The following is a 57,671-nucleotide window of genomic DNA, read 5'->3' on the forward strand; positions in this document are numbered from 1 at the left end:
TTTAAAATCTTGACTGTAACCTGTCAAGAAAAAACTGGTCAATAAAAAAAGTGTAAAAAGTTGTTTCATAGCGTTTTTATTATGCTGCATAACGGTGGTGGTATGAGGTCGTGGCGGTCAGACGAGAGTCTGAGTGTCCGACCGAAAATGAAGTTGGGACGAGATTCGACTTGTCGAATCGAGCCAAACCCAGCCATGCCTTATACCACGTGTTAGCAGTAGTTTTTTATCGTCTATATATTTTTTTGAGTTTTTCAAAACCATCTTTTTTTTCATTCATGATTAGTTCTCTATCATTAACATCCCACTTGCCATCACAAAAGAATGAGTAAAGCTTTGTTGCGTCCCACAGAACACTTCCAAACTGTCCTTTTAAGTTGGCTTTAAAATCGCTTTCTCGGTACTCATCATCTCTTCTTTCAAATTCTTCAATTAAATCCAAACAACGGATAATACCATCTATTACATTCTCCGATTTCTCTTGTCCCCATCCTGCATTATTAAAAGGCATTGTTGTATTTTTTGCCACAACTTTTCGGTGCGATAATTTTTCAATTACATATTCAAGGTACTTTGAAACCAAGTCTATTACTTCAAATAAATAATCTTTCTCTGCAATAAAAAATGACCCAATATTTTCGTTTAATACAATACGTTTGTCTCGGCTTAAAATTGGAAATAAATCTTGTTTAGATATTTCCCTGTTTTTATCAGTTTTAATATTCGAATTGTTATGCGCAATTGCATTTCTAACCTTTTGTATTTGTTTTATTTTTTGCCATATCTTTTCCGTTTCGTCCAGATTTAATTCTGCAACTACATTAAGATATTTTCGACTTTTCTCTATATAATTTCCACCTGCTAAATCATTTACTTTTATATTCGAAAATCCACGCCTATTATCAAGGTCACATAGACGTTTTAACCAACTTTCAAATAAACCATATATTGATAAGAGAAGAGGATTAAAATGATGTTTGGGGAAGATTTCATTGTATTTGTGGAATTCGTCATCAAAATAGAAATCAACATCTATCTCGGATTCATTTTCTGATTGAAGGTCTTTTAAAGCATCGTTATAGTTTTTCTCAGTTTCATTTTTTTTGTCATTTATATAGATGGAGATTTCCTCTATAAATGATTTTAGGTTATTCAATTCAAATTGAATTTTTTGCTTAGAAAGATTGAACATTGATGTACCTTTAAATAATCTTCTATCTATCATTTTTAGCTTCTTTTAAAATTACTGCTAACGTCTGTGTATATGACGGGTGTATTATATATCGCTTATAGGGTTCATGCTATAAGTCGTTGTTATTTTGTGTTTTATCTTTTAAAATCATGTCTAATGGACTTTTGATTTTTGCAAGAGATTTAGTGCTTACGTGGGTGTAAATCTCTGTTGTTTTGCTCGATTCATGTCCTAATATGGTTTGGATGTAACGGATATCAACGCCTTGTTCCAGCATGTGGGTGGCAAACGAATGCCGAAGCATATGTGGTGTTACCCGTTTCCGGATTCCTGCTTTCTCAACCGCAGCGTGTAAAATACGAGCAATACTTGTGGTACTGTATTTTGTTCTGCCTGGGCTTTCAAATAGCCAGTAATTTGGTTTTTCTTTTTGCATATAGCGCTGTAAAACGATGCCAATTGAATCGGATAAAAGACTTGTTCGGTCTTTCTTTCCTTTTGCTCCTCGAATATATAAAATATGTTTATCAAACTGGACATCCTGGATGCGTAAATTAATCAATTCGCTCCGTCTTAAGCCTGCCGAATAAATTGTACCAAGAATTGCTTTGTGCTTAATATTTTCAGTAGCTCGCAATATGGCCAATACCTCGTTTTCAGATAGTACTTTGGGTAAGTCAAAGCTTTTGCGAGGGCGTTCTATGTCGTAATATTCTCCTGGTCGTCCCAACACCTTTTCGTAATAAAATTTGATGGCATTAATCCGTTGGTTTTGTTGGCTGGCTGATATTCCTTTTTCACGGATTAGCCACAAAATATAGCGGTTAATCTGATCTTTAGTCACGTCCTTCAAATCAAACTTGTGGAACATGCTCGTGAAATCGCGCATGTAGCTGATATAAATTTTCTGCGTGTTCAAGCTATATCGCTTTTGTTCCAACATTTCCTGGTAGCCGGGGGGGACATCCACTTGTTGGCTCCTCTGGTTTTTGGCTTTTACCGTTGGAGGAGCGGAGGCTGAAGGTGGAGCAGGGGCTGGTATTTTCAATCCCTCGTAATCCACCCAGGCTTTTCCCCGGAAAGCCTCAAAAAACAAATGCAGATCAAAATGCTCTTGCGGTACATACCAGGCACTCATGCTTTGGCTCCAGCGCGCGTGGTCAATCATTTTCATCCGTTCAGCCAGTTCTGCGTCGTAAGCAAAATCAATCCGCACAACGGCTTGTTGTCTGTGGGTGGTATAGCTTAGTTTTATTTGACGCTGTTCGGGCATTCGGTTAGACTGGTTGTGATTTCCAAAGTACAAAATTTTGTAATTAGATTAATCGATTCGTGTAATTTGGCTTGGGTACAATCGTACTGTAGCAGGGACTCGAGTAGGGTTTTGCCGTAACCGAGTAAAGGTTTAGCCCTTTCGAGTAAGGTTTTAAGCTTTCCGAGTAAGGGTCGGAGTGAACCGAGTAGGGTTTTAGACGATCCGAGTAAAGGTTTGAGGCATTCGAGTACTACTCGGATGGGGTAAAATGCTACTCGGGCTGCGAAATTATTTACTCGTTCAGGCTATCAACTTACTCGCCTTGGTCGGTATCGAACTCGCAAAGCAAGAAACCCGCCTCGATAGCGGGTTTCTTAAGCTCGTGTCAGTTGGTTTCCGACTCGGTAGTTTCGGTTGCTTTTCTGCTGTTTTTTTTGCGCCAGAATGCACTACTGTAACCTTTCGCCCGGCGTTCGTCTTTCCAGAACAGGAATTTTCCGGCTTCGCGTATTTCGTCAACCAGGCTTTTCAGGTAGGTATAGGCTTGGTCTCGCAGGTACTTCGAGTCGCTTCCGCTGGTTTTGTTGCCGTTTACGATCGCCAATAACTCTGCCATCTCGTCGGAGAGGCTGGCGGCAGTGTCGAGCTTGGTCAGGTCAAAATTAATGGCCGCGAGTTGATCGGTATTCTTTTGTCCCAACACGGCCAGGTCGTTCAAATCCTGCACCATGTCGTCATGACCGGTTCCTGCTGCAATTTCATCCACCCGCGACAGCAGGCTGTCGGTTTTGCGGTAGGCATAGCGGAAGGTGTGCAGCAGTTCGTCGCGCAGGGTATAAGCAGCCGGTGCTTTTTCGTTCCAAATGTCTTGCGAGCGGCTTTCCTTGATCCACAACGATTGCGCTTCGCGACAGGCTCCGGCACGTACCGGAAGTTCTGCCAGTTGTTCGGCAGTAATTCCAATTGTGTTCAGCTTGGCCAGGTCGTCTGTGGCCCAGTGGTAGAGGTCTTCGGCTTCCTGAACATACACATCAATCGGGATCGTTGGTTCGTTGACTTGCTCCTGCGGAATGGATTGGATCGCTAATTTGCAGCTTTCAAAATTCTCTTTGTTGCTCATACTTTTAGAATTAGTTTGTGTTAGTTATGTCGTATCCAATTTATTACAAACCAATTAAGTTGTTGTTAACAGAATGAATGTTTTTGATGAGCGATACCTTTTACGTGACGAAAGGGGGTGTTTATCCGCATGAATGAAGCTTTTGTTCAATTTATTTGAGGGTGTTTTCGGATAGATTTGGAGTCAAATGGCTGTCTGATAGATGTTCCGGCTACCGGTTTGCCAGGAATTCCTGTTCGAGGGTATCGGCGATTTTGTTAGATTCACTTCCCAATATTCCCCGTGCTAGTTTGAGCGTTGCGGCTGCCCCTTCCTGGTCGCCATAATATATTTGGTAAATGGCAAACTGCAGCATAATGTCAACACCTTGCCGGTCGTTTCTGGCGGCATTGACTGCTTTCCCGATGTAGTCGAAAAACATGGTGATATTGCCCAGTTGGAAGAACAACTGGGCTTTCAATGCCAAAGCCTTGTAATTTTTACGATCGGCGGCAATGGCCGGTACAACATATTCCGAGGCCAGTTTGTAGTTCTCTTGGTGATAATAGTACGACGCCAGGATCAGGTAATCCTTAGATGACATGTAATCCGCTCCCAGTTGTTCGAATTTTTGTTCCATGCTCTTGAGAAGTTCGGTGGTGTCCTGTATAATGGCGTAGGCTGCGTTTAGCCCGCTGTAGCAGTTCGACGGATTAAAAGAGTCGTTGAGTTTTTTTATCGGAAAACTGGCAATGCCTTGTTTAAAGGATGAAATCGCCTGTTGGTAGTCGTTTTGCATTAGATATGTATAACCGAGTGCTTTAAGCGCGGAATATTCATTGAGTTTTTTCTGAGCGAGCGCTGCGCTGATTTCCTGCTGAATGGCGCTTATGCGCTGAAGCTCGTCGGGCGGGTATTCAAATCCGTTTCTGTAAACACTGCCTGTGTCACTGTTGCAGCTTCCCTTCATCAGTAGGAGGAAAGTATCTCCAAGAAGTACAGCGTTATGCAGTTGGTTGTTTTCCGCATATTTTACGGCGTATTTTCGGATGGGCTCATAGTCGTAAAAAGTTTCAAAACTGGTATCCCGGTAGGCGACTCGATTTTCGTTCTCGCGAATGATCAACTTCAATCTTTCAGTAAATGAAGTAAATATCAAATAGAGCATCGCGTATTGAGGAACAGGAGTACCTTGCTCTAACCAATAACCACATTCACGTCGAAGTCTTTTTATTTGACCCGACGCATAAAGGGCCGGGTAGTAGTAGGCAATAGCCAGCGAATCGGACGGATTGATGCTTAATGCTTTTTCAAAGTCGTGAAAAGAACTTTGGTCGCGTAGCATTATTTTTAGAAAGCCCCGAAAGGAATAGTATTTCGCACTGTCCTGATCAAGATACTTGATGTCCAGGTAATCGAATGCTTTCTGGAAATAGTTGGCAGCTGTTTTGGTGTCGTTGTTTTTTTGATAAAATGTTCCGAGTCCGAAATTAAACAGCGGATTCAGCGGATCATTTTTCAGTGAGTCGAGGAAGTTCGCCAGGAAGTGGTTATCATACACCTCTGTGTCCTTCATTGTCTGGAAGTTGGGTTGAACAGAATAATTACTTAAGCTAAACTCGAAGTCCGGCCAAATTTCAAAGAGTTGGTTCGCCAGGGCCAGCAGTTCCTGTCTTTGCAGGGGGGAAAGCGGTTCTGGTTGGGCTGTCACTTTAAAACTGCCAGCCAGAAAAATGAATGCGAGGAGAAGTTTTGTGCCCATGAGCTGATTTTTGGTCCGAGTTCAATGTTGGGGCGATTCAAATTCAGATTTAAGAGCGTATAGGTGTTGACACGGAGATGTTTACGTTTGTTGGGTGATAATGGTTTGTTTGCGGGAGGTTGGTGTTGCGAGTCCTCAGGTGCGTGTTGACGATTTCGCCAATCATCGCCTGCTATTGTCTGCGAAATGCTAATTTTACGGCATGCAGCAAGAGCAACGCAAAATCATTCACATCGACATGGACGCTTTTTATGCCTCGGTGGAACAGCGCGACAACCCGGCGTTGAAGGGGCAGCCTGTTGTGGTGGGCGGCGAGCGGGAGCGGGGAGTGATTGCGGCTGCCAGTTACGAAGCGCGGAAATACGGGGTACGTTCGGCCATGTCGTCGGCTTTGGCGCGGCGCAAATGTCCGAACCTGGTTTTCGTTCGCCCTCATTTCGACAAGTATAAAGAGGTGAGTCAGCAAATCCGCGAGATCTTTTTTGAATATACCGACCTGGTGGAGCCGCTGTCGTTGGACGAAGCTTTTCTGGATGTGACCCACGCCAAGAAGGGGAAACCGTCGGCCACACTGATTGCAAAAGAGATTAAAGCTCGTATCAAGGAAGTGACAAACCTGACCGCTTCGGCAGGGGTGTCGTATTGTAAGTTCCTGGCCAAGGTGGCTTCGGATGTGAACAAGCCCGACGGTATTTTCGTGATCACACCTGATAAGGCGGAAGAATTCCTGGAACAATTGGAGGTGAAGAAGTTCTTCGGAATTGGCCGGGTGACTGCCGAAAAGCTGAACAAGCAAGGAATCTACACCGGCGCCGATTTGAAAAAGATGAGCCAGCAAGAACTGGTGCGTCAATTTGGCAAGTCGGGGAGCTACTACTTCAACATTGTTCGGGGGCTAGACGACCGGCCTGTAATGCCATCGCGTGAGCGGAAATCGCTCGGTGCCGAAAACACCTTTTTTACCGATTACACCGAGACGGAGGATTTAAAAGCCCAGTTGCTGAAGATTGAGGACGAAGTTTGGCGACGCCTGCAACGCTCGCAAACTTACGGGCGCACGTTGACTTTGAAAATTAAATTTGCCGATTTTGAACAGATTACCCGAAGCCGAACACGCTTTGAGCTTTACCGCAGCAAGGAGAGTATTCACGAGGTAGCCATCGAATTGCTGATGAACGAAGCTCCCTTTGTGAAAGGAATCCGCCTGCTTGGACTCACGATCTCGAACTTCCCACACGAGGAAAAAGGCCCCGTGCAGTTGACGATTGAGTTTTAGAGGCGAGTTCCAAGATTCAAGATTCAAATTCCAAATAACAAATCCCAAACATCCTGAAGGTGAAAAGAGAGCTTTGTTGAGAACCGGATCATTTCAACCTTTTGGATTTGGTATTTCAAAGTTTGGAATTTTTCCTTTATCCTGCCACATCAATAGCTACCGACTTAAACAGGCACCAAACCATGTAGCCAACTTCAATGTCCATGCGCTTGGCCGATTCGGCGGTGATTTCAACGAGGAGCGGGAAGCCAACATCGACGATGCAAAGCCGTAGGTTTTCGCGTTCAATAATTTCGCGCACCACACCATCGAGCTGGTTTTGAATGGTAACGCTCGGCAGTCGTTTGGCCGACAGCGCAATGTCGTCGCTCGAAATAAAAATCTTGATTTGGTCGCCTTTGCAATAGTTCAGGCGGCTTTTTTCAATCACCACATTAATCCAGTTGTGACTGTCGCCGTAGCTAAGCTGGGTGATGCCGGTTTCCATATCAACGCGGCTCACCGTCATGCTGATGGCATTGATCAGGCTGTGGCGGCTGAAGATGTGTTGCAAATTGGGTTTCCGCACCAGCTCGTGATATTCGCCGTGCCCAATCACCCGTCCCGATTGCATCAGACAAATGTTATTGGTCAACTTCAGCAGGTCAGTAATGTCGTGACTGACCACCAGCATCGGTATTTTGAACGACTGGTGAATCTTCAGCAGAAAAGGCAATATTTGTTGCCGCAGGTTGGCATCGAGCGCAGAGAATGGTTCATCCAGCAACAGGATTTCGGGCGAGGAGAGGAGTGCTCTTCCCAACGCGGTTCGCTGTCGTTCGCCACCCGATATTTTAGCAGGTTTACTTTTCAGCAGATGGCCTAAATTCAGCATCGTGACGATCTTGTTGAACAGTCCGGAAGAGTCTTGCTTGGTCATTCCGTAGCGCAGGTTTTTCTCCACGCTGAGATGCGGGAAAAGTCGGCCTTCCTGGAAAACGTAACCAATTCGGCGCTTTTCAACCGGAATGTTCAGCTTCTCGTCTAGACTAAAAACTTTTTTCCCGTTGATGCTGATGCTGCCTTTTTCGGGTTTTGCCAATCCGCAAATCGAATTCATCAGCGATGTTTTTCCGGACCCGCTTGGACCAAAAATGCCGGTGATTCCCATGCCGAAAGTTTCGTTCACCAGTACGTCGAAATTATCGCGTTTCAGTTGAATGTTTACCTGGATCATGAGCGTTTCATTTTGCGGATGTATAATTCAGACAGGGCCATGGCAACAAAGGAGATCAGGACCGAGATCAATACCAGGCGGAGGGTTTCGCCTTCGCGACCCGGAACCTGCATGTAGGCGAAAACCGCGAGTGGCAGGGTTTGCGTTTCGCCGGCAATGTTTCCGGCAAAGGTTATGGTGGCACCAAATTCACCCAGCGACCGGGCAAAGGCAAGAATAGTTCCCGAGAGAATTCCGGGTGCAGCCAAGGGTACCGTGATTCGGAAAAAGGTTTTTAACCGCCCGATTCCGAGGATGCGGGAGGCATCTTCCAGACCGGGATCGACCATTTCGATGGCCGTACGGATTGAACGAACAATCAGCGGAAAAGAAACCACTACCGATGCTATAACGGCAGCCTCGAAGGTAAATGCCAGTTTCAGCCCAAATACTTCGAACAGCCATTTCCCGATGAATCCACGTGTGCCGAGAATCAGCAACAGGAGGTAGCCCGTGGTTACCGGAGGCATCACCAGTGGCAGGTGAATGAAGCTCTCCACGACGGCTTTTCCCGTAAATTGTTTACGGGCCAGGATGTAGCCCAGCAGCAGTGCAAAGGGCAGCGATATCAGCGACGAGTACACGGCAACCCCAATAGACAGCCGGATGGCTTCGAACTCGGAACCGGTGAAATGGAATAAATCGGACATACGTTGGCTGTTTTTTCGTTAAGATAGGATTTATCGGCTGCTTTTCGGTTGTTCGTTCCGAAAAAGAGAAAACGTAAAATTAGTATTAAAACCGCTTGTTCGCCGGGGCATACTAACCTTACGTTTTCGAACATGTAAAAACCCTGTGATGATAAAGAAAGATTATCTATTTGTTGAAGCCATATTTGGCCCAGATGGCTGCGCTGGCATCCGATTTAATGTATTCGTAAAAGGCTTTTGAGGCTGTGCTTTCTTTGAGCAGGCACGAAACATACACGATTGGTTTGTGCGATTTAGCCGGGAATGTACCAACAACTTTCACTTTGGCCGATTCTTCGGCGTCGGTGCGGTAAACAATTCCAAGCGGCGCTTCACCCAATTCAACCACCATTAAAGCCGAACGAACATCTTTTGCGGGTAAAAACGAGTCGCTCAGTTTCTCATACCAGCCATAATAGTCAAGCGATTGTTTGGCGTATTTCCCGGCGGGAACGTGCGATGGATCGCCGATTGAAAGACGACTGCCATTCAGCATCGACTGCAGGTCGAGCGTACTGTCCACCTCGAAGCTCTCAGTTGTACTTTCTTTGGGAGCCACAAACACGAGGTCGTTTAAAGCGATTTGATCTTTGTTGGGAGCAATCACATATCCCAGGCTGTCCACATAATCGGCCCAACGTTTGCTGGCCGAAATAAAGAGGTCGGGGGTTCCGCCCTGCTCGATCTGGCGAGCCAGTGTTCCGCTGGAAGCCATATTGGTGATCACTTTTACATTGTTGCTCACTGCAAACGAGTCGATCAACTCGGCCAAAACATTGGTAAGGCTTGCTGCTGCAAATACGGTAATTTCCGCCGGCGCTTCAGAGTCTGTTTTTTTTGCGCCTCCACTGCAGGATGTCATGACGACTGTTGCAACAATCAGGCTAAGAGCAACAATTCGGTTTATAAAGTTCGTTTTCATATTGCGTTGAATTTTTGAGTTTTAATTTTAAAATAATCAATAATCAATAATCAATAATCAATAATCAATAATCAATAATCAATAATCAATAATCAATAATCAATAATCAATAATCAATTTACAGTCTTACCTGCAGGGCCATTCCAATAAAGTTGCCTACGCTCGATGAGATTGATCCACCCTGATCTACATAGTGTAAAGATAACTTAAGCTTGTCTCGGTTTAGGTACCAGTTTACACCAATGTCGAAGGTTTTGTCGTCACCAATTTGTTTAAAGAGTGTTGAGCTACCTTCGCCTTCGTAGCTGTCGTAGGTGATAGTTGGCTCAACAAAAGTGCCTTTTACCGGGATGTTGTAGCCGCAGCGAATGAACCACTCAGTTCCGTCGAAGTCTTCCAGACCGGCTGCTTCACGTTTCATCTTGTAGTACTCACCCTCTACTTTCAATCCTCCTTTGGTTGCTGAAATATCTGCTCCGTAAGCTTTCGATTTGTCGAAGGCGGTGCCGCTTCCGTTGTCCACTTTCCCAATGGTAGCGCCGCCAAGACCGATTGTAACTCCGTTGCGGGCATTCCAGTGGTTACCGGCGTGCCGTACTTTGTAAGTCTTTTGCTCGGGATCGCCAATGGAGAACATCACACGGCCAGTTAACAGCGGGTTGGCATGTTCCGGTCCATTAAAAGCCGCCGGAGAAAACGCACCAACCTGGTAGTTAATTCCAAAACCGTCGAAGTTTTTCAATCCCCCAAACCCGATACCAGTCTCAATACCATTGCCTTTGCCTGTCATGAAATTACGTAAAAACCAGTCGGAGCGGGTTTTATCGAATGAAGATACGGACCACGGACTTGCCATATAGTCGAGGGAGATGGCAGCCCAGTAGTAACCGGCATGGAAATGCAATAAATCATCTTTGGAAAGTTTGGCCGTAATGAAGGCTTTCCAGACATCCAGTCCGCTGTACGAGCCTTTGATGGCCGCGTAGGGATCTTCTCCAATACGGTCCAGGTTGAATTCAATTTCGTAGCTCAGCCATTTGTAGGGCGATCCCTTGGCTCCAAAGCGCAAGCGACGGAGCGAAGCGCTTCCACGATCGGCGTAATCAACATCATCCTTTCCTGCGTCAGTGGTGTAGGTAAGCCAGCTCTCAACAGCGACGATGGGTGTAAAGGCCTTGTCCTTTTGAAATTCGGTAAACGTAAAAGTATTACTCTTCTCTTCCTGCGATTTGACTATTGTCGGGGTGATTGTTGACAGTAGTAATAACGCTATAGCAACTAAACTTTTTCCTGATCTTTTCATGGTAAATCTCAATTATGGTTTTTTCATTATAAATTGAAATGAATAACGATTGGCAAAAAAAACTCGTTGGGGTGCACCTGTCCATGCCCGTCCTTCGTCAAGTAGGGCGATTTCTTCTTTGTGTTTTCTGATGCCAATCAGGTTATTCATTGTTCTTTTGTTTGAATAACGGTTTTTAAAAAAATAGTCAACAAATTTTCTGCGATTGTCGACTGCGTTAAAATTTACAGAGCCACAAGGACTCGTCAACCTGGTCTTTAAATGCGTCGTGCTTTTCTACCAAAGCTTCAAATTCCCGGATGATTCGTTCTCCGTACCGGGTAACCATGGTGCCGCCTCCGTTTGAACCTCCTCGCTGCTTGACGATAACCGGAAGCGGCGAAAGTTCATTCATCGACTTGATGTAGTGCCAGGCTTGCTGATACGACATCTTGAGCTCCTTTGAAGCCGAATTGATCGAGCCTTTGTCTTTAATTAGCTTTAACAAGGCTATCCTTTTGGTGTCTAAAAAACACTCACCGCCTTTGTAAATTTCCAGTGAGCCGGTAACATTAAAAGGTCTTGTCATGATCGTTCAGTTTATAAAAATGATGCCAAAAAGTTTAGTTCGTTGTAATTTAAATATTTAGAGTGGAGTCTGAAAATGGATCCTACATTTTTGTCGGAGACTTTTAATTGAAATCGACAAAAATGTTTTGCCTATAAATTGATTTAATGCAGCCATTTTCTTCTCTCTTCATCCCAAATATGGAAGATTTTAGTTGATTTTCGAAGATTTGTGCTACTTCTTCCAGATTACCAATCGTAATTTTTGTCAAAAAGGATGTCGCAAGCAGCTTTTTTGCTTCTTATTCCTTGAAAGGAGAGAATATCCTACAAAAATGTAGTAATAATTATTTGTTTGTATGCTAATTATCTGTAAATAAGGATGTAATGTGGTGTGGAGAGACTTTTGTTGCAGTGTGTATAAACAGACGAATATGGCAACGATAGTATTTTTTGAAAAGACTGGGTGTATAAACAACACCAAACAGAAGAAAATTTTGGATTTGGCAGGGCATTACGTGCAAGCCGTCAATTTATTAAAACATCCGTGGACAGAAAATGAACTGCTTTCATTTTTCGACCAATTGGAAGTGAAGGATTGGTTCAATAGAAATGCACCGGCAATCACTGCGGGAGATGTCGTACCGGAAGATTTCGATCGGGAATCAGCGATTAAGGCTTTATTGAAAGAGCCAATTTTGATCAGACGGCCTTTGATGGTGATCGGAGAGAATCGTTTGGTCGGTTTTAATCCGGAAGAATTGGATCATTTGATTGGGATAAAAGCAGTAAAGCATGAAGAAGCTCAAAACTTACTGAGCCAGAATTTAAGTGTTTGTCCCCAGAAGGACCGCGGGTTGAGTTGCAATTAAAGAACCTTATATAAAAACAAAATGGGAGTTACTCGGTATGAATAGCTCCCATTCACTTCCACAGCTTAAAGCTGTTTCCGCGTCAGGCTACTGTTATTGCGGCTGGCTTCGAGTTCGACCGAAGTCTTGCTCCCTCGCCCTTGTCCTTCCCGTTAGGCGTGTTACGGCTTAACTTTCGGGATGTTTGTTCGGTTACATTGCTGCACCTTCCCAAACGAAGCCCTCACAGATTTTCCGAGTGTGGCGTCTTACGATGCCTGCATTTCTCGTCAGCAGTTTTCGGAATTTCTTCCTACTGCAACCTTAATCGGAAGAAGTCTTCCGCCAGGTCTCTGTTTTTGGTCAAAACTTAATTGAACGCTTGGCGATCATGCTTGATTAACTACTTTTCGAATCTCTTCGCTTTTCATTAAACTTCGGCTCTTCAGACGGCAAATTCGATGATTTGTTCGACTCGGTTCCGGCTTAGCTAAAAGCTTTTCCCTCATCCTCATCTTTCCGAGCGGCCTTTTATCGCTCACCTGATAGATTAAAATTACAACACAATTCCTATGTAAGTCAATTTTTTACAGTGTTTTAAATGAACGTCGTATCAACTGTAGTAATCAACAATTGTTAGTTTCGTCTACGAGGCCCAAAATACCAAGGTTTCAAGTTGATTGTAGAATTGTTTTTAAGCAGGTTATTAACAATTTTAGAACCTCATAAAACGCATAATCCTGCCTGAAAGCTTTTTGATTTTATATTGCGTTCGATAAATCACCAGTTGTTCAGTCTTATAAATGAGCTTTCGTGACTACTTTGTTAGCTAAAAATTACTTTGAATAAGGATTTGAACGATGTTTTTAGCTTAAGAAAATTAAATTTGTGTTTGGGTAAAAAGGAATAAACTAGCGCATGCAGGTTCGAAATCGGGATTACTGGTTAATGATATGGCATCAGTTCAAGACTGGGGAGTCCAAAGCATTTGAGACGATTTACAATGAATTTATCGATCATTTGTATTCTTATGGAATAAAAATGTCGAAAGATCATGAAATGGTCAAAGATGCTATTCACGACCTTTTTATCAATCTCTACAACTACAAAATCGACCTGAAGAGCCCGGAGTATATTGAATTCTACCTATTTAAGTCTTTTCGGCGAATTATTCTGGATAAAATAAAGCAAGGTCAAAATAGTAGGGAGTTTGAAGAGAATGAAGACTTATCATTCAATTTGTCCTTCGATCTGGAAGCTGAGTATATTCTGGATGAGTCGGAACAGTACCGGGTGAAAGCTTTGAAGGCATTATTGGACTCGTTAAACCCGGCACAAAAAGAATTACTCTATCTTCGGTTTCAAACCGGCTTGAGTTATATCGAAATTGCAGAAATCTTAAAACTGAAGCCGGACACTGTAAAGAAACAGGTTCAGAGGCTACTCAGCCAGATTCGGGTACAGCTCGGAGCGGGCTTTCTGGAACTCCTCACAATTATTTTTTAATATTTTTTCACATTTCTTGTCCCTTTTTTAGCATTTCTCACTCTTAGTAGAAAGAAACAGTTCAAAATGTCGGAAAGGCGAAGGAGTTTCTTTCAATTTACTACTTTATTGCATGAGAAAAGTTGAAGAAGATATTTTAAATAATCCCCTATTTTTCAAATGGGTTTATCACCCCAATGAGGAAACGGAGCATTGGTGGAAAGAATATATTCAGAAGCATCCTGAGTTTGAGTCCGAATTGGAGCAGGTAAAAAAGCAACTGCTGAAGATTCAGTACGAGCAGGAAGTGATGGGAGAGCGGGAAAAGAAAGCACTTGCCCGAAAAATAATGGAACAGACGATTAATCGTCATAGAACGGCTCGGATTTTACGACTGAAGTCATTGACGAAATATGCGGCGATATCATTCCTGTTTTTCTGCCTGGGAGGAACATTAGTCTATTTCTTCCTGGAGCAAGAAAAGCCTTACCAGATATTGGCTAATTCGGAAGATTACATCAACATAAAAGGCCCTTCGCTTATTCTCGACAACAAGGAGATTGTGGCTTTGGAGGACGAGGAGTCAAATATCAATTACCTGGATAAGGGAAAAGTTATTGTCAACGGCAAAAGCGTATTAAAAAAAGACAGTTTGACCAAATCCGGTAACGAACTCAACCAATTGCTGATTCCCTACGGTAACCGCTCGAAGATTGTTCTCAGCGATAGTACAGTTATTTGGTTGAATGCTGGCAGTCGGTTGATTTACCCGACGACGTTTAAAGGTGAGAAGCGCGAGGTTTTTCTTTTTGGAGAAGCTTTTTTCCAAGTTTCGAAGGACAAAGAGCACCCTTTCATCATTTCAACAAATGACCTTTCGATAAAAGTATTGGGAACCCAATTCAATGTCAGTGCTTATCCCGAGGATCAGGTGGTTCAAACGGTTTTAACGGAGGGACGGGTTTCAATCAAGAAAAACAAGGCAGGCTTGTTTGAAAAAGAGGTTGTCTTGAATCCGGGGCAGATGGCCAGTTTCAACAAAGAAAGTTCTGAGACGAAAGTGGTTGATGTTGATCCGGTTTACTATGTCATCTGGAAAGACGGGACTCTGAAATTTACAAATGAAGATCTCAGTCGCGTGATTAAAAAACTTGAGCGATTTTACAATGTCAGCTTTTCGTTCCGTAATGCCTTGGATGGTTCTATTCAGATTTCAGGAAAACTCGATTTAAACGGGAATTTGGATGAAGTGGTAAAATATGTGGAAAAGGCAGCAGATGTAAAAATTACGTCAATAAAAGGTACAACACGTTACTATATAAATTAATCCGGAATGTGGTGGCTCACAAACCGGATTAAAAGATGAAACTGCATTGATAATTAGGTCAATACAGTAGTTTTAAATTTAAACAACTCAAATGTATGGAAAAATTTCTAATTCGCGGTCATGCCGTCAGGTTTGGCCGTCTAAGATTTTGGTTATTTATGAAAATGACATTTTTATTGACCTTAGGCTTTGTTGTTTCGGCGTTCGGGAATAGCTTCTCGCAGTCGGCACATTTGAATCTCGATTTCCAACAGGAAAAAATTGCCGATATCATTGAACAGGTCGAAAATCAGAGCGATTATGTTTTTCTCTATAAAGAGGAAACGTTTAATGTCGAGAAGAAGCTGACCTTTAAAATTGAAGATGGGACGATTAACGATGTATTGGCAGAGGTTACAAAAGGTCAGGGCGTATCGTACGAAGTTTTTGACAGACAGGTTGTGATTACAAAAAATACATCTGTTCCGGAAATGCAGCAGCAGGTCGTTCGTAATGTAAAAGGTCTTGTTTTGGACGAATACGGTGAACCTGTTCCCGGAGCAACAGTTGTGTTGACCGGTAAAAGCGGGGGAACGGTTACCGATATGAAAGGTGAGTTTTCGTTGTCGGTTCCGCAAGATGTAACGTCATTGTCGGTTTCATTTATTGGCTTTACAACCAGCGAAGTTGACATCAGTGGAAAGGAGACGGTGACGATTGTCCTGAAGGAAAATGTTGTTGGTGTTGACGAAGTTTTGGTGGTTGCCTATGGTACTGCCAAGAAAGAGTCGTTAACCGGGGCGGTTGCTGCTATTGACTCGAAAACGATTGAAGGTCGTGCAGTCACAAACGTTTCCAGCATTTTGGAAGGTAACGCAGTTGGTGTGCAAGTTAACAATACTTACGGTGAACCGGGATCTGAGCCAACGATCCGGATTCGTGGCTTCTCTTCTGTTAATGGTTCAAATGAACCGCTGTACGTGTTGGACGGAGTACCGTTCGGAGGGAACATTTCAGACTTGAATCCTCAGGATATTGAGAGTATCAGCGTGTTGAAAGATGCTGCATCATCTGCTTTGTTCGGAAACCGCGCATCAAATGGTGTGATCCTGATCACGACTAAAAAAGGGAAAAGCAAAGGCAATGCTGCCAATCTAAATCTGAATATCAACCAAGGGGTGTTTGCCCGTGGTATTAAAGAATATGAACGCTTGGGTGCCGACGACTTTATGGAAGTAATGTGGAAAGGTTACCGCAACTATTTAATGTCGAGCCAGGGGGATGATTACCCTACAACGGAGTTGGCAAACGCAGAGGCGACCAGTACGTTGGTCGACACTTATTTGAAATATAACATTTACAACAAAGCGAACGATGCGCTTTTTGACGGCGAAGGAAATTTGGTTAGCGATGCTAAAGTGCTTTCCGGATACGATGACTTGGATTGGTTCGATTACATCGAGCGGTTAGGTTACCGACAAGATTATAGCGTAAGTGGTAGCGGTGGTACCGATGTCAGCAATTATTATTTGTCGGCAGGCTATTTGGATGAAAAAGGTTATGTGGAATATTCCGATTTCAAACGTTTCAACGGTCGTGCAAATGTCAGTGTTACTCCTCGCGATTGGGTGGACGCCAGCTTGTCGATTGCCGGATCACACCAGATTTCGAATAATACGACCGGTGATGCCGATAACGCTAGTCTGTATATCAACCCGTTCAACTATGCCCGTAACATGGCTCCGATTTACCCGGTTTATTTGCATGACATGAGTACCGGAGAATATCTGTTGGACGAGGAAGGTAACAAACAGTATGATAGTGGAAACGAATATTCACGCCCTCAGAATCTTGGTCGTCACGTGATTTGGGAGAATGAGCTGAATATGGATCGTACATATCGCAATACGATGCAAAGTGCTGCGAATATGAATATCAAGTTCCTGAAGAATTTCAAGTTTACCTTGAATGGCGATCTTAACTTGCGAAATTCAGAGAATCAGACATACAACAATGCTACAATTGGTGATGGGGCAGGTAATAATGGTCGTGCAAAACGCGTGTTTTATCGTTACAAAAACTACACGTTCCAACAACAGCTGAGTTGGGCACGTGATTTCGGCTTGCACCATGTTGATTTCCTTGCAGGCCACGAAAATTACAGTTACAACTATTCTTACACCTACGGCTACAAAACAACTGAGACATTCACTGGTGGTACAGAGTTGAATAACTTTACAGATATTACATCACTAACAGGATATCAAAACAATTACCGGACGGAGAGTTACCTGTCACGTGGTCGCTACGATTACGATGGTAAATATTACTTCGATGCATCGTTCAGACGTGATGGTTCTTCCCGCTTTAAAGATGGGATGCGCTGGGGGAATTTCTGGTCTGCAGGTGGTGGCTGGATCGTATCCAAAGAAGATTTTTTCAGCTCTATTAGCCATGTTGTCGACTATTTGAAATTGCGGGCATCCTACGGTGAGGTTGGTAACGATGCCAGCGTCGATTATTACGGATACATGGCCTTGTATGAGGTTAGCCAAAATGCGAATCTTGGCGCTGTTTACAAATCGCAAAACCCGGCCGACGATATTCAATGGGAAACATCCAGTTCTTTCGGTGTTGCCCTTGAGAGCCGGATTTTGGATCGGATTGGTTTAACGGTTGAATACTTCGATAAACGTTCAAAAGACTTGTTGTTCGACGTTAATTTGCCGCTTTCGGCAGGTGCAACTTCAACATCGGATGCAGAGGCAACAGTCTACCAAAACCTGGGTTCTGTATCTAACCGAGGTGTTGAATTCGATGTGAATATTGATCTGTTGAAAAATCGGGATCTGAAATGGAAACTTGGAATCAATGGTACTGTTTTGAAAAACAAGATTGTGAAACTACCGGAACAAAATAAAGACGGTATCATTAACGGAACCAAACGTTACCTGGAAGGACACGGAGTTTATGACTTCTGGATGTATCAATTTGTAGGTGTTGATCAAATGACCGGTATGTCATTGTATGAGGCAAACCTGGAAGATTATACAACCGAAACTATTCCGGAAGATTACCTGGTGCAAATTGGTGATGATTATTACACCACCTACACCACTTATGCGAAAAAAGACTGGAGCGGCAGCGCTATTCCTGATATTTTCGGAAGCTTGTCTACATCGTTGAACTATAAAAACTTCGATTTCTCGGTGCTGTGTACATACTCGCTTGGCGGGAAAACTTACGACAGTTCATACCGCAGTTTGATGTCGGTTGGTTCAACTCCGTCTGCAGTTCACAAAGATGTTCTGAAATCGTGGGATGGCGTACCTGATGGCATGACCGAAAGTTCAGCCAATCGAATTGATCCGAACGGCGTTCCGATTATCGACTATGGTTTGAGCACTTATACCAACTCAGAGTCTAGTCGCTTTTTGCAGGATGCTTCTTACCTGGTTGTGAAAAACGTTTCATTGGGCTATCATTTCCCGAAATCGATCACAAACAAGTTAGATATCAGTAACCTTGCAGTGAACCTTTCGGTAGAGAACCTGGCAACTCTTACGAAGCTTCAGGGGATGAACCCTCAGCAGTCTTTCAGCGGTATTAACAGCAATGCTTTCGTAACCGCTCGTGTTTTCTCATTGGGAATCAATGTTAAACTGTAATGAAAAAACTAAGAATAATGAAAATACATCATATTATAGCGAGTTTGGTTCTGCTTGTTTTCGTCGGAACGTCATGCTCTGAAGATTATCTGGCAACAGAGCCGACAGCAGATACGGCGACTTTGACTGTTTTTGAAACAACCGAAGGAGCAACGCTGGCCATTAACGGTCTGAATAAATTGATGACACGTCAATACCTGGGTTCTCAGGGGTTCAATGGCGAGGGAACGATTAAAATGTACTATGGAAACTACCCGGGGAATCATTTCTATGTGTACTTGTCGGGATGGTCGAATATCATCAACGGCGAATACCATGAGAATATCTCGAGTATTTACGATTACTATCCCTGGTACTATTACTACATGTTAATCGGAAATGCGAACACGGTGATTGCTTATATCGATGATGCTGAAGGAACAACTGCCGACAAGGAATTTATTAAAGCACAGGCTTTAACATTCCGGGCATACAGCTTCTTCATGCTGTCTCAAATCTATTGCAACCGCTGGAGCGATGCTGATGGTGCCAGTGATGGTTTGGTGTTGAGAACCGATCTTTCAACGGGAGATATGGCACTTTCAACGTTGACCGAAGTTTATGCGCAGGTTTACAGTGATTTGGATGAAGCCATCGATTTGTATACCTCGTCAGGTAATACCCGTAGCACCAACTACGACCCGGATATTAATGTAGCTTATGCGATTTATGCCCGGGCTGCTTTAACCCGCGAAGATTACTCAACGGCGAAAGAGATGGCTGTAAAAGCGCGCGATGGTTATCCGCTAATGAGTGTATCTGATTACGAAGCCGGCTTTTATACGCCAACGCAAGAGTGGATTTGGAGTAGTTACGGAGCTTCTGACGAAACATTGTATTACTACTCTTATTTCGCTTACATCGCTTATAACTCAAATGCCAGTAACGTGCGGAACTATCCGAAGTGTATCAGCAAGGAATTATATGAAAAGATTCCCGAAACCGATATTCGCCGCGAATTGTTCCTCGATCCAACAGGCTACAGCTACACTGCCTCATCGGGTCAGGCTGGAAGTGAGTTGAAAGAAGTAGCTTTTGCTGCACATCCCGATTTGTATTCAACTGCGAAAGCTTTTGCTTATATGCAGTTCAAGATTGCTGCTGAAGATCTGCCGGGCGTTGGTCAGTTAAATCATTTCCGTTCTTCTGAAATGTACCTGATTGAGGCGGAAGCCGATTATTTCCTGAATAGCGAAACAGGTGCTCAGACATTATTGGATGAGCTTATCGCAAGTTCAGAACGTGATCCTTCTTATGTCTGTACAGCGACGGGAACCGATTTATTGGATGAAATCAAACTCTATCGCGCTATTGAGTTGTGGGGCGAAGGCTTTGATTGGTTCGATTTAAAACGTTGGGGTGATAGCATTGAGCGTAAGTCACCGACTGAAGGAGGTAACTTCTTAAGTGTTTTAGCTGTTAGCTACGGACCGGATGAAAAGAATGATTGGACTTGGTTGATTCCGGAGAAAGAAACAGATTATAACAGTGCATTGTCTGAATAATTGTTGAGATAAATGAATTAATAAAAACCGGGTTGGCGTGAATGGTTGCCAACCCGGTTTCTTTTTTCATAAAAAAAGACTGAACGAAGCCGTCCAATCTTTTTTTAATATTTCAATAAACAGCTTATTCTTTTTCTGCTTGTTCTTTGAACCAGCTTAACGGATAAGATGATGGACGCTCGATTGGCAAGCCATACAAACGATCCATTACAAGCGATGCCAAAACACCCATCGCTCTTGAAACACCGAATAAAACAGTGTAGAACGAGTGTTCTTTGATACCGTAGTGGTAAAGCAAAGCACCTGAGTAAGCATCAACGTTTGGCCAAGGATTGCTGATTTTACCAATAGAACCCAAAATCGGAGGTACAACTTCATACAGGTTGTTAACAAGATCGACTAACTTGTCATCTTTGATGTACTTGTCAGCAAACTCTTTTTGAGCAGTGAAACGAGGGTCTGTCACACGAAGTACCGCGTGCCCGTAACCCGGAACAACACGTCCTGACTGCAATGTTCTTTGCACATACCCGGCCAGTTGTTCTTTGGTTGGTTCCTCTGTTCCCAATTCCTCAATCAGTTCGAAGATCCAGTTGATTACATCCTGGTTGGCATATCCGTGAAGCGGACCAGCCAATCCGAGCATACCAGCACCCAAAGAGTAGTATGGGTTACTCAGTGCCGAACCTACCAGGTGAGTCGTGTGAGCAGATACGTTACCACCTTCGTGGTCAGCATGGATAACCATATACAAACGCATCAGTCGTTTTACTTCATCGGTGTCGTGTCCCATCATGTGGGCAAGGTTACCGGCCCAGTCAAGTCTTGGGTCAGGCTCAATATGCTTGTCTTTATAATAACATCTTCTGTAAATATAGGCAGCAATACGAGGCAGACGCGCGATCAGGTTCATCACATCGTCGTACATAAAGTCCCAGTAGTACTTCTTGTGAACACCCGAACGATAAGCCTTTTGGAATACCGATTCAGTTGCCATGGAAACGATTGCCGCGGCGAACTGAGTCATCGGGCGAGCCGTCTTAGGCATCGCATCAATCACATCGAAAACGTGCTGAGGAACGTGAGCTCTGGTAGCCCAGTCTTTCGACAAGTTGGCCACGTCTTCGTCTTCCGGTATTTCACCTAAAAGCATCAGGTAGAACAAACCTTCCGGTAGCGGCTCTCCCTGTGGGTCGAGACGCGGAAGTTTTGCACGTAGTTCACCCAGCGTGAATCCGCGAAAACGAATCCCTTCGTTCGCATCCAGCTTGGAAGTGTCGGTAATTAAAGCCGGAATCCCTTTCATACCGGTTAAAACCTGGCCAATGGTTACATTAGCGAGAACTTTATCACCGTGTTCAGCTTTCAGCTTTTGGTACTCCGTAATGCACTTGCTGGTTTTTTCGTAAAACCTATTCTTGATGTATTCCATGATTTAATTAATTTAATTGATTAGATAGTTTTTTAATGTATGTTTCTGATGACTTCTTCCGCAAACTCAGATGTTGAAAGCAGTGTTGCTCCTTCCATCATCGCATGCAGGTCAGAAGTAACACGACGTTTCGCAAACGCATGTTCCATGGCATCAAATACATGTTCAGCGGCTTCGTCCCATCCCATGTACTCCAACATCATCACCCCGGAAAGAATTAACGAACTTGGATTCGCTTTTCCGGTTCCGACAATGTTCGGAGCTGTTCCGTGAGTTGCTTCGAAGATGGCATAACCACTATTGTAATTGATGTTGGCTCCCGGCGAGATGCCGATACCACCAACCATGGCAGCTAACTGATCAGAAACATAATCCCCATTCAAATTCAGTGTTGCAATCACTGAATGATCAAAAGGATGTAGCAGACTTTCCTGTAAAAAGGCATCGGTAATCACATCTTTAATAATCACTTTACCGCCACTTTCGGCCTGTTCCAATGCTTTTTTCGCGTCCAGCTGTCCTTTTCCCTTCTCTATTTTTTGATATTGACGCCAGGTGAAAACCTGATCGGCAAATTCATTTTCTGCTAAGTCGTACCCGTAGTTTTTGAACGCTCCTTCGGTAAACTTCATGATGTTTCCTTTGTGAACAAGTGTTACAGAAGGCAGTTTGCGTTCGATAGCATATTCGATTGCGGCACGGATCAAACGTTCTGATCCGTCCTTTGAAACCGGTTTTACACCGAACGAAGAGCTCTCGGGGAAACGAATCTGGGTTTTAATGCCCATTTCATTCTGCAGGAAGTCCAAAAACTTCTTCGTCTTTTCCTCCCCGGTCATGAATTCGATACCAGCGTAAATATCTTCGGTGTTTTCGCGGAAGATGTGCATGTCAACCATCGAGGGGTAGCGGATCGGGGAGGGAACTCCCTTGAACCAACGTACCGGACGCAGGCAAACATACAAATCGAGGGTTTGGCGCAGTGCCACGTTCAACGAACGGATACCACCACCAACCGGAGTTTCCAATGGACCTTTAATACCAACAAGGTATTTCTTGAAGTCTTCCATGGTTTCTTCGGGCAGGTAGGAACCGGTTTGTTCAAACGCTTTTTTACCAGCTAAAACCTCTTTCCACACAATTTGGCGTTTCCCGCCATATGCTTTTGCCACGGCAGCATCAATGACCTTCTGACAGGGGATCGAAATATCTTTCCCAATTCCGTCACCCTCGATAAAAGGGATGACGGGATGGTCAGGGACAATGAGTTTTCCGTCTAAGCGCGTTATAATTTCTTCCATACTAATTTGCGGCGAGTTTCGATTGTAAGTTTTGATCAATAGCACTCAGGAAATCTTCTGTTGTCAGGTAGTGCTCTGATTTGAGATCTTTTTCGTGAATGATCAGGGCAAGATCCTTGGTCATTTTGCCACTTTCAACTGTTTCGATGCAAACTTGTTCAAGTGCCTTTGCGAAGTTGATCAGCTCTTCGTTGTTGTCCAGTTTACCACGGAAAGCCAAACCTCTGGTCCATGCAAAAATAGAAGCAATGGGGTTTGTAGAGGTTGGATTACCTTTCTGGTGTTGGCGATAGTGACGGGTCACCGTTCCGTGAGCAGCTTCTGCTTCCATGGTTTGGCCATCAGGCGTAACCAGGGTTGAAGTCATCAATCCCAAAGAACCGAATCCCTGAGCAACAGTGTCCGATTGAACGTCGCCATCGTAATTTTTACAAGCCCAAACAAAGCCACCTTCCCATTTCATGGCAGCAGCTACCATGTCGTCGATCAAACGGTGCTCGTAAGTAATTCCGGCTGCTTTAAATTTGTCGGCAAATTCTTCTTCGTAAACTTGTTGAAAAAGGTCTTTGAAACGACCATCGTATTTCTTCAGAATGGTGTTTTTGGTAGACATGTACAGTGGCCAGCCTTTGTCCAAAGCCTGGTTCATACAAGCACGGGCAAAACCAATAATTGATTTGTCGGTGTTGTACATGGCCATGGCAACGCCGTCACCCTGAAAGTCATAAACTTCAAATGATTGCTCTTCGCTGCCGTCTTCCGGTGTGAAGGTGATGGTCAGTTTACCTTTTCCTTTTGTTGTGAAATCGGTTGCACGATACTGGTCTCCGAAGGCGTGACGGCCGATGCAAATCGGCTTCTTCCAGCCCGGAACCAATCGTGGAATATTGCTAATGATAATGGGTTCGCGGAATACCGTACCATCCAAAATGTTACGGATGGTACCGTTTGGCGATTTCCACATTTTTTTCAAACCAAATTCTGTTACACGAGCTTCGTCAGGCGTAATGGTTGCACATTTTACTCCAACGCCGTATTTTTTAATGGCATTGGCAGCATCAATGGTCACCTGGTCGTCCGTAGCGTCGCGGTGTTCCATCCCCAAATCGAAATACTTGATGTCGATGTCGAGGTAAGGGAAAATCAGTTTTTCTTTAATAAATGACCAAATAACCCGGGTCATTTCATCTCCATCCAATTCAACAACTGGATTGGCAACTTTGATTTTGTTCATTTTTCGGGTGCGTTTATCAGTTAGTTAATTCTTATTTTGCTGAGCGATCAAATTCAAGGCAGAACCAGCTTTAAACCACTCAATTTGTTGTTCGTTGTAGGTATGATTTACTTTGATTGTGTCTTTGGAGCCGTCAGCATGAACCACTTCAATGGTCAATGGTTTACCCGGAGCAAAATCAGTCAGATCCAGGAAATTAAACACATCGTCTTCCTGAATTTTATCGTAATCGGCTTCGTCGGCAAACGTCAAGCCCAGCATACCTTGCTTTTTGAGGTTTGTTTCGTGAATACGGGCAAATGATTTTACCAAAACGGCTTTCACTCCCAGGTGTCGAGGTTCCATCGCAGCGTGTTCGCGTGAAGATCCTTCGCCGTAGTTATGGTCACCCACAACGATTGACGGGATTCCTGCAGCTTTATATGCACGAGCAACTTTAGGCACTTCGTCGAATTCGCCATTCAGTTGGTTTTTAACTTTGTTGGTCGCACCACCAAATGCATTCACCGCACCAATCAACATGTTGTTCGAGATGTTGTCTAAGTGACCGCGGAAACGCAACCAGGGACCAGCCATTGAAATGTGGTCGGTAGTACATTTCCCTTCAGCTTTAATCAGCAATTTTGCACCTGTAATGTTTTTACCGTCCCAAGCCTGGAACGCAGATAACAACTGCAAACGGTTTGAATCCGGAGCAACCACAACATTAACAGAAGAACCATCGGCAGCAGGAGCTTGATAACCGGCATCTTCTACTGCAAATCCTTTTGATGGCAATTCATGGCCAGTTGGAGGATCCAGTTTCACTTGTTGGCCAGCTTCATTGGTCAACGTGTCTTTCAATGGGTTGAACGTCAAATCGCCGGCAATAGCCAATGCTGTCACCAATTCGGGAGAACCTACAAATGCAAACGTATTTGGATTGCCATCCGCACGTTTCGAGAAGTTACGGTTGAACGAGTGTACAATGGTGTTTTTCTCACCTTTGTCGGCACCTGGACGCGCCCATTGACCGATACAAGGACCGCAGGCGTTTGCAAACACACTTGCTCCAATTTTATCGAAAATATCGATGAACCCGTCGCGTTCAATCGTGTAACGCACTTGCTCCGATCCCGGTGTGATGGTGAATTGTGCTTTTGTTTTCAATTTCTTATCAACAGCTTGAACAGCCAACGAGGCAGCACGTGAAATATCTTCGTAAGACGAGTTTGTACATGAACCAATCAAACCAACTTCAACTTTTGTTGGCCAGCCATTTGCTTTGGCTTCCTCTGCCATTTTTGAAATCGGTGTGGCGCGGTCTGGAGTGAAAGGCCCGTTCAAGTGTGGTTCGAGTTCGTCCAGGTTGATCTCAATTAATTGATCGAAATATTTTTCAGGCTCAGCATAAACTTCCGCGTCAGCAGTTAAATGTTCTTTGATGCCGTTTGCCAATTCGGCAACTTCAGCACGGCCCGTCGCACGCAGGTAGCGTTCCATCGACTCGTCGTAGCCGAAGGTTGAAGTTGTGGCACCGATTTCAGCCCCCATGTTACAGATTGTTCCTTTACCGGTTGCTGAAAGTGATTGCGCACCTTCACCAAAATATTCAACAATACAGCCGGTACCACCTTTTACGGTCAACAAACCGGCCACTTTCAAAATAATATCTTTTGGAGCAGTCCAGCCGCTCAGTTTTCCTGTCAGTTTAACACCAATCAGTTTCGGGAATTTCAATTCCCAAGCCATTCCGGCCATGACATCAACAGCGTCGGCACCTCCAACACCAATGGCGATCATTCCCAAACCACCGGCGTTTACCGTATGCGAGTCGGTACCGATCATCATACCGCCAGGGAATGCGTAGTTTTCCAAAACAACCTGGTGAATAATACCAGCACCCGGCTTCCAGAATCCAATTCCGTATTTGTTTGATACTGATTCAAGGAAATTGAATACTTCCTTGTTGTTTTCGAGGGCAAATTTCAAGTCAGGAGTTCCACCAACACTGGCCTGAATCAAGTGGTCGCAGTGAACGGTTGAAGGAACCGCCGTTTGGGGTTTGCCGGCGTTCATAAATTGCAATAAAGCCATCTGTGCAGTGGCATCCTGCATGGCTACACGGTCCGGAGCAAAGTCTACGTAGTTAACTCCACGTTTGAAGTTCTCAACTTTCTCTGGCTCATATAAGTGAGCGTACAAAATCTTCTCGGCTAAAGTCAGCGGCTTTTTCAAAACTTCTTTGGCCAGTTCTATACGGGGGCCAAAGTTCCCGTAGGTTTTTTTGATTAAATCAAGATCAAACATATGAATGGTTTTAAAAACTATTATTCGCGGTGATATAATTCACCCTTCTAAACAAAATCGGGCGTTAAAGGTTGCTTCCGAAGGCATTAATATATCAAAAAAAAGATGATTTTTTTCATCTTTATTTTGTTGAACACAGATATTTTTTTTCATCGATGTCTCGTGACTAAAGGATTGTTTGCTAAAACGGCACGCAAAGCTATTTGGTCAAAAGTTTATTATTCAGTTGAATAGATTAATCTCGTTTAGTTGAATGAATGTTTATTTCAATTCAACCCATTTGCCGGTTTCTGAACTTTGTTTAATTGCATCGATTACAGCCATATTACCGATAGCATCAGATAACGGTGTTGGCACTGGTTTTTTGTCTAAAACGGAACAGGCGAAAGCATCTGCCTGCAGTGTGTATTGGTCTACTGCCTCAAACAGAATCTCTTCTGTTTTTTCTCTGGTAATCAGTGTGATTTTTGTTGCTTCAGTTGGAGGTGCATTGACCGGAATCTCGACAACAATTTGTCCCTGGTCGCCAAAAATATGGGCCCGTTGGTGTGGAATAAGTTGGGTCGAGCAGGTAAATGTAGCTGATTTTCCGGCACTGAATTGCAGGATGCCCGATGTCAGTCGGTCCGTTCCCATTGCCGGATCCAGATCCATAGAACCCGATACTGCCAAAGGCTCTTCGCCGAAAACGAAGCGCGGAAAAGAGATGCAGTAACAACCGATGTCCATTAAGGCACCTCCGCCGATTTCAGGATTGTTCCGGATGTTTGCCGGATCAACATTGTAATACGAAAAGAAGGATTGAACGGTCTTTACACTGCCAATTGCACCGGAGTGAATGAGCTCGATTACCTTTTGCCACTGCGGGTGAAAGCGGTACATAAACGCTTCCATCACTTTTAGATCAGGAAATTTAGAAGCTTCGGTTTGCAAATAAAGGGCTTCAGCTTTGTTCAAGCCGATTGGTTTTTCGCAGAGCACGTGCTTGCCGGCTTGCAAGGCTTTCAGCGTCCATTCAACATGCATATGGTTTGGAAGCGGATTGTAAACAGCGTCGATTTCCGGATCGGCAAGAAGCTCTTCGTAACTGGAATAGGCTTTTTCGATTCCTAAATCAGCGGCTGTTTTTTGAGCATTTTCCAAGCTGCGGGAGCAGATCGCGGTAACCTTTCCCAATTTGCTTTTTTGCATGGCGGGAATGACTTTCTGAACGCCGATTTTGGCAGTGCTCAAAATTCCCCAGCGAATGATTTCTGACATAATTCTCTATTTCTTCGTTTCGATGATTAAAGATAGGAAAAATGTCGGCATTCAGCAGGGGGCGGGGAGAGCTAGTCAAACTCAGTCCGAATATTTCAGAATTTGATAATGGCTTATTCTTGCCCGGAAATTAGCTTGCGAAAGAAGGAAAAGTGCACGCTACCGTAGTTGCGAATCTCAATAAACTCGGGGCGAGACGAGAAATCGTAATTTTTTGAATGCTCTAATATGAAGAGTCCGGTGTCTTTCAAAAGATGACCTGAAAGGACCAAATCCGGAACCTGTGCAAATTGTTTGTGGTCGTATGGCGGATCAGCAAAAATCAGGTCGAAACATTGATCTGATTTCTCCGCGTATTGAAAGGCGTTCGCTTTAATCGCCTTGATGCTTTTCTCGCCCAGCTTTTCAATCACTTCTTTGATGAAGCGGTGGTGCTGAAAATTCAATTCTACAGAAGTGATGTCGGTGCAACCACGCGAAGCAAATTCGAAGGAAATACTTCCGGTTCCGGAGAATAAATCCAATACCTTGATGTCTTCAAAATCAATCTGGTTTTGCAAGATATTGAACAGGCTTTCTTTGGCCATATCTGTGGTTGGGCGAGCCTTGAAGCTTTTGCCGGGGTTGAAGAGTCTGCCTTTATATTGGCCACCAACAATTCTCATGAAAAACTATTAAAGAGGTTTACAAAACGGGCGTCGGGCAATTTGTCGAACAGGTAACTGTAATGGATGTTTTTTGGGTTCGACGCAATTTCAACATCCGTAAAATACTGCTTCAGTCGATGGTAAATTGTCGCATGTTTGTTGACCATACCATCCAACAAAATCGTTTGCGGTTCGGATGCAGACGCTTTGATACTTCCCAAAATATAAAACATCACATCATTCTCGCCATCGTAGAAAAAGCTGTTGTGGAAATGGAGTCCCAGTTCGTCGATTCCGGAAACAATCAGATGCTTTTTTAGCACGGTTACCTTTAGCAGGTTCTTTGTGCCTGCCACCCTGGGCAACGACAGGTTCAGGTCGCTCATGAACTTGGCTCCGGGATGCTTTTCTTCCAGAAAGCGGTAAACCATTTGCGGAATTTCATAAACGGCCCAATATTTAACAGGTGAAATGAACGTTGCTTTTACGGTCGCTCCCTCTGCGGGCATCATTGTTCCTTTTAAATAGTCAGCTGTATTTTGCGACTGATAAATTTCGTCGGGAACCAATGTGGTACGGTTGGGAACAGCAAAGATGACACATGTCTTCTTGAATGCCAGATGAAGCAAATCCGACTCTTCGTAAATGGATTTCAAACGTTTTAACAAGAAATCCGGTTCCGTCTCGAACAGTTCCTGGTGATAAAGGTAGATGACCTTGTTCTGGATTGTGTCGAGTATAGAAAAAGAAAATCCATCCAGGCTGAGCTGGATGGATAGCTTGTATTCTAGGGTGAAATTTAAATCGAAAGTTTCGTCAACCAGCGATATTTTTTGCATAGCGCATGATTATTCCCAGTTACCAGCGTTGTTGTTAGCTTCTGTCAAAGAACCTACTTTCAACCCAGGATATTTTTCGTTTGTACGAGCTTTGTCGTTCAAGTTGATTACCAACTGACGGTCCAAACCTCTCAATACCGTATTGTTGTGAACTTTTGCTTCGAAAATAGGAACTTGAATACCAGAACCTGTAGTGATAATTGCAGCACCCAGGTGGAACTGAGCAACAGTATCAGGAACAGGAACGTATTTCAACTGGTTTGCATCAAAACCTTTTCCGAACAGCGTATCAATCACACTAATCTTAATGGTATCACGAATGATTTTTCCTTTTTTGATTGCAGTTTCTTCGGTCCAGCCAGCTTCAACCATACTATCGGTAAGCATACCAATTTTTTTCACTAAAGGAAGTTCACCTGTTTCTACAAAGTTGATCAAAGTATCCCAACTTCCAGTAAATTCACCGTGAACATCTTTGTATGCTAATTCTGCTTTTCTGATATCTTTCAGACGGTCTACAACCTTCTCAACTCTTTCTTTTTTAGCTTTCTCAAAATCAATTGGCCGTTGAACGCTGCTATAAATCAGATATCCAAGAACGATAGCGATTACAATAAGTACAATCTGAATTGCTGTCTTCATCTTTGATTATTTAAGATTAGTTTTTGTTTGCATGCAAATTTATAAAAAAAATTAAATTACAATCGGCGGAATACTTTTAAATTAGCCGTGATGTTAAAAAAACACTTAGAGAATCAATTGGTCGATAATTTGGGCTTTCCGCCGACAGAAGGACAAAAATATTTGGCCGAAAGACTCGCTGATTTTATCACCACACAGGAGCAGGATATTGTATTTTTACTGAAAGGATATGCCGGTACCGGTAAGACCAGTATGGTGAGCGCGTTAGTTAAAACGCTGGCTTCCTACAAGATTCAAACGGTGTTGTTAGCGCCGACCGGCAGGGCTGCAAAAGTCCTTTCAACCTACACCGGGAAAAGTGCTTTTACCATTCACAAACGTATCTATCGCCAGCAATCTTCGTCGGACGGAATGGGGCGTTTTGTGCTCGACAAAAATCTGTTAAAAAATTGTTTCTTTCTTGTCGATGAAGCGTCGATGATCTCGAATTCATCACTGGATGGATCGGTTTTCGGAACCGGACGCTTACTGGACGACCTGTACGAGTTTGTGTATTCCGGACATAATTGCAAGTTGATGCTAATTGGAGATACGGCACAGTTGCCTCCTGTAGGGATGGAAATCAGCCCTGCTTTGGACGCGGAAGAGTTGCAAATGTATGGTGTGGAAGTGGACGAAGTTGAGCTCACAGACGTGGTTCGGCAGGAAATGGACTCGGGTATTCTTTACAATGCGACAGCTTTGCGGGAAATGATCGGCGAAGATGATTTCTGGGGCGACTATTTCCCAATCGAGCTGGACGGTTTTACAGATATTCAGCGAATAGGAGGGGGCGATTTAATTGAGAAGATTTCGGAATGTTACGATCGGCATGGTGAACAGCAAACAATGGTGATCACGCGTTCGAACAAGCGTGCCAATAAATTTAACCAGGGAATTCGCTCTACCATATTATATAAGGACTCGGAAATAACAGTTGGCGATTTGCTGATGGTTGTGAAGAACAACTATTTCTGGTTGGCCGATGATGAGCGCCTTGATTTTATTGCAAACGGTGATATTGTTGAAGTGAAGTCGATCCGGAAATACGAGGAGCTTTACGGATACCGGTTTGCAGATGTGAGCCTGCGATTTATCGATTACGATGACCTGGAGATCGACTGCAAAATTTTCCTGGACACCTTAAATATTGAAACGGCCAGCTTTGGCTCGGAAGATAATCAAAAGCTTTTTCATGCGGTGGCCGAGGATTATATGGATATTCGCAGTAAAAAGAAGCGATGGGAGAAGATTAAGGAGAATCCTCATTTCAACGCACTGCAGGTGAAGTTTGCTTATGCTGTTACCTGCCACAAAGCGCAGGGCGGACAATGGGACGCCGTGTTTATCGATCAGGGCTATTTAGTCGAGGACATGTTGAACAAAGAATTTCTGCGTTGGCTGTACACCGCTTTTACCCGCCCGGTGAAAGAACTTTACCTTGTCAACTTCAATAAGGAGTTTTTCGGAGAATAGGGCATAAAAAAAGTCATCCCGAACTTGTTTTGGAACCTGCTACCGGAAAGGAACAGATCCTGAAACAAATTCAGGATGACCAGTTGAAACGAGTTGTTTCTATTTGAATTTCTTCAGTATATCTTTTACAGCGTCTTTGTGAATGGTGAACCCCATCATTTTCAACTTCACATAGTCTTCGCTAAAGAAATAGTAACCGAACTCAGCTGCACTGGGATCATTGTTGCGCGAGCCCGAGCTTGAGTCTTTAATCAGGTACCAGTCTTTGCCATCCTTGTTGTAGTTTTCGAGGTAGCCAACCAGATGCATACCGTGGTCGTCGGTAGTGGTTTCGTTATCGAAACGGAACGCACGTGAATCGTCGTTAATGTAAGCCGATGGAATATCGAAATCGGGAACCATGGCGCACTGTGTATCGCGGGCAAAACCGGCTTCAGATACATCGCCGCCAATGCTCATGGTGTAGCCTTCGCGGATGGCTTTCTTCACAATGTCCATGTAAACGTCCAGCGGAACATTGTAATAGTCGGCATTGTGCCACCAATTATCCGGCACGGTATATTCAACTTTTTGCCAGTAAGGTTTTTGCTTGTATGAAAGGATTTCAACAAAATCGTTGGGATCCAGTTTTAGGTAATCTTTCATATAGCTCATTGGCGTGTATTCTTTTCCGTCAACCACGAAAGAAGTAGGAGGAACGCCCATGTAGTGATTCATGATCGAAGCAATCGTTTCAAGAGCGGTCTTTTCGTTCCATGCATTCGATGTTTTCAACGAGTTCAGGTAGGCGCTCATTTCTTCCATCATTTTGCTATGATCGTGATATTTCCGGCCGTTGATCAACCCGGTGTACTCAGTCTCAGGCATCAAACCGCAAGCTAGGGCAATGCGAGCGACAGCGTTTCCCTCCGAACCTTCGTCGAACAGGGAATTGCCGCGTTCCTCAATAAAACGCTTCGCCTTGGCCAGGTATTCGTTATAGGCGACGAACATTTCCGACAGTTTCACCTTTTTGCCGGTCATGCGGAAGATTTCCGATTCGTACATCGAAAGGGTTGAAAAGTCCCAGCAGGTACCGGTGTTACCTTGCGAAATAACCGGGTTTGCCCACTCGCGTTTGTACAGGCTCACTTTGTTCGGAAGATCGTAGCCCGACTGGTCCATGGTTAAACGCGTCGCCGGCGCTTCAGCCTCGAGCGAATCGTTAACATGACTAATGTCTTTCAGAATTGTTTCGTAATAGAAACCTTTGCCTTTGGGGTAAACGTCAATTTTGGCTGTGTCTTTGTTTTGGGCCGATAAATTGACAGCAAACATGCACGCAGCAACAAATGCCAGTGATTGTCTCATAAATCGAATTATTTTAATGTTTGTATTGACGAGCTTTGGCGTTGCGGTTAGTTATTTCTCGCCGAGAGGTCATAAAAGTATAAAAATCATCGGCTGGAAAGCATGACTTTTTCACACTAATTGCTCTCAATGACCTGGCCTTTTTCCCGATACAGATCGACTTTTCCTTTCAGGAGAACGGCAATGACGGTTACCTGCGGGTCGAGCACTTCATCGGGAACATCGATGTAAACAATGCCGGGCACGCTGCTCCAGTATTGCTTTCCGACCACCTGCCAGTTCAATTTGGTGCCTTCGCCCACTACCCAGATGCGGTTGATTTCGTTTTTCAGTCCTTTAATCATCAACGGACCGTTGGGTTTGTAAGGCAGGTAGAGGTAAAGAATGTCGCTGTCTTTATTGAGGGCTGTCGGACCGTAAAAATGTTCGTGCGGAATGCCAGCCTGGGTTTCGTAAATGGCATCTTTGTGTTTGTTGGTCCAACGGCCGAGTTCTTTCAAAATTGAAACCTGTTCATCAGGGATGGTGCCGTCGGCTTTTGGCCCAATATCGAGCAACAAATTGCCGCCCATGCTGATGCAGTCGACCAGGATACGGATGATTTGGTTGGGCGTTTTATAAGCATGATCGTTGTGTTGGTAGCCCCACGAATTATTCATAGTCATGCACAGTTCCCACCAGCGCGAATTCGGACGGGTAACCGGAAGCCCCTGTTCGGGAGTTGCATAATCGCCATAACCCTGGATGCGTGAATTCAAAATCACATTTTTGTTCCAGCTTCGTAGGCTGTCGCTTAGCTCACGGGCTTTCCATGCCTCGGCTGTTTGCTCCCAGTCGCCATCGAACCAGTATAGGTCGGGCTTGAAATTCTTCGACAATTCTTCCAACTGGCAAAAGTTGAAATCAACAAATCGGTTCCAGCGCTCGGGATCATCTGTGTAACGCTTTTCTGTTCGGGTTTTGTTAGGGTAATCCGGGTTGGACCAGTCAAGCAGGGAATAGTACAAACCAACTTTCAGTTTGTCTTTTCGCAAGGCTTTTACGAAAGGAGTAATGACGTCCCTCCCGGCGGGAGATTGCTTGGAGATGCTCAGGTCTGAGCAATGTGTATCCCAAAGCGCGACGCCGTCGTGGTGTTTGGTGGTTATGACGGCATACTGGGCACCCGACGATTTGATCAGGTCGGCCCAATAAGACGGATCGTAATTTTGAGCCGTGAAACCATTGAGCTGTTTCATGTAATCGTCGTACGAAATGTAATTGTTGAAGAAGGACCAGCTTTCGTCAATTCCATTGACCGCGTAAATTCCCCAATGGATAAAGATTCCCAGCTTGGCATCTTCGAACCATTGCATTCGGTCAATTTTTTGATCTTCTGTTTCTTTTGCTCTCAACGAAAATGACAGGAATAGAATGATTCCAATCAGACAAAGAAGTTTGCTATTCATAGGTAAAATGGATTAGGTTGCCTAAAGATAAAATTTATCCGTAATGCTGCCTATGATGAATGTTTAAACTGAAAGTTAATCGATGGAATAGGTGGAGTTATCCTGAGCGGCTTCGGTTGCCGGGAAAACGTTTTTCGTTTGCTCCAAAATAACCGACAGGTCTTTGTATCGCGCCGAAAAGTGACCGATGAGAAGTTTTTTGGCTTGAGCTGCCATGGCGATTTGTGCAGCCTGTACACCTGTCGAGTGATAAGTCTCTGATGCAATCTTTGTTTCTTCTTCGGCAAATGTTGCTTCGTGGTAAAGCAAATCAACACCTGCTATTTCGGGGATCATGGCTTCGTTGTAAGCAGTATCTGAGCAAAAAGCATACGACCTTGGCTTCGGAGCAGGAATGACCAGTTCGGAATTGGGAATGGTTAAGCCGTTTCCACATTGAAAATCTGCGCCAGCCTTAATGTTTTTAATTTCGCGAACCGGAATGTCGAACGCTTTAATCTTTTCCTTGATAATATTGGCTTCTTTCGGCTGTTCATCGAAACGAAAGCCACAGCAGGCAATTCGGTGCTTTAACGGGAACGACGAGATCTTTATCTTCTTGTCCTCTAAAATAACCTGCGGCTTTTTAAAGTTGAGCGGGTGAAAGATGATCGGAAAGCCCGGTTCGCCCATCTCCAGGAACTCCATCTGAAATTTGGTGTAGCGTTGAAGCTCGGAATGGGCATAAATGTGCAGTTCGCTTCTGCGGCCTTGCAGCACCAGGGTGGAAATAAGCCCGATTAACCCAAAGAAGTGATCTCCGTGCAGGTGCGATATAAAAATATGATTGATTTTGCTGTAGTTGATGCGGTTCTTGCGAAGCTGGTGTTGCGTGCCTTCGCCGCAATCAATCAAAAAAAACCGCCCAAGTACATTGAGCACTTGAGCGGTTGGGTATCTTTCAGAAGTAGGCATTGCTGAACTACTTCCCAGAATTGTTAATTGAAAGGGCATCTGCATCTTTCAAAGAAAGCTTTACAAGTTTTCTTTTTCGACCAGCAATTCTTCCGCTGCTTCTACTGTTTTTGTAATCAGCAGAACAGTGTGAAGCATTGACAGGCGGATGAGATGTTCCACATCAGGTTGCAAACCACAAAGAATAAAAGTTCCGATAGCATCTTCGCAGAGACGATTGGCAACCAAAATCGAGCTTAAGCCCGACGAGTCTACATAGGCACACTCGCTAACATCAAGGATGATGTTTTTTACATTTTCGTTACCTAACACAACCAATTCTGATTTCAGATCCGGTGCGTTATTCGTATCCAGTTTCTTGCTCAGTACTTTAATTACTGAATGATCCGCTTTGTTTATTACTTGAAATTCCATGGATGGAAAATTACGAAATTCTGTTGAACAAATTGTAAGTATTTCTTACTTTTCTTTGTTTTCTTCAGCTTCCATCTGAGATTTCAAGGCAGCTAATTCGCTGATGTCACCCAAAGTTGTTTTCTCCAGGTTGTCTTTTACAGTTTTAACTGCTTTTTTCGTTTGCTTAGCCGCAGCTTTCTTCTCTGCTGTTTCAACCGATTTTTTCTCATCTTCGAATACACGAGAGTGAGACAGGATGATACGTTTTGCAGATTTAGAGAACTCGATTACTTTGAAGTCCAGTTTTTCTTCCAAAGCAGCTTGTGAACCGTCTTCTTTTACCAGGTGACGAGGAGTTGCGAATCCTTCAACACCGTAAGGAAGAGCGATTGTAGCACCTTTGTCGAACAACTCAACAACAGTACCTTCATGGATAGAATCTACTGAGAAGATTGTTTCGAATACATCCCAAGGGTTTTCTTCCAATTGTTTGTGGCCTAAGCTCAAACGACGGTTTTCTTTGTCGATGTCAAGAACTACAACTTCGATATCAGCACCGATTGAAGTGAATTCAGATGGGTGTTTGATTTTCTTAGTCCAGCTCAAGTCAGAGATGTGGATCAAACCGTCAACACCTTCTTCGATTTCTACGAATACACCGAAGTTAGTGAAGTTACGAACTGTAGCAGTGTGTTTTGAACCAACACCGAAGCGAGTGTCGATGTCTTGCCATGGGTCTTGACGAAGTTGTTTGATACCCAGTGACATTTTGCGTTCTTCGCGGTCCAAAGTCAGGATTTGAGCTTCGATTTCGTCGCCTACTTTCAAGAAGTCCTGAGCAGAACGCAGGTGTTGTGACCAGCTCATTTCTGAAACGTGGATCAAACCTTCTACGCCCGGAGCGATTTCAACAAATGCACCGTAGTCAGCCATAACAACAACTTTACCTTTCACGCTGTCACCAACTTTCAGTTCAGCATCCAGGTTATCCCATGGGTGAGGAGTCAATTGTTTCAGACCAAGAGCGATACGTTTTTTGTCATCATCAAAGTCAAGGATAACAACGTTCAGTTTTTGATCCAATTCAACGATTTCATTCGGATGAGTAATACGTCCCCAGCTTAAGTCAGTGATGTGGATCAAGCCGTCAACGCCACCCAAGTCGATGAATACACCGTAAGAAGTGATGTTTTTAACTGTACCTTCAAGAACTTGTCCTTTTTCCAGTTTAGAAATGATTTCTTTTTTCTGTTGTTCAAGTTCTGCTTCAATCAAGGCTTTATGTGATACAACTACGTTGCGGAATTCCTGATTGATTTTTACTACTTTGAATTCCATTGTTTTACCAACGTAAACATCGTAGTCGCGAATTGGCTTCACGTCAATTTGAGAACCAGGTAAGAAAGCTTCGATTCCGAATACATCTACGATCATACCACCTTTAGTGCGGCACTTGATGTAACCTTTGATGATTTCGTCGTTGTCCAAAGCAGCGTTAACACGATCCCAAGAACGCATTGCACGAGCTTTTTTGTGAGACAGAATCATTTGACCTTTTTTGTCTTCCAGGCTTTCAATGTATACTTCTACAGAGTCGCCTACTTTCAGGTCAGGGTTGTAACGGAATTCGTTCAATGAAACGATACCGTCTGATTTGTAACCGATGTCAACAACTACTTCACGTTTGTTCATCGAGATTACAGTACCTTCCAACACTTCTTTTTCCTGAACTGTGTTCAGTGTGTTGTCGTACATTTTTTCAAAATCTTTACCTCCGCGTTGACCGGCAAATCCTTCGTCTTCCGACTCCAGGGCATCCCAATCAAACTCGTCGTTGCTAACAGCAGCTGTCGCTACTTCTGCAACTTCTTCCTTGATCTCAAGGTTTTCTTTGTTTTCTACCATTTTAAAACTCAATTAATTAATAAGTTAGACATTATATTTTTTCTAACGCGCCGCAAAAGTATAACTATTCCGCCTGATTGCAAAGGTTTTTGGGCTTTTTTTGGTGATTTTACGCAAATGAGATAGAATGTTCTGCTTTCAGCGGCCTTTTAACACAATCTTAAAATTTTGTCTTGATTTCCATGTCGTTAGAAGAGCAAAGAATTCAATACGATCTCCGGCATGTTTTGGAACGAATTTCTTTGCCTATTATTCCGCTATTGGGCTTGGTCGATGACGAAGAGTTCATAAATTTGGCTGAAATAAATTATTCATTCAGAATTGAAGATTCATTGTTAAATCGAGTGATGTTTTTTAGCGATTTTATTGATTGGTTCTTTTAATGCCATATTTTTGAAGTCGGAGACAAAACCCACTTGTCTTTTCACCTATTAATTAAAATTTCATACATGAAAGTATTGATTACCGGAGCTAACGGACAATTAGGATCTGAAATCAAATCCAAAGCGAACAATTATTCCGGTCTTGAATTTCTCTTCACAGATGTTAATGAGTTAGATCTGTCGGATTTCGATGCAGTTATGGCCTATTGCCAGAAAGAGAAACCAGCTTACATTGTCAATTGTGCCGCGTACACCGCGGTTGATGTTGCTGAAACAGACACAGAACTAGCCGCATTAATTAATACCAAAGTGCCTTCCTTCCTGGGGAAAGTTGCAAAAGCAATCAATGGCAAAGTCATTCATATCTCGACCGATTACGTTTTCGACGGCTTGGCTTGCACGCCTTATAGCGAAGCAGACCTGGTTGATCCGGATTCGGTTTATGGCAAAACAAAGTTGAACGGTGAAATTGCTTTGGTGAAAGAAGATCCAAAGGCAATTATCATTCGCACATCGTGGTTGTATTCGGCTTACGGTAAAAACTTTGTTAAAACCATGATGAAACTGGGGCAGGAGCGAGACGAACTGAAAGTTGTATGCGACCAGGTTGGAACTCCGACCTACGCTGCTGATTTAGCCGACGCGATTCTGGTAATCATTGAGAAAAGTGCCAGCGACGAAGCAGCCTGGAAAGCCGGAATTTACCACTATTCAAACGAGGGAGTTTGCAGCTGGTACGATTTTGCCAAAGCAATTCACGAAATAGGAGGCATTGAATGTAACGTACATCCCATTCCGACCGAAGAATATCCTACACCTGCGAAGCGCCCTGCTTACAGTGTGCTCAATAAATCGAAAATTAAGCGTAATTTCGGAATCACAATTCCCTACTGGCGCGACAGCCTGAAGGTTTGTATGGAAAAACTTCAGGAAAAATAGAATTTTCGTCCACGGGCGAATCTCACACATATAGCTTTTAACAATCGAAACTAAGTATAAACAAATAAAGAAACTATGGCAGCAAACAGCGACGTTTTGGAAATGGTCATCAGTAAGGCTCAGACTTGGTTGAGCGATGTTTACGATGAAACTACAAGAAAAGAAGTTCAACGTATGTTGGATCAGGAAGATAAAACCGAACTGATCGACTCATTTTATAAGGATTTGGAATTTGGTACCGGAGGTTTGCGTGGTATCATGGGAGCCGGTTCAAACCGGATGAACATTTACACTGTTGGTGCAGCAACTCAAGGTTTGAGCAACTACCTGAAAAAAGAGTTTGCCGGACAAGAAATAAAAGTGGCTATTGGTCACGATTGCCGTAATAACAGTCGCTTGTTTGCGGAAAAAAGTGCTGACATCTTCTCATCAAATGGTATTAAAGTCTATCTGTTTGAGGATCTACGCCCAACACCGGAGCTTTCATTTGCGATCCGCGAATTGGGCTGCCAGAGCGGTATCATCCTGACTGCTTCGCACAACCCGAAAGAATACAACGGTTACAAGGCCTATTGGACTGACGGTTCTCAAATTGTTGGGCCACACGATAAAAACATCATCGGCGAGGTTCAGAATGTAAAAGCTGAAGACATCAAATTTGAGAAGAACGCAGACCTGATCGAAATCTTGGGTGAAGCGATGGATCAAAAATTCCTTGAAAAAGTGAAAACTGTTTCACTGGCTCCGGAGATTGTTGCCAAGCACAAAGACCTGAAAATCGTTTACACGCCGATTCACGGAACTGGTGTGAAGTTGATTCCTGCGGCTTTGAAAGCATTTGGTTTCGAAAACGTGATTCATGTGCCTGAGCAGGATGTGGTGAGCGGTGATTTTCCAACCGTGATCTCTCCAAACCCGGAAGAATCGGCTGCTATGGAACTGGCTATTAAAAAAGCTTACGAAGTGGACGCCGATGTGGTGATGGCTTCGGATCCGGATGCTGACCGTATTGGTGTGGTTGTTAAAAACGACAAAGGTGAATACATCATCATAAACGGTAACCAAACAGCCCTGCTGTTCATTTACTACATTATTACGTGTATGAAAGAGCGCAACGCGTTCAAAGGAAATGAGTTTGTGGTAAAAACCATCGTGAGTACCGAGAAGATTGCAGAAATCGCTGCGAAAAACGGCATTGAATATTACGACGTTTTCACTGGCTTCAAATATATCGCTGAAGTCATTCGCGAAAATGAAGGTGTGAAAAAATACATCGGTGGTGGTGAGGAAAGCTTTGGTTTCATGCCGGCAGACTTCGTTCGCGACAAAGACGCTGTTTCTTCCTGCGCCATGATGGCTGAAATTGCCGCCTGGGCAAAAGATCGCGGCAAGACCTTGTACGAATTGCTGCAGGATATTTACCTGGAATATGGTTTCTCGAAAGAGAAAATGAAATACATCGTGCGTCCCGGAAAAACAGGCGCCGACGAAATCAAACAAATGATGGTGAACTTCCGCAGTAACCCGCCAAAAGTGTTGGGAGGAAGCAAGCTGAAAATTGTGAAAGATTACGCTGATCTGAGCGAAAAGAACTTGCTGACTGGCGAGGTGACCAAGATCAACCAGAAAATTACTTCTGACGTGATGCAGTTTTTCACTGAAGATGGAACCAAAATTTCAGTTCGTCCGTCGGGAACAGAGCCGAAAATCAAATTCTATTTCGAAGTTGCCGGCGAGTTGACATCGCGCGCCGATTTCGATAAAGTTGACGCGGCTTGTGAAGAAAAAATCGAGTCTATTATGGCTGAATTGGATTTGTAAAAAGCGCTTTCAAATTCTAAAATGAAAGGCGACCCTCATGTGAGAGTCGCCTTTCTTATCGTTTAAATGTCAGGTTTAAAGTTCAATCTTGTAGCATGGAACTTGAAGCCTGAAGCTATTTTCTTACCAAATCACCACGCGTTCGTCTTCCGGCAAGTACATGTAGTCACCCGGTTTTACATCGAAAGCAGCGTAGAACTCCGGCATGTTGCGCAATGGGCCCAAAACTCGGTAGCGTCCCAGCGAGTGTACATCAACTTTAGTCAGACGAAGTTTCTCTTCGTCGCGAATGTTCTGTGCCCACAAGTGTGCATAAGCCAGGAAGAATCGTTGATCAGGAGTGAATCCGTCAATTTCCGCTTGCTCTTTGCCGTCCAATGCCATATGCAATGCGGTGTACGAAATATTCAAACCACCCAGGTCGGCAATGTTTTCACCCAGCGTCAGTTTACCGTCCGCTTTTACCGTGTCCAGAACTGTAAATTGACTGTATTCGTTAGCCAGCAAATCAGCTTTTACGGTAAAACGTTCAGCATCGTCTGCCTGCCACCAGTCGTTCAGGTTACCAACTTTGTCGTATTGGCGTCCCTGGTCGTCAAAGCCGTGCGACATCTCGTGACCGATAACAACACCGATTGCGCCGTAGTTAACAGCATCGTCAGCTTCCATGAAGAAGAAAGGAGGTTGCAGGATGGCAGCAGGGAATACAATCTCGTTTGCCGATGGATTGTAGTAGGCGTTCACTGTTTGTGGTGTCATACCCCATTCTGTTTTGTCAACCGGTTTGTTGATCTTGCTGATCATGTCCTCGAAATAGAATTTACTCGAACTCAGTACGTTTTGGAAATATGAATCGGGTGTGATTTCCAACGCAGTGTAATCTTTCCATTTATCCGGATAGCCAATTTTTACCGTGATAGCGTCTAGTTTCTCAACGGCTTTTTCTTTGGTGGTGTCGCTCATCCAGCTCAGGTTTTCAATGCGGCTGGCCAAAGCTTTGCGCAGGTTTTTCACCAACTTCAGCATACGCTCTTTGGCTTGTGGCGGGAAGTATTCTTTGACGTACAGTTCGCCCACAGCTTCACCCAACGCGTTGTTGGTCGATCCTTGCACGCGTTTCCAACGAGGGCGCTGAGCCGGAGTTCCACTCAGGGTTTTACCATAGAATTCAAAACTCATATCCGAAATTGTTTTCGGCAGAACACCGGCAAAATCCGAGATGGTGTGGTATTTCAGGTATTGTTTCCAATCCGCCAACGGCTTTTCTGTTAACATCGCAGCCATGTTCTTCATAAACTCGGGTTGAGCAACAATGAAATCGCCCGGATCGTTTGCCCCGATGGTTTTAAAGTAGGCAGTCCAATCGTATTGCGGAGCCAGATTGCTGAGCTGAGCCAGATCCATTTTGTTGTAAACTTTATACGGATCGCGTTGGTCCAGCATGCTCATGGAGAATTCGGCCATTTCATTTTCCATGGTGTAGATGGTTTCCGCATCTTTTTTCGCCGAAACAGAATCCTGTCCCAACTGCTCTAATAAACCAGCAATGTAGGCGCGGTATTTTTGTTGAATTTCCAACGTGTGCTCATCATCATTCAAATAATAATCGCGGTTGGGCATGCCCAGCCCCGCTTGGTATAGGTAGGCAACTTTCATCGCCGAGTTTTTCTGATCCGCATCGGCGTAGATTCCAAACAGCGGATTCAATCCCCACGATTGCCATTCAGCTAACAATTTTTGCATGTCTTCTTTCGAATGTAACGCATCAATTTGATCGATGAACGGTTTCAAAGGACTCAAGCCAGCTGCTTCAATCGAAGCCGTATCCATTCCCGCAGCATAATAATCAGCGATTTTTTTCTCGATGGTACCGTCGGCAAATGTTCCCGCTGCAATTCCTGCGAAAAGCTCCTTGATCTGTTTTTCAGACTCGTCGCCCAGCACATCGAAAGCACCGTAGCGGCTTTTTTCGTCGGGTAACGGATTGAGCTTTTTCCAGCCACCATTGGCGTATTGATCGAAATCTTGTCCTGGCGAAACAGTTGTATCCATGTTTGCCGGATCGATCGCTTTACTTACTTCTTTATCGGGTCCCTGGCCGCACGAAAAGAGTGCTGCAGCCAGTAAGCCGAAACCTAAACTTTTAATGTAATTCATACTTTTCAGGAAAAATGTTTTTAAAACTGGTCTGCGATCCCGCGAATTCATTACAATTTGTCTAAAGAAAATTTGTGTGTCGTTTAGGTTATTGAGGAATGACAGAAAGGACTTCGTTTGCAGAGCGATTATTTCTGGTCAATTTAGGCTGAACGATAATTTCTTGTGCGCTTCTGTTGACTATTTTTCTATCTTTGCGCTTTCAATAAAAATCAGATTCATGCAAGAGAAAATTCTTATTCTTGATTTTGGTTCCCAGTACACGCAATTGATCGGACGTCGTGTGCGCGAGCTGAATATCTATTGTGAAATTCATCCGTTTAACCATTTTCCTGCAATCGACGAAACAGTGAAAGGTGTCATCCTGAGTGGTAGTCCTTCGTCGGTTCGCGACGAAAATGCACCAATTCCGGATCTTTCAGCTATTAAAGGAAAAATGCCGTTGCTGGGCGTTTGCTACGGTGCGCAATATCTGGCGCATTTCTTTGGTGGCGAGGTACTGCCTTCCGATTCTCGCGAATACGGTCGCGCTCACCTGGGCTACATTGATCAGGAAAACGAATTGTTCAAGCATCTGACTTTAAATACGCAGGTTTGGATGTCGCATGGTGATACCATCGAGCGTCTGCCTGAAAATTACAAGGTGATTGCTTCGACTGGCGATGTAAAAAATGCCGCTTATAAAATTGGTGGCGAGGATACATGGGCGATTCAGTTTCACCCGGAAGTTTACCACACAACAGAAGGAACGCAATTGCTGAAGAACTTCGCTGTTGGCATTTGTGGTTGCAAGCAAGACTGGACTCCGGCTTCGTTTATTGAAACAACCGTTACTCAATTGAAAGAGAAGATTGGTAATGATAAAGTTGTTCTTGGTCTTTCAGGTGGTGTTGACTCAACTGTTGCAGGCGTATTGCTGAACAGAGCGATTGGCGATAAGCTGACTTGTATTTTTGTTGACAACGGTTTGTTGCGTAAAAACGAATTTGAAGCAGTTCTGGATTCATACAAAGGAATGGGCTTGAACGTGATTGGCGTGAATGCCAAAGATCGTTTTTACAAAGACCTGGCTGGTGTGACTGATCCGGAGCAAAAACGTAAGATTATTGGTCGCGACTTCATCGAAGTATTCGATGTGGAAGCACACAAAATACAGGATGTGAAATGGCTGGGACAAGGTACTATTTACCCCGACGTAATTGAGTCGGTTTCTGTAAACGGACCGTCAGCAACCATTAAATCGCACCACAATGTAGGTGGTTTGCCTGAGAAAATGAACCTGAAAGTGGTTGAGCCTTTGAACCTGTTGTTCAAAGACGAAGTTCGCCGCGTAGGTAAAGCTTTGGGCATTAAGGATGAATTGCTGGGCCGTCACCCTTTCCCGGGACCAGGCTTGGGTATTCGTATCCTGAGCGATGTTACAGCCGAAAAAGTGCGCATTCTGCAGGAAGCTGACTACATCTTCATCAACGGATTGAAAGAGTGGGGGCTTTACGACGATGTTTGGCAAGCCGGTGTGATGTTGTTGCCGGTACAGTCGGTTGGTGTAATGGGCGATGAGCGGACTTACGAAAACGTGGTTGCCTTGCGTGCCGTGATGTCTACTGATGGTATGACCGCTGACTGGGTGCACCTGCCTTACGAGTTTCTGGCAAAAATGTCGAACGAGATCATCAACAAAGTGCGTGGTATTAACCGCGTAGTTTACGATATCAGTTCGAAACCGCCAGCAACAATCGAATGGGAATAATTGTCGAATAACCGATATATGAAAAGGGAGCCGAAAGGTTCCCTTTTTTGTTTGTATTCGTTTGGTTTGAAGTTATTTGTGATGATCTGTTAAAATAGATCAATATTATTTAAATCGACGGTGGCATAGATTCTTCGGCTGTTGACTTTTCGTATCTTGAAATCCAAACTTAAGACTAGCCGATGACTAAAAAGCTCCGTTTGATATTCGGTTTTTATCGCTCCTTTGCCTTTCCGAGTTTGCTGATCACCATGGCCTGCGTTGCTATTATTTATGCAAACGGGCTGTCGGCGATAACAGCCTTGTTCTGGTTCAAGATTGCAACCTTGGGGGTGACGGTTTATTTTGTCAATATCTATAAACGTCACGAATTTTATTACTATAAAAACCTGGGACTACCTCGTTTACAATTGTGGATTCCAACCTTGATTTTCGACTTTTCATTGTTTTTGACATTAACGATTTTAACAGGAAAGTTTTATGGAGCATCGGTTGGAAGTTGATAGTATTGTTCTAGAATTCGGTAATAAAAGGGTTTTGCAGGATGTCTTCTTCCAATGCGAAACAGGCAAAGTTTGTGGCCTGTTGGGGCGAAACGGAGCTGGAAAGACTTGTTTGCTGAATATTATTTACGGCGAATTGCAGTTAGTGAATAAGTCGGTTCGTTTGGATGGAAAGGTTTTGTACGAACGTCATCGGAATCCAGGTGACTTCAGATACTTGCCGCAGTTCAGTTTTATCCCAAAGTCCGTCCGTCTGAAACGTCTGTTCCGAAATTTTGAACTGGATTTTGATCGTTTCACGAGCTTTTTTCCCGAGTTTCAAAAACACTTCAGAAGTAAATTGGGAAAGCTGTCGGGCGGGGAGCGCCGCATTGTTGAAGTTTACCTGTTGCTTGTGTCCAAAACAAAGTTTTGTTTACTCGATGAGCCATTTTCGCAGGTTATGCCCGTGCATGTTGAAACGTTGAAACAAATTATTAAAGACGAAAGTCAGTGTAAAGGGATTGTCATTACGGATCATCTTTATCAGCATGTGACTGAGATCTGCAATGAGTTGTATGTAATTGCAAATGGTAAAACTTACAAAACGCAAGAGGCTGAAGACTTGAAACGACTGGGTTATATTAGCTAATTGGGAGTTTGTTCTGATTGTGTACTTTCCCATATTTTCGGTTATTCATAATCCGTATGATTTAGCTGAAAATTGAAATTCTATTCTTTGCAAACTCGGCTTAATCGCTAGGATTTTGTATTTTCGACAAAATAAACCCAACAACCTCAATCTTATGAAACTGCGCGTATTTTCTTCCGCTTTAGTTTATTGCCTTTTTGCGCTTTTATTGGTCTCCTGCCAACAATCTTCAGTAAGTTATCGTCAGAAAATTGATTTACAAGGAGAGTGGCAATTTGCGTTGGATACCGCTCAACTCGGTATTGAACAACATTGGTATTCCATGGATTTGACAGATTCTCTGCAATTGCCCGGAACAACGGATTCCAATCACAAAGGCTTTCTGAACACCGATACCACAACGATGCATCTCAACCGGATTTATAAATATGAAGGGCCAGCCTGGTATCGCAAGAAAGTAGTTGTCACGGAAAATTTTGAAAATAAGCATGTTCAACTGGTTTTAGAGCGAACCAAATCGACCAAAGTTTGGATTGACAGCGTGTTGGTTGGTGGCTCGCATCTGCTACAGTCGCCGCAACAGTTTGATGTTTCGGACTATTTGGCGCCAGGCGAACATTTTATAACGGTGATGGTTAATAACGACCTGCCCTTGACTCCGTATGGAAACGTTCATATTTATTCCGACGATACACAAACCAACTGGAATGGTATCATCGGTCAAATATATCTCGAAGCTTCCGCAAGAACACATGTCAAAAATCTGCAGGTTTATCCGGATATTGATCAGCAAAAAATTGCAGTCAAACTGGAGATTGCTAATCCAATGCCCGAATCCAAACTGACCGTAGAACTGCAGGTGGAGAAAACGCTGGATGGGAAAGCCACTCGCCTGAAATCGCAAAAAATGAGCGTCGAATCGAAAAATGAAATCGAATTGGAATACCAGTTTGATGAGCCTTGTGATTTATGGGACGACTACCAGCAACCCATTTATCATTTAACAGCCGTGATATCAGCAGGCGATGCAGAGGAAGCGATGACTGTGCCTTTCGGGATGCGCAAGTTCGCAGCAAAAGGAACCCAATTTACCATTAATGGTCGCACCGTATTTTTGCGTGGAAAGCATGAAGCGGCTGTTTTCCCGTTAACCGGATTTACGCCGATGAACGTTGACGATTGGCGTCGGGTTTATCGCATCGCTAAAACTTACGGAATCAATCATTATCGTTTTCACACCTATTGTCCGCCAGAAGCAGCTTTCACAGCTGCAGACGAGGAAGGAATTTATCTGCAGGCGGAGTTGCCGTTTTGGGGAGGACTGGATGCGGATACCATTGCGGACATGCTCAAGGAAGAAGGTTTTGCCATGTTGAACGCTTATGCAAATCACCCTTCTTTTGTGATGTTTTCGCCCGGCAATGAAATTTGGAGTGGACATGATCGGGTTGAAAAGAATATCCTCGCTTTTAAAGAGTACGACAATCGCCCCTTGTACACGATGGGATCGAACGTAAATATTGGCTATCTGGCTCCGAAAGACTATAGCGACTTCTTTGTAGGAGCGCGGGTTCCGGAGCATGGCGATTCGATTTTAGGGCATGCTCGTTTGACTCATGCTTTTGCCGACGCGACCGATGGCGGAATTCTGAACACACAAACTCCGTCGACCGATGTCGATTTTGATTTTGCCGTTTCGCAGATACCGATTCCATTGATCAGTCACGAAATCGGGCAATACCAGATTTATCCGGATTACAGTGAAATTGATAAATATACCGGCGTTTTGCAGGCGCGTAATCTTGAAGTATTCCGCGATCGATTGGTGAAGGCGGGAATGGGTGAAATGGACAGTCAATTTCAGAAGGCCTCGGGAGCTTGGGCGGCGCTGTGCTACAAGGCAGAAATGGAAGCAGCTATCCGAACCAAAGGAATGGCTGGCTTTCAGTTGCTGGATTTGCAGGATTTTCCGGGGCAGGGAACTGCTCTTGTTGGGATTCTGGATGCTTTTATGGACAGCAAAGGAGTGATTACACCGGAAGCATGGAAGCAATCGTGCAATGATATTGTTTTGTTGGCTGAGTTCCCGAAATATTGCTGGACCAATCAGGAGACTTTTCAAGCCCAATTGGTCGTTGCTAACTATTCAAACAAAACCATCGATGGTAGTTTTGACTGGAAGTTGAGTCGTGCGGATGGTTCGGTGGTCGAACAGGGAAGTTTTGATGCGCTTCAAATTCCGGAAGGAGGACTTTCGTCTGTTGGCGAGCTTGACGTCAATTTAGCTGCGGTTGACAAAGCTTCCGAATTGAGTCTGGATATTTCGTTGCCGGGAACAGGCTATTCAAATACCTATCCAATTTGGATTTACCCGGCAGCTGGCAACCCGGAATTGCCATCAGATATTGTTGTTGCAGAAAAGCTCAGCGCTTCTGTTTTTGAAAAACTGCACAAGGGGGCAAAAGTGCTTTTGTTTCCCCAAACAGAAGATGTGAAAGACAACAGCGTGGCTGGACATTTTCCTCCTGAATTTTGGAATTATGGTATGTTTAAAGGAATCAGCGAATGGGTGAAAAAACCGGTTTCGCCGGGAACTTTAGGACTTTTGATGGATCCGAAACATCCGGTGTTCAATGATTTTCCAACCGATTTTCACACCAACTGGCAATGGTTTTCGATTATAAAGGCGAGTAATTCGCTTATCCTGGATAGTCTTCCCGAAAACTATTTGCCTATCGTTCAGGTTATCGATAATTTGGAGCGCGACCACAAGTTGGGGATGATTTTCGAATTCAAGGTCGGGAACGGTAGACTATTGGTTTGCATGTCTCAGTTGAACAAGTTGAGCGATAATCCTGAAGCCACGCAATTGTATCGCTCGATTATTCAATTCATGGAATCAGAAGATTTCAATCCAAAATTTTCAATATCCGACGATCAACTGAAAGCATTGTTTTATTAGTCTTTTCGGGCTTTTTGCGGAATTTTTTCTTTGTCTAGTGTTGATAGCCAGTGAAATGAAGGTGTTGTCAACTTAACTTTTTATGCCCTTCGTGTGTTTTTTGAGGAGTAGGGATATTTATTCTATCTTTAGCTTTCAAAGCAGAAATACATTTACAAACCATTTCTGGTGCACAATTTGAAGGCCCTGAAAATGGTTTTTTATTTGAACACTGGCCGAAGTGCCACACTTTCTTAGGAGGAAAACAGATGAATAGGAGTTGGAAATTAAGGTTGATTGGAATTGCAGTTTTTTTTGCATTTCTCATGGGGGCAGCCCCTGCTCAAGCACAAGATGTTCAGGAGAGCATGATTAAGTTTGGCCGGTTGCTCCGGTTAATCGATAGCTATTATGTAGACTCGACCAATGTGGACAAGTTAACGGACGAAGCAATCGTCGATTTGCTTTCGAAATTGGATCCGCACTCTGTTTATATTTCTAAAGAAGAAGTTGAAAAAATGAATGAGCCGCTCGTGGGAAGCTTCGAGGGAATCGGCATTTCATTCAATATTTTGCGCGATACTTTAATGGTGGTAACAACTATCCCCGGTGGACCATCTGAAAAAGTCGGGTTGATGCCCGGCGACCGCATTATGGTGGTCGACGGCAAGCCAATTGCTGGTGTCGGTCTTCAAAACAGCGATGTAATGGACATGCTACGCGGCGACAAGGGAACCCGTGTTGATCTGCAGGTTCAGCGTAACCGAGAGGTCAGCCTACTGGATTTCACGATTATTCGCGACAAAATTCCGCTTTACAGTTTGGACGCATCATACATGCTCAACGATCATACTGGTTACATCAAAATCAATCGCTTTGCAGCGACGACTACAGACGAGTTTGATACGGCAATTGCCGATTTGAAAAAGAATCCGGGCTTGGAAAACCTCGTTTTGGATCTTCGTGGAAATGGTGGTGGATACCTGAAAAAGGCGATTGAGTTAGCCGACCAGTTCCTGGGCCCCGATAAATTGGTGGTTTATACTGAAGGAAATAATGATCGTCGCAAAGATTACGAATCGAGCGCTGTGGGTGAATTTGAACACGGACGCTTGGTGGTGCTGATCGATGAAGGTTCTGCTTCAGCGAGTGAAATCGTTTCGGGCGCTATTCAGGATTGGGATCGCGGTCTGATTATCGGTCGTCGTTCGTTTGGAAAAGGACTGGTGCAACAACCATTCCCCTTAACCGACGGATCAGTTGTTCGATTGACTACAGCTCACTATTACACACCAAGCGGTCGCTGTATTCAAAAACCGTACGACAAAGGTGTGGAAGAATATCGAGAGGATTATCTGCACCGCTTCGAGAGTGGTGAATTGTTCTCAGCCGATAGTATTCATCTGGATAAAAGCCAGGTTTATTCAACCCTGGTAAATAAGCGTGAAGTTTATGGGGGCGGAGGTATTATGCCCGACGTTTTCGTTCCCCTGGATACAACTTCAAACTATGCTTTTTATAACCAGGTGATTCGTCGAAATATTCTGAATACAGCAATATTGACTTACCTGGACAGCAACAGGGAAACGATCAAGAATAAATACCCTGATTTTGCATCCTATGACAATAAATTCTCGATTGGCGATGAGTTCGTTGAAAATGTGATCGCTCAGGCTGCAGAAGAGAAAGTTGACAGCGATAAGGAAAGCATTGATTTTGCTCGACCGCTGATTAAAAAACTGGGAAAAGCTCTGATTGCACGTGATGTTTTCGGTACAAATTACTACTTCCAGGTCATCAACAAGGACGAAGAAATCATCAAGAAGGCTGTGGAGGTTCTTGAAAACAACTCGAACTACGAAAAAATTCTGGCTGAAAAATAAGAAATGAGCGAAACGATAACGAGTTGGCTGGTTGCCAACTGGGTGGAGGTAACAGGAACCATTCTTGGATTTGTCTACATTTTCCTGTCTATCAAACAAAATATTTTAACATGGCCGGTGGGATTACTCTCATCGGCTTTGTATGTGTATGTATTTTTCGTTGCCAAGTTTTACGCCGACATGGCGCTGCAGGTCTACTACGTTGTGGTCAGCCTCTACGGTTGGTATTTTTGGTTGAAAGGCAACCCGAAAGAAGATTCACAATTGGAAGTTAGCCAAACGCCGCAGAAGCTTTGGTTGTGGCTTGTTGGTGCGAGCGTGTTGTTTTTTGTACTGATTGAATTTGTACTGCAACATTATACGGATTCGCCGGTGCCAATGGGCGATGCGCTGACCACGGCATTGAGCCTGGTTGCCACCTGGATGCTCGCCCGAAAATACTTGGAACACTGGCTAATCTGGGTTTTTGTCGATTTCTTCTCGGCTGTATTGTATGCGATAAAAGGACTGTGGCCGACTTTCGTTTTATTCATGGTGTACACCGTTATGGCTTTTGTGGGCTACTTGAAATGGCGAAACGAGTTGAAAACACTCGAGTACGAATCAGTTTAACGCGAGAGTGATGAAGAAACTGATCGTCCTGACCGGACCGGAGTCAACCGCCAAGAGTACACTATCGAAAGATTTGGCAGAGCATTTCGTCGGAAAATATTACCCAGAATTCGCACGTACGTACCTGCAAGATAAAAGCGCTGATTACCATTACCAGTTTGAAGATGTTGAAGCGATTGCAAAGGGGCAATTGTCGCAATACCAGGAAGCTGTTGCCGGTGATTCAGCCTATGCGTTTTTCGACACCTGGTTAATCGTTACCAAAGTTTGGTTCGACTGGGTTTACAACAGACGTCCGGAATGGCTCGAACAATCCATTGCGGACTATCCGATTGGTTTGTACCTGTTGTGTAAACCCGATATTCCCTGGGAGCCCGATCCACTGCGGGAAAACGGCGGCGAAGTTCGCGAGAAACTCTACGAAATCTACAAGACAGAGTTGATACAACGCAATCTTCCTTTCGTTGAAATTGGTGGCGAAGGGGAGGAGCGATTGCAAAACGCGATCGCTGCAATAAATGGATTCAACTTTCGGTGATTGCCCCCGATTATATTTGCTTATCAAACGGAAAAAGGTGACTTTTGTTAGGTTCAGCAGTGCGGCTTTCGAGGCCGGCTGCTGCAAATTCGATACTAAAATTCAATGTTATGAAAATTGCATCTGATGTATTACAGCTCATTGGCAAAACCCCTCTGGTCAAACTGAATAAGCTGTCGAAAGATTGTTGTGCGCATGTTTATTTGAAGTTGGAATCTCAAAATCCAGGTGGTTCGGTGAAGGATCGGCTTTCATTGGCGATGATAAATGCTGCGGAAAGCCAGAATATCATCAATTCGGAAACGGTTATTATTGAACCGACAAGTGGAAATACAGGAATTGGTTTGGCGATGGTTTGTGCGGTACGCGGTTATCAACTGAAAATTGTCATGCCGGAAAGTGTCTCAGTTGAAAGGCGGATGTTGCTGAATGCTTACGGCGCGGAGTTGGTGCTGACTTCACCCAAAGGCGGCATGAAGGAAGCAATTGCCAAAGCGGAAGAATTGGCTGCTGAGATCGATAATTCATTCATACCGATGCAATTTGAAAACCCGGCAAATGTGGAAATGCACCGGAAGACTACGGCGCAGGAAATCTGGAACGACACCGAAGGCAAAGTTGACCTCTTTGTGGCGGGTGCTGGAACAGGCGGTACAATTACCGGCGTTTCTGAAGCGCTGAAAGAGTTGAAGCCATCGGTTTACACGGTTGTTGTGGAACCAACCAACTCTTCGGTTTTGGCAGGAAATCCTCCGGGGGCGCATAAGATCCAGGGAATTGGGCCTGGATTTATCCCCGGCGTTTTAAATACGAAATCATACAACGAAGTATTCCCGGTTGCCGACGATGTTGCCTTTGAAACAGCCCGGTCTCTCGCAAAAGAAGAAGGCGTATTGTGTGGTATTTCTTCGGGCGCAAATGTTTATGCGGCGCTGCAAATAGCAAAGCGCGAGGAAAACAGAGACAAGCACTTGGTTGTTATTGTTTGCGATACAGGAGAGAGATATTTAAGTACAACCCTTTTTAACGACGATAAAAATGCATTCTGATAGTTCAATTTTATCCAAAATAAATAATACGGTTGAGTTGCTGGCCGATTCAACATCGTATAATTCGGTTTGCCGCGAGCATCGGTTGGGAGAGCCGGTGCCTTCATCCGAAAAGTTAGGGACAATAGTCAACATGATCCGGGAGATTCTTTTTCCGGGTTTCTTCGGGAACACCAGTTTGAGGCCCAATACAGTTCGCCATTACATGGGTGTGTATCTCGATGAGTTGTTCACCCTTTTGTCTGAACAGATTTTGGCCGGATTGTGCTTCGAATGTGAAGACCGGAAAAGCATTGACTTTAAAGAACAAGAGAAATATGCTCAGAGTCTGGCGGCCGACTTCATCGCTTTTTTACCTGAAATCCGACGGATTTTGGTTACTGATGTTGAAATCGCTTTTGTTGGCGATCCGGCAGCAAAAAGTCGGGGAGAGGTGATTTACTGCTACCCGGCTGTTCGGGCTATTTCGAACTACCGCATTGCACATCGTTTGATGCAATTGGGAGTGCCGCTCATTCCCAGAATTATCTCGGAAATGGCTCACTCCGAAACAGGCATCGACATTCACCCGAAAGCGGAAATTGGCGAATCATTCACAATTGACCACGGAACAGGTGTGGTAATTGGTTCGACCTGTATTATCGGTAATAATGTGAAACTCTATCAGGGGGTTACGTTGGGTGCCAAAAGTTTTCCGCTGGACGAGCAAGGCAACCCGATAAAAGGTGTTCCGCGTCACCCGATTGTGGAAGATAACGTGATCATTTACGCACAGGCGACTATTTTAGGTCGGATTCGGATTGGTCACGACTCTGTTATTGGTGGTAACGTATGGGTTACAAATAATGTGGCACCGAACTCGAAAGTGCTTCAATTTAAAGCGCGCGAAAGCTCCTTTAAGGATGGAGCGGGCATCTAAAAAATCAAAAAAGAATGATTGAAACATACCAATTGGTCGCGACGACCTATGCCGGTCTGGAAGACGTATTGGCACAGGAACTGATGGCCATGCAGGCCGACGATGTCCAGGTGGCTCGTCGTGCCGTTTATTTTTCCGGTGATCTGGAGATGGTTTACCGGGCTAATTATACCTTGCGTACAGCACTGAAAGTTTTGGTGAATGTGCGAACGTTTAAGATTCTCCAGGTTGATGATTTGTATCACCAGGCTTTGAAAATCAAGTGGGAAGATTATTTCGATTCCGATAAAACATTTGCAGTTCAAAGTGTGGTATTTAGTGATTTATTTCAGAACTCCATGTTTGCATCCTTGCGCTTGAAAGATGCTATTGTGGATCGATTCCGGAAAGTCGGTGGGAGACGCCCCTCTGTTGATACAAAAATTCCGCAGGTGATCGTGAATTTGCATATTGCCAATAATGCCTGTACCATTTCGCTGGATAGTAGCGGTGAATCACTTCACAAGCGAGGATATCGCCTGGGACGACACGAAGCTCCGATAAGCGAAGTGTTGGCTGCCGGTATGCTGAAGCTTTCCGGATGGGACGGTGTTCAACCTCTGGTTGATCCGATGTGCGGTTCGGGAACGATCGTAATCGAAGCGGCAATGATGGCTAAAAATGTGTTGCCAGGTGAAGTTGGACGAAGCTATGCTTTCGAGAACTGGAAAGATTTCGACAAAAAAGCGTTCGATCAAATCAAGAGTGCAACTGATCATCAGGATGTGGATGTGAAAATTTACGGATCAGATATCGATCGTCGCAATATTGATAATGCCTTTAAGCATGCCGAAAAAGCGCAGGTCGACGATATTCTGCGATTGAAGGTTTCCGATTTTAAGGAACTCGATAAGAAGTCTGATTCTGATTTTTTGATTTTCAATCCGCCGTATGGTGAGCGATTACAGGCGGGAGACCAGGATTTTTACAGCATGATTGGTGAAAAGTTGAAGCATGGCTTCCAGGGTGCAACAGCCTGGATTATTTCGACCAACGAGTGTTTGAAATGGATTGGCTTGAAACCGGCTCAAAAGATTCCGCTTTTTAACGGGAGCCTTTCGTGTAGTTTCCGCAAGTACGAGTTGTACCAGGGATCGAAAAAGAATTAGAGTGATTATTTAATTTGGACTCAATACCAAATAAGAAAGCCCGGATAGCTCCGGGCTTTTCTTTTAACCATTATATTGAAAACTGTATTTGCAAAAGGAAAGGTATTCAGAATTACTTTTCGAACGGATTTGGATAATTAGGAATTTCATCATGAATACCGAAAAGATTCTTTGCGTAACCAACGATGGATAATTTGAACTAAGGAACTTTTGAACTAAGGATTTGTCAGTATTAACGCACGATCTTTATTTGCTAACTTATCTTTTAAAATATCTTTTGTCTGTTTTAGTTTTTGTTATTCCATTTCAGCCATTTTCCGAAGTATTGCCGATGCTTTTTCGCTGTAGTAGCCATTGTTTTCGGCAATGCGCTGGAATTGTTTGAAAGCTTTTCTTCGGTTATCGTTTTGCAGGTAGCAAAGTGCAGCGTACCATTGTGCTTGTTCGATAAACAGGTTGTTTCTTTCTTTGATTACCTGGTTGTAGGATCTGATCGCGTTGTCGAACTGTCCGAGTTCCTGGTAAGCCATCCCCTGGTAGAAGTTACCCACCGGGTTGGAGGCGTCTGTTTTCAGGATTTCTTCGAACAAGCCTACTGCTTCGGCATATTCAGCCTGGTTATATTTATGGAGTGCGATGCTGATTTGGCTGTCCAGGTCACTGTTGTTTGAACGGAAGATACCGGTTGCTTCATAAGGTCTGAAAAACTGGCTGTAAAGCTCTCGTTCGTTGGTGACTTTGTTTCGGCTCAACAGGCTGGTAATACTGATCAGCAGGATGAGCGAGGCAGCAATTGTAGCCACAGCAATGCGTGAATTCGGGATTCGTGCGATGAATGATCTTTCTTTGCGTTTTTCCTTGATGATATCTTTGCTGATGCGGTCAAGTTTATCACGCAGATGCATTACATCTTTTTCCAGCAGGGCAGTGTCAATTTCGCGGTGCAGATCAAGTTCTGCAACTAAATCAGGATTGTTTGATAGTTCTGATTCAAAGGAAGCCAATTCGTCTTCGGAAAGCTCCATATTCAGGAACTGGTCAATTTCCTCGATTTTACGGGATGTGGAAGACTCGGTTTGCTGGATGGATGCCAGGGTTGCCCGCAGGTCCATAATGTCGGTTTCAGCTGTTGCCAGGTCAATTTCCCGGTGCAAGTCAACATCTTTGAATAAACCTTCATTGATGGCCAGTTCACTTTCAAAATCTTTCAGTGAATCAGGGTCTAAATCCTGGTAGATGTACTGGTCAATCTCTTTAGAACTGAACTCGTGAGCCGGCATGTTTGCAGAGATCTGCTGCAGGTTTGCTCTCAGGTCGGCGATATCTTTCTCTGCCATTGCTTGCTGTACTTCAGCAAAGATAGCTTCGTCGAAAGGTGTAAGTTCAAATTCTTCGTCGTTTGATTGACTTTCCTGGAATTGTTCTTTGTAGTACTGGTGAATGTTTTCTTTTTCAGCGACACGATGTTGTGCCAGGTGCAGTTTTGGTAAACTTTGCCCGAAGTTAATAATATCGCTGATGTCGACCGGTGACTTAAATTCTTTGAAAGATGACATGTCTTCAGATAATTCGAAGCTGTAGTTTTGCCCTTCAGCAACAACGAAGTCTTCCAATTCTTCTTCAGATTCCTGTTTTGCAATTGCTTGCAGGCTGCTGCGTAAATCCATGATGTCAGTTTCCTGGATGGCTGCTTCAATGTCCAGGTGAAGTTCCATTTCTTCCTCCACGTCAGGATTGATGGCCATTTCTGCATTGAAATCTCTTAGCTCGTCGCCGGTCAACTCCTGGCTAAGATATCGGTCAATGTATTCGGTTATGTTTGATTTACGTATCATCTTTCTTTAATTTTTCTTATTAAGCACACACAAAGAACAGTTTGAGTCGTTTTGCTATTTTGTAGTGTTAATTTATCAGTATGAAAAACTATGACTTTTATTTGATGTCAAATACTACAAAATACTTCGATAAAATACAGTGAGAAATACGTTTTGAGATACAGTGAGAAAATTATCGTAACTACTTGTTTGCCATTAGATGGAAATATTTTGCTTTTAGTTTAAATCCGTACTTTAATTTATAATTTATTGAAGCTGTGGATTTTATTTCCAGTTGGCATAAGGTAGTCGTTCGATTTTACTAGTCAAGGTCTTCAACGTAGATGTCAATATCTTTACTGATTCCGCCTTTAACTTCGTTTAATTCATTTTTTGTTAATACTTCGAATGAATCAAAAATGTTTTTTTCGTTGTTAGCAAATAAAGTTTTCATTACTTTTAAATTTTAATGGTTAATACTTAAAAATTCCTTAATTATCCTTGTTCGCTTTTTTATTCGGGAAATAGGGAAAAGGTAACCCCACAAAAAGAGAGAAAAATGAAAAAAATAAACAGCACTAGGCTTAAATCACTCATAATGAGTGTTTTTGGTTTTATTTTTTTCTTAGTTTTTTTACAATTTCATCCGATTTCTAACGGAGAATAGTTGAAATGGTTGTCGTTTAGGCAATAGATGCTGTTGGTGTAAGAGGTTTGATAGAAATATAATCTTATAAGGTCTAGTTTTTTGAAAAACCAATTTTGTAGTATTTTATTCGGTTTTAAGAATACATCCAGGTCGACGATATTCTGCGATTGAAGGTTTCCGATTTTAAGGAACTCGATAAGAAGTCTGATTCTGATTTTTTGATTTTCAATCCGCCGTATGGTGAGCGCTTGCAATCGGGAGACCAGGATTTTTACAGCATGATTGGTGAGAAGCTGAAGCATGGCTTCCAGGGTGCAACAGCCTGGATTATTTCGACCAACGAGTGTCTGAAATGGATTGGCTTGAAACCGGCTCAAAAGATTCCGCTTTTTAACGGGAGCCTTTCGTGTAGTTTCCGCAAGTACGAGTTGTACCAGGGATCGAAAAAGAATTAGAGTGATTATTTAATTTGGACTCAATACCAAATAAGAAAGCCCGGATAGCTCCGGGCTTTTCTTTTAACCATTATATTGAAAACTGTATTTGCAAAAGGAAAGGTATTCAGAATT

The 57,671-nt window shown here is 43.7% G+C and carries 46 protein-coding genes; 20 read left to right on the forward strand and 26 right to left on the reverse strand.

What is annotated here, in order from left to right:
• Nucleotides 1–226 precede the first annotated feature (226 nt).
• From BC643_RS00005 to BC643_RS00020, 4 genes are all read right to left on the reverse strand, one after another.
• Entirely contained in the window at nucleotides 227–1,225 is a 999-nt protein-coding gene (locus BC643_RS00005) for a hypothetical protein (RefSeq protein WP_120271133.1), read from the reverse strand.
• A gap of 76 nt (nucleotides 1,226–1,301) precedes the next feature.
• Nucleotides 1,302–2,465 (reverse strand): site-specific tyrosine recombinase/integron integrase, encoded by a 1,164-nt coding sequence (xerA, locus tag BC643_RS00010; RefSeq protein WP_211337937.1) that lies wholly within the window; start codon nucleotides 2,463–2,465, stop codon nucleotides 1,302–1,304.
• Nucleotides 2,466–2,832: 367 nt separating this feature from the next.
• Nucleotides 2,833–3,567: a hypothetical protein gene (locus tag BC643_RS00015; RefSeq protein ID WP_120271134.1), complete on the reverse strand. Its 735-nt coding sequence runs from the start codon at nucleotides 3,565–3,567 to the stop codon at nucleotides 2,833–2,835.
• 211 nt (nucleotides 3,568–3,778) lie between these two features.
• Nucleotides 3,779–5,308, reverse strand: coding sequence for a tetratricopeptide repeat protein (locus BC643_RS00020; protein WP_120271135.1), 1,530 nt, complete (start codon nucleotides 5,306–5,308; stop codon nucleotides 3,779–3,781).
• Between the two features lie 202 nt (nucleotides 5,309–5,510).
• On the opposite strand from BC643_RS00020, the gene dinB reads away from it, so the two are divergent.
• Nucleotides 5,511–6,584, forward strand: a complete 1,074-nt coding sequence (gene dinB, locus BC643_RS00025) for a DNA polymerase IV (protein ID WP_120271136.1) — start codon at nucleotides 5,511–5,513, stop codon at nucleotides 6,582–6,584.
• 136 nt (nucleotides 6,585–6,720) lie between these two features.
• Here dinB and modC read toward each other — a convergent pair whose 3' ends face one another.
• The 6 genes from modC to BC643_RS00050 all read right to left on the reverse strand — a co-directional run bounded on the left by modC (nucleotide 6,721) and on the right by BC643_RS00050 (nucleotide 11,321).
• Nucleotides 6,721–7,800, reverse strand: coding sequence for a molybdenum ABC transporter ATP-binding protein (gene modC, locus BC643_RS00030; RefSeq protein WP_120271137.1), 1,080 nt, complete (start codon nucleotides 7,798–7,800; stop codon nucleotides 6,721–6,723).
• Entirely contained in the window at nucleotides 7,797–8,489 is a 693-nt protein-coding gene (modB, locus tag BC643_RS00035) for a molybdate ABC transporter permease subunit (protein ID WP_120271138.1), read from the reverse strand. The genes modC and modB overlap by 4 nt, the downstream gene beginning before the upstream one ends.
• Nucleotides 8,490–8,655: 166 nt before the next feature.
• Entirely contained in the window at nucleotides 8,656–9,450 is a 795-nt protein-coding gene (gene modA / locus BC643_RS00040; RefSeq protein ID WP_120271139.1) for a molybdate ABC transporter substrate-binding protein, read from the reverse strand.
• Between the two features lie 118 nt (nucleotides 9,451–9,568).
• On the reverse strand, nucleotides 9,569–10,753 hold the full coding sequence (locus tag BC643_RS00045) for a porin (RefSeq protein ID WP_120271140.1): 1,185 nt from the start codon (nucleotides 10,751–10,753) through the stop codon (nucleotides 9,569–9,571).
• Between the two features lie 12 nt (nucleotides 10,754–10,765).
• Nucleotides 10,766–10,903 carry a hypothetical protein gene (locus BC643_RS23340; protein WP_170154409.1) on the reverse strand — a complete coding sequence of 46 codons (138 nt, stop codon included), beginning with the start codon at nucleotides 10,901–10,903 and terminating at the stop codon, nucleotides 10,766–10,768.
• A 67-nt stretch (nucleotides 10,904–10,970) separates the two neighbouring features.
• Nucleotides 10,971–11,321: a winged helix-turn-helix domain-containing protein gene (locus tag BC643_RS00050; protein WP_120271141.1), complete on the reverse strand. Its 351-nt coding sequence runs from the start codon at nucleotides 11,319–11,321 to the stop codon at nucleotides 10,971–10,973.
• A 412-nt stretch (nucleotides 11,322–11,733) separates the two neighbouring features.
• On the opposite strand from BC643_RS00050, the gene BC643_RS00055 reads away from it, so the two are divergent.
• The 5 genes from BC643_RS00055 (at nucleotide 11,734) to BC643_RS00075 (ending at nucleotide 20,153) form a co-directional block, all read left to right on the forward strand.
• Entirely contained in the window at nucleotides 11,734–12,171 is a 438-nt protein-coding gene (locus BC643_RS00055) for an ArsC/Spx/MgsR family protein (RefSeq protein ID WP_120271142.1), read from the forward strand.
• Between the two features lie 927 nt (nucleotides 12,172–13,098).
• Nucleotides 13,099–13,656 carry an RNA polymerase sigma factor gene (locus tag BC643_RS00060; protein ID WP_245994989.1) on the forward strand — a complete coding sequence of 186 codons (558 nt, stop codon included), beginning with the start codon at nucleotides 13,099–13,101 and terminating at the stop codon, nucleotides 13,654–13,656.
• A 112-nt stretch (nucleotides 13,657–13,768) separates the two neighbouring features.
• A complete protein-coding gene (locus BC643_RS00065) occupies nucleotides 13,769–14,962 on the forward strand; it encodes a FecR family protein (protein WP_120271144.1) in 1,194 nt (397 codons plus the stop codon).
• A 158-nt stretch (nucleotides 14,963–15,120) separates the two neighbouring features.
• Nucleotides 15,121–18,609: a SusC/RagA family TonB-linked outer membrane protein gene (locus tag BC643_RS00070; RefSeq protein ID WP_170154410.1), complete on the forward strand. Its 3,489-nt coding sequence runs from the start codon at nucleotides 15,121–15,123 to the stop codon at nucleotides 18,607–18,609.
• Between the two features lie 17 nt (nucleotides 18,610–18,626).
• Nucleotides 18,627–20,153, forward strand: a complete 1,527-nt coding sequence (locus BC643_RS00075) for a RagB/SusD family nutrient uptake outer membrane protein (protein WP_120274076.1) — start codon at nucleotides 18,627–18,629, stop codon at nucleotides 20,151–20,153.
• A 124-nt stretch (nucleotides 20,154–20,277) separates the two neighbouring features.
• Here BC643_RS00075 and BC643_RS00080 read toward each other — a convergent pair whose 3' ends face one another.
• From BC643_RS00080 to BC643_RS00115, 8 genes are all read right to left on the reverse strand, one after another.
• Nucleotides 20,278–21,585 carry a citrate (Si)-synthase gene (locus BC643_RS00080; protein ID WP_120271146.1) on the reverse strand — a complete coding sequence of 436 codons (1,308 nt, stop codon included), beginning with the start codon at nucleotides 21,583–21,585 and terminating at the stop codon, nucleotides 20,278–20,280.
• A 32-nt stretch (nucleotides 21,586–21,617) separates the two neighbouring features.
• Nucleotides 21,618–22,886 carry an NADP-dependent isocitrate dehydrogenase gene (icd, locus tag BC643_RS00085; protein ID WP_120271147.1) on the reverse strand — a complete coding sequence of 423 codons (1,269 nt, stop codon included), beginning with the start codon at nucleotides 22,884–22,886 and terminating at the stop codon, nucleotides 21,618–21,620.
• Nucleotide 22,887: 1 nt separating this feature from the next.
• Nucleotides 22,888–24,120, reverse strand: a complete 1,233-nt coding sequence (locus BC643_RS00090) for an NADP-dependent isocitrate dehydrogenase (RefSeq protein WP_120271148.1) — start codon at nucleotides 24,118–24,120, stop codon at nucleotides 22,888–22,890.
• 24 nt (nucleotides 24,121–24,144) lie between these two features.
• The gene (locus tag BC643_RS00095) at nucleotides 24,145–26,409 is read right to left on the reverse strand and encodes an aconitate hydratase (RefSeq protein WP_120271149.1); all 2,265 of its coding nucleotides are present in this window, start codon (nucleotides 26,407–26,409) and stop codon (nucleotides 24,145–24,147) included.
• A 261-nt stretch (nucleotides 26,410–26,670) separates the two neighbouring features.
• The gene (locus tag BC643_RS00100) at nucleotides 26,671–27,669 is read right to left on the reverse strand and encodes a Gfo/Idh/MocA family protein (RefSeq protein WP_120271150.1); all 999 of its coding nucleotides are present in this window, start codon (nucleotides 27,667–27,669) and stop codon (nucleotides 26,671–26,673) included.
• A 113-nt stretch (nucleotides 27,670–27,782) separates the two neighbouring features.
• A complete protein-coding gene (rsmD, locus tag BC643_RS00105; RefSeq protein ID WP_120271151.1) occupies nucleotides 27,783–28,334 on the reverse strand; it encodes a 16S rRNA (guanine(966)-N(2))-methyltransferase RsmD in 552 nt (183 codons plus the stop codon).
• The gene (locus BC643_RS00110) at nucleotides 28,331–29,155 is read right to left on the reverse strand and encodes a DUF3822 family protein (protein WP_120271152.1); all 825 of its coding nucleotides are present in this window, start codon (nucleotides 29,153–29,155) and stop codon (nucleotides 28,331–28,333) included. Before BC643_RS00110 ends, rsmD begins: the two co-directional genes overlap by 4 nt.
• Before the next feature lie 9 nt (nucleotides 29,156–29,164).
• Nucleotides 29,165–29,797 (reverse strand): hypothetical protein, encoded by a 633-nt coding sequence (locus tag BC643_RS00115; protein ID WP_120271153.1) that lies wholly within the window; start codon nucleotides 29,795–29,797, stop codon nucleotides 29,165–29,167.
• A gap of 90 nt (nucleotides 29,798–29,887) precedes the next feature.
• On the opposite strand from BC643_RS00115, the gene BC643_RS00120 reads away from it, so the two are divergent.
• A complete protein-coding gene (locus BC643_RS00120) occupies nucleotides 29,888–31,312 on the forward strand; it encodes an ATP-dependent DNA helicase (protein WP_120271154.1) in 1,425 nt (474 codons plus the stop codon).
• Between the two features lie 99 nt (nucleotides 31,313–31,411).
• Here BC643_RS00120 and BC643_RS00125 read toward each other — a convergent pair whose 3' ends face one another.
• The 5 genes from BC643_RS00125 to rpsA all read right to left on the reverse strand — a co-directional run bounded on the left by BC643_RS00125 (nucleotide 31,412) and on the right by rpsA (nucleotide 37,365).
• Nucleotides 31,412–32,662, reverse strand: a complete 1,251-nt coding sequence (locus tag BC643_RS00125) for a C1 family peptidase (protein WP_211337938.1) — start codon at nucleotides 32,660–32,662, stop codon at nucleotides 31,412–31,414.
• Between the two features lie 116 nt (nucleotides 32,663–32,778).
• Nucleotides 32,779–34,110, reverse strand: coding sequence for an alpha-L-fucosidase (locus BC643_RS00130; RefSeq protein ID WP_120271156.1), 1,332 nt, complete (start codon nucleotides 34,108–34,110; stop codon nucleotides 32,779–32,781).
• A 75-nt stretch (nucleotides 34,111–34,185) separates the two neighbouring features.
• A complete protein-coding gene (locus tag BC643_RS00135; RefSeq protein ID WP_120274077.1) occupies nucleotides 34,186–35,103 on the reverse strand; it encodes a ribonuclease Z in 918 nt (305 codons plus the stop codon).
• 21 nt (nucleotides 35,104–35,124) lie between these two features.
• On the reverse strand, nucleotides 35,125–35,478 hold the full coding sequence (locus tag BC643_RS00140; protein WP_120271157.1) for an STAS domain-containing protein: 354 nt from the start codon (nucleotides 35,476–35,478) through the stop codon (nucleotides 35,125–35,127).
• Between the two features lie 45 nt (nucleotides 35,479–35,523).
• Complete coding sequence (rpsA, locus tag BC643_RS00145; RefSeq protein ID WP_120271158.1) at nucleotides 35,524–37,365, reverse strand: 30S ribosomal protein S1; 1,842 nt, start codon at nucleotides 37,363–37,365, stop codon at nucleotides 35,524–35,526.
• A gap of 449 nt (nucleotides 37,366–37,814) precedes the next feature.
• On the opposite strand from rpsA, the gene rfbD reads away from it, so the two are divergent.
• Together rfbD and BC643_RS00160 are read left to right on the forward strand one after the other, a co-directional pair.
• Nucleotides 37,815–38,687 carry a dTDP-4-dehydrorhamnose reductase gene (rfbD, locus tag BC643_RS00155; protein WP_120271160.1) on the forward strand — a complete coding sequence of 291 codons (873 nt, stop codon included), beginning with the start codon at nucleotides 37,815–37,817 and terminating at the stop codon, nucleotides 38,685–38,687.
• A gap of 75 nt (nucleotides 38,688–38,762) precedes the next feature.
• Nucleotides 38,763–40,508, forward strand: a complete 1,746-nt coding sequence (locus tag BC643_RS00160; protein ID WP_211337939.1) for a phospho-sugar mutase — start codon at nucleotides 38,763–38,765, stop codon at nucleotides 40,506–40,508.
• 123 nt (nucleotides 40,509–40,631) lie between these two features.
• Here BC643_RS00160 and BC643_RS00165 read toward each other — a convergent pair whose 3' ends face one another.
• Complete coding sequence (locus BC643_RS00165) at nucleotides 40,632–42,665, reverse strand: M13 family metallopeptidase (RefSeq protein WP_120274079.1); 2,034 nt, start codon at nucleotides 42,663–42,665, stop codon at nucleotides 40,632–40,634.
• A 220-nt stretch (nucleotides 42,666–42,885) separates the two neighbouring features.
• Between BC643_RS00165 and guaA the strand changes: the two genes are divergently transcribed.
• The 10 genes from guaA to BC643_RS00215 all read left to right on the forward strand — a co-directional run bounded on the left by guaA (nucleotide 42,886) and on the right by BC643_RS00215 (nucleotide 54,639).
• The gene (gene guaA, locus BC643_RS00170; protein WP_120271161.1) at nucleotides 42,886–44,415 is read left to right on the forward strand and encodes a glutamine-hydrolyzing GMP synthase; all 1,530 of its coding nucleotides are present in this window, start codon (nucleotides 42,886–42,888) and stop codon (nucleotides 44,413–44,415) included.
• A gap of 182 nt (nucleotides 44,416–44,597) precedes the next feature.
• Nucleotides 44,598–44,918 carry a hypothetical protein gene (locus tag BC643_RS00175; protein WP_120271162.1) on the forward strand — a complete coding sequence of 107 codons (321 nt, stop codon included), beginning with the start codon at nucleotides 44,598–44,600 and terminating at the stop codon, nucleotides 44,916–44,918.
• Nucleotides 44,896–45,549 carry an ATP-binding cassette domain-containing protein gene (locus BC643_RS00180; protein WP_120271163.1) on the forward strand — a complete coding sequence of 218 codons (654 nt, stop codon included), beginning with the start codon at nucleotides 44,896–44,898 and terminating at the stop codon, nucleotides 45,547–45,549. The genes BC643_RS00175 and BC643_RS00180 overlap by 23 nt, the downstream gene beginning before the upstream one ends.
• 154 nt (nucleotides 45,550–45,703) lie before the next feature.
• Nucleotides 45,704–48,511 (forward strand): sugar-binding domain-containing protein, encoded by a 2,808-nt coding sequence (locus BC643_RS00185; RefSeq protein WP_120271164.1) that lies wholly within the window; start codon nucleotides 45,704–45,706, stop codon nucleotides 48,509–48,511.
• A gap of 347 nt (nucleotides 48,512–48,858) precedes the next feature.
• Nucleotides 48,859–50,373, forward strand: a complete 1,515-nt coding sequence (locus BC643_RS00190) for a S41 family peptidase (protein ID WP_211337940.1) — start codon at nucleotides 48,859–48,861, stop codon at nucleotides 50,371–50,373.
• Between the two features lie 3 nt (nucleotides 50,374–50,376).
• Nucleotides 50,377–50,985 (forward strand): nicotinamide riboside transporter PnuC, encoded by a 609-nt coding sequence (gene pnuC, locus BC643_RS00195; RefSeq protein WP_120271166.1) that lies wholly within the window; start codon nucleotides 50,377–50,379, stop codon nucleotides 50,983–50,985.
• Nucleotides 50,986–50,995: 10 nt separating this feature from the next.
• Nucleotides 50,996–51,523, forward strand: a complete 528-nt coding sequence (locus BC643_RS00200) for an AAA family ATPase (protein ID WP_120271167.1) — start codon at nucleotides 50,996–50,998, stop codon at nucleotides 51,521–51,523.
• Between the two features lie 110 nt (nucleotides 51,524–51,633).
• Nucleotides 51,634–52,572, forward strand: coding sequence for a cysteine synthase A (cysK, locus tag BC643_RS00205; RefSeq protein ID WP_120274080.1), 939 nt, complete (start codon nucleotides 51,634–51,636; stop codon nucleotides 52,570–52,572).
• Complete coding sequence (locus BC643_RS00210; protein ID WP_120271168.1) at nucleotides 52,562–53,491, forward strand: serine O-acetyltransferase; 930 nt, start codon at nucleotides 52,562–52,564, stop codon at nucleotides 53,489–53,491. Before cysK ends, BC643_RS00210 begins: the two co-directional genes overlap by 11 nt.
• 14 nt (nucleotides 53,492–53,505) lie before the next feature.
• Nucleotides 53,506–54,639, forward strand: a complete 1,134-nt coding sequence (locus BC643_RS00215) for a THUMP domain-containing class I SAM-dependent RNA methyltransferase (RefSeq protein WP_120271169.1) — start codon at nucleotides 53,506–53,508, stop codon at nucleotides 54,637–54,639.
• Nucleotides 54,640–54,935: 296 nt separating this feature from the next.
• Here the strand turns inward: BC643_RS00215 and BC643_RS00220 are convergent, their stop codons facing one another.
• Nucleotides 54,936–56,474: a tetratricopeptide repeat protein gene (locus tag BC643_RS00220; RefSeq protein ID WP_120271170.1), complete on the reverse strand. Its 1,539-nt coding sequence runs from the start codon at nucleotides 56,472–56,474 to the stop codon at nucleotides 54,936–54,938.
• A gap of 301 nt (nucleotides 56,475–56,775) precedes the next feature.
• The gene (locus tag BC643_RS00225; protein ID WP_120271171.1) at nucleotides 56,776–56,907 is read right to left on the reverse strand and encodes a bacteriocin; all 132 of its coding nucleotides are present in this window, start codon (nucleotides 56,905–56,907) and stop codon (nucleotides 56,776–56,778) included.
• A gap of 338 nt (nucleotides 56,908–57,245) precedes the next feature.
• Between BC643_RS00225 and BC643_RS00230 the strand changes: the two genes are divergently transcribed.
• A complete protein-coding gene (locus tag BC643_RS00230) occupies nucleotides 57,246–57,557 on the forward strand; it encodes a hypothetical protein (protein ID WP_120271172.1) in 312 nt (103 codons plus the stop codon).
• Nucleotides 57,558–57,671: the final 114 nt, after the last annotated feature.

The sequence above is a fragment of the Mangrovibacterium diazotrophicum genome (assembly GCF_003610535.1).
Classification (GTDB): Bacteria; Bacteroidota; Bacteroidia; order Bacteroidales; family Prolixibacteraceae; genus Mangrovibacterium; species Mangrovibacterium diazotrophicum.

Coding starts and splice junctions, on each gene's coding strand:
- BC643_RS00225 (WP_120271171.1), bottom strand. CDS start 56,907: ATGAAAACTTTATTTGCTAACAACGAAAAAAACATTTTTGATTCATTC.
- BC643_RS00115 (WP_120271153.1), bottom strand. CDS start 29,797: ATGAAGACAGCAATTCAGATTGTACTTATTGTAATCGCTATCGTTCTT.
- BC643_RS00165 (WP_120274079.1), bottom strand. CDS start 42,665: ATGAATTACATTAAAAGTTTAGGTTTCGGCTTACTGGCTGCAGCACTC.
- rfbD (WP_120271160.1), top strand. CDS start 37,815: ATGAAAGTATTGATTACCGGAGCTAACGGACAATTAGGATCTGAAATC.
- BC643_RS00125 (WP_211337938.1), bottom strand. CDS start 32,662: ATGAGACAATCACTGGCATTTGTTGCTGCGTGCATGTTTGCTGTCAAT.
- BC643_RS00100 (WP_120271150.1), bottom strand. CDS start 27,669: ATGTCAGAAATCATTCGCTGGGGAATTTTGAGCACTGCCAAAATCGGC.
- cysK (WP_120274080.1), top strand. CDS start 51,634: ATGAAAATTGCATCTGATGTATTACAGCTCATTGGCAAAACCCCTCTG.
- BC643_RS00220 (WP_120271170.1), bottom strand. CDS start 56,474: ATGATACGTAAATCAAACATAACCGAATACATTGACCGATATCTTAGC.
- BC643_RS23340 (WP_170154409.1), bottom strand. CDS start 10,903: ATGAATAACCTGATTGGCATCAGAAAACACAAAGAAGAAATCGCCCTA.
- BC643_RS00160 (WP_211337939.1), top strand. CDS start 38,763: ATGGCAGCAAACAGCGACGTTTTGGAAATGGTCATCAGTAAGGCTCAG.
- BC643_RS00070 (WP_170154410.1), top strand. CDS start 15,121: ATGAAAATGACATTTTTATTGACCTTAGGCTTTGTTGTTTCGGCGTTC.
- modB (WP_120271138.1), bottom strand. CDS start 8,489: ATGTCCGATTTATTCCATTTCACCGGTTCCGAGTTCGAAGCCATCCGG.
- modA (WP_120271139.1), bottom strand. CDS start 9,450: ATGAAAACGAACTTTATAAACCGAATTGTTGCTCTTAGCCTGATTGTT.
- BC643_RS00140 (WP_120271157.1), bottom strand. CDS start 35,478: ATGGAATTTCAAGTAATAAACAAAGCGGATCATTCAGTAATTAAAGTA.
- BC643_RS00130 (WP_120271156.1), bottom strand. CDS start 34,110: ATGAATAGCAAACTTCTTTGTCTGATTGGAATCATTCTATTCCTGTCA.
- BC643_RS00080 (WP_120271146.1), bottom strand. CDS start 21,585: ATGGAATACATCAAGAATAGGTTTTACGAAAAAACCAGCAAGTGCATT.
- rpsA (WP_120271158.1), bottom strand. CDS start 37,365: ATGGTAGAAAACAAAGAAAACCTTGAGATCAAGGAAGAAGTTGCAGAA.
- BC643_RS00175 (WP_120271162.1), top strand. CDS start 44,598: ATGACTAAAAAGCTCCGTTTGATATTCGGTTTTTATCGCTCCTTTGCC.
- BC643_RS00055 (WP_120271142.1), top strand. CDS start 11,734: ATGGCAACGATAGTATTTTTTGAAAAGACTGGGTGTATAAACAACACC.
- BC643_RS00090 (WP_120271148.1), bottom strand. CDS start 24,120: ATGAACAAAATCAAAGTTGCCAATCCAGTTGTTGAATTGGATGGAGAT.
- dinB (WP_120271136.1), top strand. CDS start 5,511: ATGCAGCAAGAGCAACGCAAAATCATTCACATCGACATGGACGCTTTT.
- BC643_RS00200 (WP_120271167.1), top strand. CDS start 50,996: ATGAAGAAACTGATCGTCCTGACCGGACCGGAGTCAACCGCCAAGAGT.
- BC643_RS00065 (WP_120271144.1), top strand. CDS start 13,769: ATGAGAAAAGTTGAAGAAGATATTTTAAATAATCCCCTATTTTTCAAA.
- BC643_RS00020 (WP_120271135.1), bottom strand. CDS start 5,308: ATGGGCACAAAACTTCTCCTCGCATTCATTTTTCTGGCTGGCAGTTTT.
- BC643_RS00110 (WP_120271152.1), bottom strand. CDS start 29,155: ATGCAAAAAATATCGCTGGTTGACGAAACTTTCGATTTAAATTTCACC.
- BC643_RS00210 (WP_120271168.1), top strand. CDS start 52,562: ATGCATTCTGATAGTTCAATTTTATCCAAAATAAATAATACGGTTGAG.
- BC643_RS00095 (WP_120271149.1), bottom strand. CDS start 26,409: ATGTTTGATCTTGATTTAATCAAAAAAACCTACGGGAACTTTGGCCCC.
- BC643_RS00185 (WP_120271164.1), top strand. CDS start 45,704: ATGAAACTGCGCGTATTTTCTTCCGCTTTAGTTTATTGCCTTTTTGCG.
- BC643_RS00120 (WP_120271154.1), top strand. CDS start 29,888: ATGTTAAAAAAACACTTAGAGAATCAATTGGTCGATAATTTGGGCTTT.
- BC643_RS00190 (WP_211337940.1), top strand. CDS start 48,859: ATGATTAAGTTTGGCCGGTTGCTCCGGTTAATCGATAGCTATTATGTA.
- pnuC (WP_120271166.1), top strand. CDS start 50,377: ATGAGCGAAACGATAACGAGTTGGCTGGTTGCCAACTGGGTGGAGGTA.
- BC643_RS00135 (WP_120274077.1), bottom strand. CDS start 35,103: ATGCCCTTTCAATTAACAATTCTGGGAAGTAGTTCAGCAATGCCTACT.
- icd (WP_120271147.1), bottom strand. CDS start 22,886: ATGGAAGAAATTATAACGCGCTTAGACGGAAAACTCATTGTCCCTGAC.
- rsmD (WP_120271151.1), bottom strand. CDS start 28,334: ATGAGAATTGTTGGTGGCCAATATAAAGGCAGACTCTTCAACCCCGGC.
- BC643_RS00215 (WP_120271169.1), top strand. CDS start 53,506: ATGATTGAAACATACCAATTGGTCGCGACGACCTATGCCGGTCTGGAA.
- BC643_RS00015 (WP_120271134.1), bottom strand. CDS start 3,567: ATGAGCAACAAAGAGAATTTTGAAAGCTGCAAATTAGCGATCCAATCC.
- guaA (WP_120271161.1), top strand. CDS start 42,886: ATGCAAGAGAAAATTCTTATTCTTGATTTTGGTTCCCAGTACACGCAA.
- BC643_RS00180 (WP_120271163.1), top strand. CDS start 44,896: ATGGAGCATCGGTTGGAAGTTGATAGTATTGTTCTAGAATTCGGTAAT.
- modC (WP_120271137.1), bottom strand. CDS start 7,800: ATGATCCAGGTAAACATTCAACTGAAACGCGATAATTTCGACGTACTG.
- BC643_RS00050 (WP_120271141.1), bottom strand. CDS start 11,321: ATGACAAGACCTTTTAATGTTACCGGCTCACTGGAAATTTACAAAGGC.
- BC643_RS00045 (WP_120271140.1), bottom strand. CDS start 10,753: ATGAAAAGATCAGGAAAAAGTTTAGTTGCTATAGCGTTATTACTACTG.
- xerA (WP_211337937.1), bottom strand. CDS start 2,465: ATGCCCGAACAGCGTCAAATAAAACTAAGCTATACCACCCACAGACAA.
- BC643_RS00075 (WP_120274076.1), top strand. CDS start 18,627: ATGAAAATACATCATATTATAGCGAGTTTGGTTCTGCTTGTTTTCGTC.
- BC643_RS00060 (WP_245994989.1), top strand. CDS start 13,099: ATGATATGGCATCAGTTCAAGACTGGGGAGTCCAAAGCATTTGAGACG.
- BC643_RS00005 (WP_120271133.1), bottom strand. CDS start 1,225: ATGATAGATAGAAGATTATTTAAAGGTACATCAATGTTCAATCTTTCT.